Below are 44955 nucleotides of genomic sequence, written 5' to 3'. Positions count from 1 at the left end.
AGCGACAAGACAGACATTTGGTCCAAGCGCGACGCGATACAGGCGCTCGCCAACATCCGGGTGCTCCACATGCCTTCTGAGCTGGTGACACTTGGGCAACTGGCGCAAGCGGGGGTAGACGTTGGGCCGCCAACGGAATAATTTGCGCCCCGAACGACTTCTCCGCCGAGCCCCCAATAGCCTACTTAATTAGTCGGGTATTTCCTTTTTTGCACGGAATAAATGAAATGGCGAAATGCACGGGCGTGCTAAGTCGTTGATTTATATAGAGCAGCTTTCCGATTTTGCAGACGGAAATGCAAAAGCACGAAATAGGGTCATTTTTCGGCGCGTTTTGCGGGAGTGCGTTTCGAGGTCATTTCTCCCTTCAAAAGCACGCTGGCATACCGGGCAACACTGAAGCTCATGGTGCCCCGGAAGTTGATGTGCCCGAAGTGGACCGGCCCGATTCGGCGCAGGATGCTGTCGTCAATGCGTTGCCCGCTGGACTTCAGACGATCTACGGTTTCCTGCAGTTTCATCGTGTTCCAGCCGATCACGACGTTCGTCAAGAGCGCATGCGATCCCGAAATCGACTTGAGCTCGTCGCGGCGGCGGCCTCTTTCGGCGGTGATTCGACCGTAGTAGATGGCCCGCTGAAGGAGGTGCACCGACTCACCGCGGTTGAGCAAAGTGTGGATTTCCCGCCGGAAGACGTCGTTGGTGAAATAGTCGCACAGGAACACCGATCGCAGCAGGCGGCCGTACTGGTCCAGGCAGCGGCGAACGTCATCCCCGGCCGCTGCGCTCCCGTGGCGGGCCAGCGCCCAAGCGACGCTCACGCGGCCAGACTTGATCGAGGCAATAAGGCGCATGGTCTGGTCCCAGCCTTCCCGGATAGCTTTTTCGGTGATGGCTGGTATGGTGATTTGCTCGAGGGCCTCGGACACCTTGATCGAGCGGGGTGTCCAGATCTTGCGGTCTGGTAGGCCGGCCAACTGGGGGCACAAGTCGAACTTCAGCAGCTTGGCCACGCTCATGCCTGAGTAGGTATAGCCGTGGGTGTCCACCGCCAAAAGGTCGACTTTGATGCGGTCTTCGCTGTGCGAGTTGTAGGCTTCGATCCCATGCACTGCCGGCGCGTCCTGGCGCGTCAACAACACGATGGGTTGGTCAAAGATGACCGGGTAGCTGCCCAGGATATGGGTGTAGATGCCTGCCGCCGCGGTCTTGCGACGGGGATCGGTGCGGGCAATGGACAGGTGGCGAGTTGCGTCGAGCGCCATCATGTCCGAGGAGGCCTTCTTCCCATCGCTCCACAGCTTGACGATCGGAAACCGCTGCTGGAATGCCACCACGCTATCGTTGGCTGAGCGCAGCCGGCCAGGCGCCTCGAGCATGCGCATGGCGGCCGATACGCGGCTGACGGGCACGCCGGGAATCATGGCTGCTGCCGCCTTGGCGTCGATCTCTGTGCCGTGCGCGAGCAAGCCCGCATACAGTGCGATGAGTTCTTCGGCGTCTTCCGGCTGGCGGCCCAGCAGCATGGTGCTGATTTGGGTCCGACTGTCGATCTCCAAAATGACGTCCGGCAGCCGGGGTGCGCCAATCAAGTCGCTCAGGCGTTGATTCGTGTGTCGAAGTTCCGGGTCTTCCTCCGCGGCGCGAATCGCCGGTATACGCACGCAGCCGTCTTCATCGATCTCAAGCAGGCCTTTTTCGAGTCCGACCTCCACATCGGCAAGGCCGGCACGCAGCAACTCGTACTGGAGGTCAAGCGCTTTGCGCGGATCCAATTCCAGACCATAGGCTTCGCAGAGCGCGACTTTGTCGCGCTCCCACTCGTCCTGCGGAATCAGCAAACTCGCCTTGTTCTGGTAGGTAGCGCTGTGGTTCACATACAGGCTTCCTCCCCGCAGCCCCTTGCTGATGCGCATTAATGCGCAACCTTCAAAAGCCCTGAGTGCCGCCTGCCCCTAGCTCCTACCGCGATGCGACCGGCACCGAGCCTCAGGGAAAACGTGCTGATCCGCTAATAGTCGCACCAGCTCAGAACGACGACGCCCGCCGAAGCGTTTCCCGGGCGACCTCGTCCAGGATAAGTCCGCACAGGCCAGCGAGCGACTGATTGTGCGCGAAGGCCTGACTGTCCAGAAACGCGCGAGTTTGTGGTGCTACTGTCACGGGAAAGCGGCAAGCGTTCTGGTCCGCCACCGTCCCAGTCGATGCTGTTGCGGCCCCAGCGCTCGCCCTTGCCAAGATGTCGATCACGGATAGCGAGGTCGATGCGGCCGCGCTATCCGGTGCTGAAGCCGCTGGCGGTGGCGAGGTGGCGATGGCGGCCGTGGCAAGTCTGAACTGCCCTGCGTCGGAGAGCTCCACCAGGCCCTTGGTGCGGAGACGTAGCGCGTGAGCGCAGAGGCTCGCACGGACGGTGGTCCACCCGGGATTCTTTGCGAGGGCTGTCAGCAGCCCCAGCTCCAACGGAGACAAGACTTCCAGTTCGGGACCGCAATTCTTGACAGCGTCGAGTGCTTCCTGTTGACCATCGGCAAGAACGGCGTAGACCTTCCTTGGAGCGTATTCGAAGTCCACGGGGCTCGGTCCGCCCGACCATTCTCCAGTTTCCTTGTTTCGGGCGACGAACCAGATCGCCATGTGTTGCTCCTCTGCTTTAGCCCTTGATGATGCCTGTGCAGAGGATTTGATCCGATTTGTTCATCGCGCGGCCCGACCATTGATCCCGGTTGGGGCACTTTTGCGAGTGCTGCGGCAGCGCCCTGCACTTCGTGGGTGTCCAGTCATCACACGCCCAGCCAAACCATTTCATCGGAAGCCCTGTCGTAAAACGAGCCAGGCCATGTGCGTAAGCTCCCGGCAGAGTTCAAGCACGTTTTGAAGGAATGAACTGCCGGTTCTTGATCGGCCGTAGAGTCATGGACGATTAAAAAAATAGTTTCTTATGTTCTTGGAGTATTCAGTTTCCGCCTGTTGATATGCAACACCGTTCGGGCTTTGTATAATTTTCGTCTTGAACTCTTCGAACCATCTCAGTTGCCTTCGCTTGGTTACCTTAACGCTCTCAGGATCGGCATCGTAAATTTCCATGCGCCGGCGAGCAACAATTTCCCATCGGGTCAAATCTGAACTAGAGACATTTCGGCTGGCGTCCTTTCTCGACTCGCGTCTGAGAAGTAGATAGATTATTAATATGAGGATCGTGATCCACATCACAATCTGTAGCGGCAACGGAATACCACCCGTGCCCTCGGTTGAATTAGATGGGGAGGTGCCTTTGGATCTGACCAGCTCGTTTTTTGCTTTTTCAATAGCTGCCCGTTCCTCTTGGACCTTCTGTTCCAAGAGTAGTTCGGTCATAGCTTGAGCCTTGCGCTCATTCGACGTAGCTTGAGCGGCACTGTTTCCGACAAAGCCAGCGGCTGTGGCTGCTATCAATAAGGCACTCACCAAACTTCGCATAACAGCATCTCCCTAGGTAAATTTTTTCAACAACAACGGGTGTAGGCCATGCCTCTTCTCCAGCGATCATAGCCGAGGTCCCCTGATAGCCCCAGCATTGAATGAGTCCTAGGTATCGTTTTCCAATGCTCGCCAACAGTCAATGTAGCCAGCGAGCCCAAACTGCCACCGGTTTGCGCATGGTGGGTCATTTACGCGAACGGGTAGGAGTATATAATAGGGTATGAAAGAAAAAATGAAATATGCTCTAGGTCTTGCTGTGGCTGTCGCTCTCGCAGGTTGCAGTCAAAGCACAAGTGAAAATGCCGTGTCGAAAGACAGCGATATTCAAGCCGATCTCCGTAAGAAGTTGGTCAATCCGGAGTCCGCCAAATTTGGTGACTTAATCGAGTCAGCCGATGGTAAGTCGGCATGCTTGATGTTCGATTCGAAGGGTACGACCGGCCAATATATGGGGTGGGGGTCGGCCCTTCTTCACAAGCAGGGCGACAAGTGGGTAATAACTGCCGTCAATGGCAACCCAGCCGAGTGCCGCCTGAAGAAGTGAGCCACCTGTGGCTTGCGCTTGGCACCTCCAACTTTTACGCCGCCGGAGGCGTGTGCACGTGAAGGTGGGTGCTGGCCGCCAGTTACTTGGCTGCGGCCTTCTGAAGGCGAGCCAGCGCGCCAGCTGAAGGAGCTGTTGCGCCAGCCGCTGGCATAAACGTCACTGCACTCAACGGGTAGGGCATGTCGACGGTCGAGGGGAACGGCCAACCTGGCGGCGTGGCGCGCAGGCGCACCAGGGTGGGCTTGGTGGGGTGGGTAAGGAATGCCACAAACGAATAGGCCCAACCATCGAACTTGCCGCCATGGATAGTCCCGTACGCCGGCAGCGGGGCGTCCGTTGATGGTGTCTTGGACATCGTCGTAGCCTACCAGCCAGATGAGGCATGGCCTCGGCGCTGCGCGCGCCATTCCCATGGAGCCACTGGATTGGGGTCGGCCCACAGCCCTACCCTGCCCTGGCGCGCCTTGGCTTCAACATCCAGCAGTGATTGATCGGTGAGGTACTGGCGGTACACCCAGGCCATCCCCTGCGCCACCATGAGGCGGTTGATGTCCTGGCCATCGACCAGGACGGTTCCGATGGTGCGACCGTAACGGTCGGTGCCGCTGGTCTTCACGTGCACCACCTTCGCGAACACTGCCTTGGACAGGGCCTGCTTGGCGCGCGTGCCGAACTCAGCGCGGGACTCGGGGGCGTCGACCTGGCTCAGCCTCACGCGGACTGGCTTGTGGTCGACCAGCACGTCGATGGTGTCGCCATCAAGCACGCCAACGACCCGGCCGGTGATGTCAGCATAGGCGGTGCCCAGTACGGCCCATGCGGCGAGGACGACGAGGAAGCGGTGAAGTTTCATGAGTGTCTGAAGTGTGTGATGTGTGGCGGGGTTGTTGAAGATGAATTTGCCAGATTCGCCTCATCGGTCAAGCCCATTCGCGGACTGTGTCAGCTCTTTCCAAAGGCGCCCTATCCACCATGGGCAGCTTTGGAAAGCGCTGTGGGCCGCTGGCCCACAGTTCTCTCGCATGTTGGTCAGACGCGCACCGGCGCGCGACTAGACCTTGTTGGTTGGATGCGTGGGTCAGCTCGGCGCCCGAGCCCACCGGCCGCACCGGCGCGCGCCCTGGGCATCGTAGGCCGCGGTGAGCGCGTCACCATCGACGCCCCGGGTGAGCGCGACCTTTGTGTGAGCGTCGGGATACTCGTGGCCGCATTCAATCAGCGAGTTGAGGGCCTTGAGCGCCGCCTCGAGTTGTGCGGCCGAGGTACGCGGCTTGGCCGAGCACTTCCGGCCTGCCTTCGGCTGAGACAGTTGGTGTTTCATGTGAATTCCAATCGGTGGTGCCGTAGGAGCCCCCGCCGGGGAGTCCCCGGCAGGGTTTGAAGAATGTGGCAGCTCGATCAGGGCGTTGGCGGCGATCGCCCGGCCCAGGCGTCCGCCACTGCCTCTTCGCTCATCAGCGCCGGCACGAGTTTCGTGGTCACCTCGTGGCTCTCCACGGTCGCGGAGGTGCCCCCGGTAAGCATTCCGTCCCCGATGGCCTGTTCGCACAGTCTTGGGAGCAGCGCTGCCATGGTGGCAGCAGTCTCCCCATTGAGCGAGTAGGTCACGTCGACGGTCAATCGGATTTGCACTTCGGCTTGTTCTGCCTGCATATCGGCTCCAGAAATGTGGTCGGAGCCTCCCTATCGGGTAGAGCCCCGATCGGGTTGAAGATGTTGGTTCACCAAGGCGGCATGACCGGTGCTGGGCACGCAGGCATAGGCCGCTTGGCCAATCTGAGGTGCGTGCCGATGGACGGCAGCAGTTGGCGATGGTCAGAAGACCGGTGTTGGGCAGAGCAGTGTCAGCCCACGGGTGCAACCTGGTGCACCTGCCGAGGGTGTGATCCTCGAAGCATCGCGGCAGCATATTCGACCTGCTGGCAGGCAGCAAGCATCTGCGTCGCGAACGCGCCGGCTCAGACGTAGTGCCGGACCTTGCAGCTGTGGCCAGTGGTTGGCGACTTGCAGCGCCGGGCGGCCGCTGGGGCCATTCCTATTGATGGGCGGCAGGGTCAAGTGCCACTTGCGGCGTGGACGAAAGCCCGCAGCTTCTCGTAGTCGAACCGATGTTCGTCGAGCGATACTCCAGTGGCCACCAGCACGTCGCTGAGCAATCCGCTGTAGCTTGCGATGTTCTCTGGGCTCATGCCGCTTGCCACGGCGAGGCCCAGGGAGCTGGTACCGCGCATCAGCTGGATCTTTTCGACCGTTGGAGGCTGGCCGGTGGCCTTACCGCTTGTGGTGGGTGTGAAACCCAGCGCACGGGCGGCACGGGCTGACTTGGCAGGGGTGGGATCCTCGGCCTGGTACTTGAAGGCCACGCTCGCGAAGACCCGCGGCTTCGTGCTGCCCGGGAAGACATCGCGCGCCCGGGCCAGCTTGAGCGCGGGCGCCCTCGCCTCTCCTGCGACGATGCCAGGCTCATCGATCCACACTGCGTCCAGTGCATTGGCTGCTGCCAGCTCGAATGCTGCGGTGGGGTCCTTCTCGGTGAGCAGGTTGATCCCGACACACAGAGAGCGTCCATCGGCACTGCGCACGCTCTTGATGGCCGTGGCCAGTGACGGCAGCTCGTGGTCAGCGCCTTCGTGGCTGATGAGGAATACGCCGTACGCGCCCGCATCGAGGGCGAGGTGTGCTTGTTCGAGGGTAAGCGGTCCATTCAGGTGATGGATGACCGCCCAGACTTTGACTGTATTCATGGTGAGATTCTTCTTGATTGGTGGTCCAAGCGCAGCGACAACCGGACGCGCCGATGCTACTGCGGTCCGAGCGATTGTTGGAGCCCAGAGCCGGCCCAGCTACAGACATGGGACCAAATACCCCGGCGCCGCCGGCGCGCGCGGATTCAGTTCATGGCGGTGGCACGTTCCCCGCAGGCGGGAGGCGCTGGGGTGATGTGCATGCCGACGCATCAGTCGAGTGCGCGATCAGCTCCAGTTCCAGCGCGGTGCGCAGCCATGACCCCTTCAACGTAGCGGAAGTCCGCGGTCAGCTGAGACTTCAGTTGAGGACCCAGGAACCGCATCAGCGTCTCCACGTAGGCCTTGCGGTCTGCTGGCTGATAGATCGACATGGGGTCCACGCCGGTGTATTGCCGAGCCAGTGTCAGCATGTGCAGCTCGAGGACATATCGTTGATGATCGCTTTCTGTCTTCGGACAATTGCCCGGGATCCTGGTTGCCAGGCCTGCCGCAGCGGCTTGGGCCGCGCACTGTGTCTGGAAGGTCTTCGCGTCCTCTTCCTCGAGGAGGTAGCTGAGCTTCGGATCCAGGATGACGGGCCTTTCCTCGCCCGGATCCACGAAGGCCTGCGCCATCAACCACTGGCCCTTGGCGAGCAGCTGGCGCTGGTAGGCTTCGACGATCGGCGTCTTGACGGCCACATCTGCCATGCAGAAAGCCACGGCGTTGGCAGCCGCGATCATCTCTGGTGCGTCCGCCATGGCCTGCACCCTTTCGCGGGTGAGCTTGGTGTTGTCGGTGGACGCGCTGCTGCGCCCCCCTGTTGTGTTGGAGAGTTCCATGTGTTCTTTCTGAATAAGACATCGCCATGTGGTGGCGATGCATGCAGCCACGTGGTGGCTTGCGTTTGATGGAGCGCTACCGCGCTGAGCAGTCGCTGGGGCGCAGTCAGGCCAGGCGCCAGCCGGTACTGGTGGACACCAGACTGCCAGCCTTGGTGAGCGCCTTGAGGCTTTCGTTGACCGCAGCCCATGTCATGACGCGCAGGCTTTCGATGGCCATGAGCTGCGCGCGGCTGGCGTGGCCAGCGCGCACGGCAGCGAGGATCTGATCGTCGAGGGAGTTGGTCATTTCCGGTACACGTGAAAACGCCCACTCACTGGCAAGCAGTGAATGGGCGCAAGGAGTTGGCCCGGCTGGGGGCCAGCTGCCGCCTATTGCGCGAGCGCGCGTCGACCAGCGGCGGTTGGGCGGCCGGTCGAATCGACCAGGCCGTTGGCTTGAAAGAGCTGCTTGAGCCCTTCGTACTGTGTGTCAGGCGGGACCTGATGGCCGGACTTGATCGGGCCGGGAGTTGTCTTTGGGATTTTGGTGCTCCGTTTAGGCATGTGCGTTCTCCTGTGAGCTATTGGGGATAGCTTACCAAGATGCACGGGTTTTTCAAGGTCAGATGAGCTTGCAGTGGACTGCGGCTCGGTAGAGTTTGGGCATCTCGGTCGCCGGCAGGCGGCCCAAGACGTGCCTCTGGGTGGCAAACATCTGAGCCCTGATCGCGAGGTCGAAGCGTGTGGGCCGGTTCAGGCCGCAAGCGGCCAGTGAAACAGGATCAGACACAACGACTTCGTTTGCTGGAGGGCTGCTTTTGTCCACGCGCTGGGAGCTTCCATACGCGAGGACGTAGCGGCTCTCGCCAAGGACTTCGAGGACCAAGGCTGGGTGCAGTGAATCGGCCAATTTCTCGGCGAATGGAAACCGTACCATGACTATGTCGCCAGGGGTAGGCATTGCCGGCTCCTTTGGAATGGAGCCATCCCACTGGGGATGGCCCAGTGGGTGAATGCACGCGAGAACGGTGCGGTTGTTTGATGAGTGCGAACACTCTATTGCGCGCGAGGCGAAATCAGACTGGAGCCTACCTCAAGGCTTGCTCAAGCGCCAGTAGATGCGGTGTGGACCTATGCCCCGCGCTTGCCCTTGGCAGCGGCGGCCACCTCCTCCCGGAGGTCAGATGACGCTCGGGTCCAACTACCGTCGTTGGTGCCTGTCCAGATCTCGCCCGATTCCAAGTCCACGGCCATCCACTTCGTGGGGCACTTGGTGGTCAAAGTGAGGTTCACATTCGAGGCGAGCTCAGCGACCTGGCGACCTGACAGTAGCTTGCGAACTGAGCTCACTTTGACCCAGTGCAAGTGCCCGTGTCGCGTGACGGTGCCGGCCTTGGCGGCCTCATTGATCAGAAGGTCGGCGATGTCGTTCGCGCGATCCCTGCTACGGGGGTTTGTCATGGGGAAGATCAGGGCCATGAGGTCCGAGCGACGGAACGGCTCTTGACCCTGGCGATCAAGGAGGCTCTGCAGGGCTGCGCGGTGCCGCAGTGTCAATTCAATCTTCATGTTGGGTGATTCCAGTGGTGGAGTCGGTTAGTTGATGCAGGGTGCCACGCTGTAGCCGCCGATGTCAGCGAGCGCGAGGCGTTTTCGCTTCCAGCGGCGCTGCGTAGCGTCGAGCCAGGCTTCAAGCCTGTCCAGGACCTCGGCTTGCGAGCGCCGGCCGTACTCTCGTGAAATCCTGTCCGTGCACCAGCGGGCTTTCGCGGCGTCGGTCTTGCCAGGCACAAAGTACGAGTCGGCCATGTAATGCATCAGTTTGCCGGAGTAGGTAGTGAACTCTCTGTCCGACACCTTGATGCCAGCTGCGCGCATCAGGTGCAACTGGCAAGCGAAGGCCTCAAGCTCCCTCACGGTGGCACGGTTGGTTCGAGGCTCGTCGTATGGCACATCGTTGAACACCACTTTCCGCATTCTGAAGTGGTATCCCTCGTCTGTCGCTCGCGTGCGAAAGGACTCAGGCCCGAACTGGCTCGCATGGCCAAGTTCATGAAACAGGGTTGATACCGAAATGCTCGGGCCTGCCCTCGCGCCAAAGAGGTAGTTCCGATAGCCTTCAAGCCAGGGGTCGAATCGCAGAGCAGGATGGCCAGCGAACGGCAAGCGCGCGAGCCTGCCTCTGCATGCGGCCACGATGCGCCGATCTGTGGGGGTGCTCAGATCGCGCATAGGGGTGGTTTGCAGAAGCACAAGGTGCGCCGTGAGCCTGGAAGCAGGCTTGATGGCCAAGGGGAGCGGTTCGCTGGCATTGCTTGCAGAGTTGCTTTGATCAATTCAAGGTAGCACGGGAACGCGGTCACGCAAGGTTCTTTGACCTGCACTCAATCGGCGTTGTCGTCACTGCTGTCCAGGCCATGCGGCGAGGCGAGCCGCTAGTCTGGTGCACCGGGCCCCGGCGAGCCCCAGGGGCGTCACTCCCAGTTCCGCACATTGCTTGACCGCCGTGTCGCAGATCCCTCGCTGCCGCGCAAGGGCGGACTTTGGTGTCCGCACCGCACGCTCCAGCTGCTCAAGGGATTCAAGCTGCTGTTCGGTCAGCCAGGCCAGGACGGTGCCGAGTTGTACTGCCGCCGCTTCTGGGGTGCGGTCCCTGAAAAGTTGGCTCCCCTGGTCATGCAGGCCAGTATCTCGCGACGCCCGGAGTGTTGCTTGGTGGGCGGCTACCGCGAATTCTGATAGCTTCGCGTCGCCTTGGAAGTGGCCAATGCGAAGGCTCTTCCCTGTTGTGTCGTCGATGTGAATCTCACTGCCGCAGTTGCTCACCCACTCCACGTCGCGCACCTCGGGTGCGAGCGCCGAATGTGCCTGGATCACCTTACCCCAGATGCTCGTATTCATGCGCGGGTCCCCTACTCAGAAAGTGCACAAGATGCCGTCGCCAACGTCCATCCAATGGGTGGGCTGGTAGCCAAGTGCCTCGGCAGCACGGCGGGCGCCCACTGGGGTCGCTTCATTGTCTAGGCGCACGGTTTCAACGTGCCCTTGAGGCGTACCGATCCTGAGGTAGAAGCCCTTTGCTGGGTGACGCCGTGCGAAGGCGCGATCCATGATGACGACCTGGGCCGGGAAATCTGGCGGAGGCGTTCCGTCGAAGGTCTGGTTCGCGGCATTGGAAGTAGACAGCACGCATCGCCCGCTGAGATCCATGGATAGGTGTCCGGCCTTGAGGAGCGATTGAACCGTGTTCGGGAAGACGGTGCGCTCGCGCGCCTCTTCCTTTAGACGGTACAGACCGGACTCGCCCACGAAACGCAGCTGTGCGCCGCCAGTGACTTTGTCCAAGAGACTTTGCTGTGCCTCGCTCAGTTTGCGAATTCCCATCCGTGGCCTTTCCTCATTCTTCGATGCGCGCCAGTTAGGCACGCGGTTCAATGGCTACTGTACGGGAGCTCGCATCCGCGTCAATGGCCCCGAGTAGCTGCAGGTGACGCCGGTGGCCGTCGCCACAGGAATTTGGCGCTGATGTGGGGGGCTTTGATATGGGACCGCAGCGAGGATTAGAAGCGAGGCTCCCCTTCCCTGCCGGCCGCTGGTGTCGCACGGACATGTCCATCGATCAAGGCGCTTGCGCGAGCGGCCAGCACCAGGTGCAGCAACTCTGCGTCTTGTGCTGCATCAACTGCGTCCCGGTTGACTGCGGATGCCAAGGCGGACTTCAGCCAGTTAGATACATCAAAGGCCCCGAGCAGCTGGGCAATGGTTGGAAGCGCCTGTTCTCGCTTAAGGCTCTTGAGAGACTTGGCCGCCTCATTTTCCACGGCGAGAAGTTCAGCCCTGGCAGTGCTGCCCAGCCCGCCGCCTTCGATATGCGCCAGGCTGGATAGCGTGCTCAAGGATCTGAAGGCAGTGTGGGCGTCCTCGTGGTCCTCGGCCGTGGAGATCGGCGCGCGCAGGCGCTTCAATTCTCTGTGCGCGGCCGCGACGATCGTTCTTTCGAGTGTGTTCATGTAGGGCCCTTTGGGGTGGCGGAGACAGAGAGGAAAGGAGGCATCGCGCCGGCTGGTTCAGTGCGGCGTTGCCGATCTGCTCGGTGTGTGTCCGATGCCTTTGGTGTAGCCGCTCAGCAGCTGCACTGTACGTACTGCCCCCGTGACAAGCACCGGCTTTACGTCCCGTAGCGGGCGCATCGGGCCCTTGGTCATTGAGCTCGCTATGAAATCATCCAGACACCGCTTCCCGTAGGGGTGAAGAGGCACGCTCGACGCAATACAAGGAACACACGAAATGCTACGTAAGGTCTTGGCCCTATTCCGGCCGGAAGCTCAACACGGTCTGGTGATGGTGCTCGAAAAAGTAGGTGGAGGAGTGCACAAGCGAGTGGATGAGAACCGTGAACTGGTGGAGTTGCTGCATAAGAAGGCTCCTGCGCTGCTTCAGGAGTTTCCCTGGGCCGAAGACTGGCTGCGCAGCAACGACGAGGTTTTCACCGCGTTAGGACGCTTGGCCACGTCACTGGGTGCAAACAACCCGCAATTTGCTGCGGGCCCGGGATTTCCCCGCTCTTGGCCTGAAAGCTGCACTTCATCTGCGAAGGACAGTATGCCAATCGTGCCAGCTACGCCGAGCCAGCGATGGATCGACAACGCCTACCCACTTCAAAAGGTGACCGTGCACCTTCAAGGTACCAGGCACAGCAACCGTGAAGACATCATCAGCCAGCTTGAAGGGGTGCTGGAACGGCTGCGCGCCGGCGACCTGGTGGGCGAGGACCACGATGATGATTTCGGCTACCGTTTCACCGTTGAACCTGCAAGTGCCGGCCCATCGTTCTTCGATACGCCAGCAGGGTACGTCTGATGGATCGAAAAAGGGCCCCATGCGCTGGCATGGGGCCCTTCTTGATTGCTCGCCCCACAAGGGGTGGCGCAGATTCCTCCGGTGTGAACTAGTGCGCTTTCACTGGATAGCTCCTCCCGACGCCTGTTCGCTCTGCGCCGCGAGGACGTATTCAGCGCGGGCAGCTTCGAGCCGCGAGCCAAATGTGAAGTCACCCGGGGAGCCCAGGGACTCCCTTCGAGGATCGCAGACGATTCGCCATCTGCGGTCTTCATAGTTCCTGCTCACGCACCCGATCGCACCGCTGGCGTACTGCACGTTGTCGACGTACCACCCGCCATGTCGCCACGGGCTGAAGGACGGCGTCCAGTCCGGCGGCGGGCCAGCAGGTGGCAGGCTGGCGGCCGCCTGCAGGTCGACGAGCCCTGGGTGGTGGCGCCCAAAGTGCCGTGTGAGTCTGGTGACGAGTTCCACCTGGAAGGCGGCTGCGTCGGCGAGGTGGTTGCACCGGAGCCAGGCTCCCATTCCCTCGCTGATCTCGTATTCGAAGACTGTAGGGCCTTCGAGTCCAAGGCCTTGCGCCCGCGTCGCCGCAGTGCTGAGGTAGCGAGTGAACGTTGCCACCTCCGCCAATGCGCTCAGCTCGCCGCCGTAGTGCGCGAGCTCCTGATGGCTCAGTGGGCCCGTTTGCAAGAAGCCCTTGGTCAAGTAGGCGCCATGGACCAACTGGCCCAGCTTCTGTTGTTCGGAAAGTCCGTTATCCATTCTGTTCAGTCTCCAGTTTGAAGATGACAGGCACCGCCCCAGTGGGCATCTTGTGCCCATCTGGGGTTGTTTGTTGGACCAGGACGGCAAGTGCCGGACCTTCTTATGCGTTGGGCCTTACAGCTCCAGGGTCGCCTGCGCTCTGAGGCGTTTCAGCAGTTCGATCCGACTTCGCTCCTCGCGCTGGCGGAACAGGACTGATCTCGCTTCGTGGACTCCCGTGTGAAGGTCCACCACGTATCGCAGATAGGACGCAGTGGTGGGACCTCTCCATTCGGCCCAGGCCTTCCGGATGAGTTCCTTCTGTTCCTCGGTAGCCGCGAAGAAGTCGCGCCTGCAGTCCCTCCAGAGGCGCGCGAGGCGCGCGCGCTGATCAATTTCAGTCTTGCGACTGCGCTCGCGGCGCCGGGCGAGCTCACCTTCCTCGTCAAAGGAAGGCGGCGGTGGCAGCAAAGCGGCCAGAAGCGGGAACTGCTCCTCAACCTTCTTCTGCTGGCGCTGAGGCTTCGACCGCGCCATCGCAAGCTTGCGTGGTGTCCAGTCAAAGTCCTCGTAGCGTGCGTAGCGAGTGAATCTCATGGCGCCGTCAGCTCCGTCCACTCGATGGCGAGCTGGAGCGCCTGGTCGTTCGGCGGGTCAACGAGTTCACCGCTCGCGAGTTCGAACAGGGCATCGCCATCGCCATCGATGCTCGCAAGCGAGCCCTCGATGCCAAGGCCCATGCCGGCCAGCTCAGCCTCGATTTCTCGCAGGCGCTGGGTGTTCTGTGGATTCAATTGAGTCTCCCAGGTAATGGGTGGAACTCCCCGCCGGTGGGCAAGGAGCCCGACCGTGTGGTTGGATGCGCGCTGAAGCGCTTGAATTGACCAGTCTGGGTCCGCCGCAAGCGGGTGGTCCTTGTGACTGGCCTATGAGGTCGTCGCCGTAAAGGCGTTTGATGGGTGCCGGCAATCGCCGGGTTGGCAGCACTGAGGCCGAACCAGGCCATGCTAGCCGCGGGGATCTAGCCTGGCAAGCCGATGAAGTGTTGGGCTGCCTGTCGCCGGTCTGAGCCGTCCACCGAAGACGAAAACGCCCCGGCGATGGCCAGGGCGTTTCGGTTTCCTAAATGTTCAGGAGACGCAGCGTGCGCAGCGCCTCCCGGTCGCGTTCGGAGTCGGCGGAATCGATCCGCTGTTCCAGGTGGGCGATAGCGCCCGCGATGCTGCAGAAGTCGCTCTCGCTACCGTCGCCCTTTGCCTGGCTGATGGCTTGGGCGACGTCCAGGGTGGCGCCAGGTGGACACACGTTTGCGTGTCCGAACGTGTGCTTCAGGTCGAGGTCGACTAGACGTGCATCCTCAGGCATGCCGGGCGGCAGTGAGGGGAGGAAATGGTAGGTGCCCTCCTCTCCGAGCCACTCACGAACCGACTGGTTCCAGAAGCCGTCCTTGGATTCGGAGTGGATCAGCCTGCAAGCAAGTGCGCCGGTTGGCTGGAGCTGCTTGAGGGTACTGTCGAGGAGCGCGGCAACGCTATCGATAGCGTCGATGGGAATGTGCCCATCGGTACCGAATCCCAGGTTCGCGAGGCCCTGCAGTAGGTGCAACAGGGCATCTCTACGGGCTTGCTCCGCCTCGTACTCCGGGTCGGTAAACGACAGGGCGTATTCGGCATGCTGCTCATTGAACACCAGGCTGTAGGCGGCGTCCAGGACGGCCTCCTCAATCTCAGACTCGCTGGCGCCGATCGGCACCTGCGCGGTCACGTCCTTGTGGGCATAGGCTGTACGGCATACGGACAGGGTGACCGCGCAGGTCTTGGACGCTTCTTGTTGGGTGGGTGTCATGTGTGTCTTTCGATTGCCTTTCCAGTCCAAGCTGGGGTGCGGCGGTGTTGGTGGTTGCGGTCAGCAAACAGCCGGGTAGATCTGGCAGGCGTTGGCCCGTTCTTGGTCGTAGCGCAAGGCGTACGTGGAGTCGAGGTGGGCTGTCGTGAAGCAGAGATACCGCTGCACGAACCAGGTCTTGATCTCCGCCTCCTCCTGATCGGTCAGGTCGCACTTCCAGGGGTTCGCGGCGGTGAAGTCCGGATCCCGTCTTGACCAATGAACGGAGTCGATGCGGTGCCCGTCCAGGCAGATCTCCAAGTAGTGTTGTGTCGTGCTCATGGATTTCTCCCGGAGCGTGATCCGGTCCGCCATTGGGCGGTCGGATTGGGGAAGGATGATTCGAGTCATGGCTGCGAGCTTTGTCGCGTCAGGACAGACTTCCCGTGCTGGGACGTCGAGTCCCAGCGGGCTGGTGTTGGATGGGTAACAGGTTTGCCGCAAGGGCGTGGCCGATGGCCGACCTGCACTGCTGGTTCGGACAGATTGCCGATACCGCTGATTCCGTGGGAGGTGGTGCGGTTGCTGGCCATCCACGGAGGGGTTGCACCAAGAGGTGCACGAATCGCAGATGCGAACGTGGACGCATGGTAGCCGTCACCCTCGGGGCGGGCAAGCGCATGCGGTGTCGCCAAAAGAAAATCCCCGGGGCGCCGTCAGGCGCACCGGGGATGGTATGGGTTGGCCGAAAGAGCGGCCGCGGCGGCTAGGCTACCGCGGTTCGTGTGGCCATGGCGCGGATCTGCGCCTGGATCACCTCTACACCGGCAGTGCCGAGCACCGGATGGAGCTCAACTGCGCAAAGGGCCAGCGCGATCTCCAGTTCATCGTTCGCGGCTTCCTGCCCTGCTGGGGCCAGGTAGACGCGGCTGACGGACTCTGCATTGGACGGGCTGATGTCGTGGTCGACGATTTCGATCACGCCGCCGGCCTGGATGAGTGGGCGCAGGCCGTCGCAGAGGGCGTCGAACTTCTCGGGCTTGTCACCATGGCCGCCCCCTTCGCAGGAGACGTTGAAGATGATCTTGCCATCGGATTCCAGAGTGACGTGGGACTCGCCCATGTCTTCCGAGGCCTCGCCGGTGGCTTCACCAGGTGCAGCTTCCGCGAGCACCACACCGAATTCGATGAGGAACGGTGCGAAGGCGCAGAGGATCTGCTGCAGTGTCACGCCTTCCTTCACTTGAAGGTTGGTGTGGGTGCGAATGGACATGTCGTGACTGCTCATGTTTAGCTTTCTTGCTGCGTTCCGCCTTAGGGCAGGAACAGTGGATAGTGGTGCGAGGTCCCGAAGGGGACTCGCGCGGTGTTGGGTGGCTGTGGCCCTGTCCGTCTATGCGGTACAGAGGCTCAGATGGCCCAGCGGAAACAGTTCGTTCAGTGCGGCTAGGAATGCCAGGTCGGTCGTCTCCTTCGAGGCCCCGATAGGCGTTTCAAAATCAACTTGAAATCGCTGTCCGGCGATGACAATCCAGCCCGTGTGAATGCACTTGGTGTGTGCCTTATTTCACGGAAATGCAGCCTTCGCTGCGTTGTGGCCTTGCGGCCGATTTCTTGCGCTTGCAAGCTCGACCGAGTGGCGGCGGTGCCGTCAGCTCAGCTGCTGCTGGCGCTGGTACAAGACCGTGCATCGAGCGATGAGGTCCTGCAGGTTCTGATGGCCGTGGAGGCCGTGCTACTGGCGCAACTGGGTGCGGCGCAGGATTTCGTCGGTGGACCGGCTCAGGACCTTCGCGATGGTGATGACGCCCATGCGCAATCTAGTCCTATGGCCTTCGGTCCAGTCGCCATAGTCCATGTGGCAATGGCGCTCGATGTAGTCATCGGCCTGGCAGCCGAGGAAGTCCGAAGCGCCTTCGAGGTTGGCGTCGAATCGGTCGCCATTCTCGTAGTTCGCGACGAGAGCCCCTTTGTGAGGGCCCTTCAAAGTATGCGTGCATCAGGCTCATCGGCCATGAAGTTGAGCCCGCGATGTAGGGGGGACTATTCAGTCCCCTCGGCGGCGTATGCGAAGAGATCTAGAGTTTCCATTGGGGCTTCTGACGGAGCGCCACCACAAGGGCAGTGCCCGTGTGGGTGAATGGATTGAGGCCTGTTGCTCAGGCCGCTGGTATTGGGCTGCCCTTTGGGGGCAGATCGACGCCTAAGCGTACGTGGGCGGATTGTGGGCCCGTGCAGCACACGTTGCAAGCCTATGAGGTGTTGGCCTCCACGTTCTGACACTGGATGTCAGTTCCCGCACCCCAGCCGCGCAAGTTCACCGTTGCCGACTGTGGCCATTCGTAAGAAAATTGTATGGGCCATGCATTTAAACAGGTCTTTTCGGTGGACACCCCCACTACGCAGCCTCGCACGAAAGTACATCTCATGACGGAGTCTGAACAATACGATGCCCGGCTAAATAGGCTCGCAATGGAGCTGACGCCAGAGCAAATGCAGGCGCTAGAAGTAACGAATCCAGCCGTAGCCGGATTGGTAAAGCTGCGAAAGATGGAACTGGATGGAACTCCGCTCGAAGAGATTCGGGCCGAGATCAAATTACAGGCCTCTGCAAAGCAGCGCTCCACAGCAACAACCTTGTACTCTGATGAGAAGAAGAGTTCGCTGGCCAGTCGGATGGCGGCTAGGAGGTCTGATCTGTTAGCGGCGCAGCGCGTCCCCAGCCGAGACATAAAGATTCTCAGCAAGGATCCCGTGGACATGAGCAGCCCATTTTCACAGGAGCTAGATCCCTCGGTGGAGTGCCACTCGAAGTTGGACGGCGGCTCGCCGACCTGAGTCCAGCGCCCATGAGGCGGCTGCCCCTTGAACTCACAGACATTTATCGTGTAGCCGCAGGCTTGTGCGAGATTGATGGGCTGCTCACGGTGCTGTATCAAGGCAGCTGCCTTCGGCATTTGCCACGGCCGCGCGCGATGTGGCGATGACTTCCTCGACCCTGGCCCAGGTGCGCGCAAGATGTGCACGAGCGCGATCTTGCTCTTCAAGTAGGTTTTCGTAGCTCGCATTGGCCGGGTTCTCTGGGCCTCCACAGGAGGGCATGAAGGGGCTCTGATGGCTTTCAGTCTGTGAGCCCTCTCCTTCGCGCTGCGGTTGCGCGAGTAGCTCAAGCTGCAAGGCGACACCACCATGGTGGTCCAATGCCCAGAGCCAGGATCTGGCGGTCTCCTCGTGCCCGATAGCTCCCAGGGCTCCAAGGATTTGGAGGCTCATGCCCGGGGTCAGGCCCGCAATGTACTTTGCGCCTGCGATCGGCAGCCGGTGCGAGCCCGCCGCGGTGTCGATGGTGACGCACTGTGGTTGGGGGGCGTTGGTCATCGTTCGAACTGTCTTGCGAGAAACGATCCGCGCCGGCTTACGCGCGGCTTTGGCGGAACGCTACGCGGGGCGCATATCGACGATGTAGCTCCATAGCTTGACTGTGGGTCACACGAACGCAGATTGGATCGCAGGTCACATAGAGCCCGGCTTGGCGTAGGCGCTTGGCCACGCGGAAGGCAGCGGCGCGAGGCAATAGCCGCGCCTTGTGCCCGACCTGTCGCCCGCTAAGCAGGCCCCCATTTCCATGGTGGCGGACCTGGTAGAGCTTGCGCAGGGAGTCTGAGCCGCCCGGCTGAAGTTTGGGATGGCCCTCGGGCGGGCGACCATGCTGCGTGTGGAGGAACTGCGCTGATTTGGCCGAAAGGCCGTGCGCTGGGGATAGTGAGGGCATAAGGGCTTCCGTGGTGCGACGAGTCCAGTATTCGCCCAATGGCGGCCGCGTCAAGGCCCTGCATCTCCTTTGCGGCCGAGTGGAGTTTTGCCATGCTCCATTGGCGGTGTCAGCTGTGCCCTACGCTGCTATCCGGTGCTCGTAGTAAGGCCGTATCGCTTCCTTTGCGCGCAGGATGCGATAGCTCTCTGCCAGGTTGTTGCGGTCTGGCTGCAGCCAAGCGTCCAGATTGGAAGGATCGATGGGGATCACGCACCGATCGTGCCCCGCCTGGCTGACCTCCGGTGGCGGATCGTCGGTTACCAGCGCGACAGAGTAGAGGTCCTCTTTTCCAGGGGCCGTCCAGTGTGCCCACACGCAGGCCAGCAGCATGTTGTGTTCAGGCCTTGGTTTGAATTCCAGGATCACGTCCTCAACCTTCTCGCCTTCTGCGAGTGAGCGCTGCTCTGCGCGGTGCCTGTTGACGTGTTCGTAGAAGGCGCTGGCGAGAACGACTCCATGGGTGATGCCGAATACGCCGGACCAGTAGCCTTCCAGGGAGGTCATTCTTGCGTTGTACGTACCAGGAAAGCGGTGATCGTTCGCCTCGGGCTTACCCGGCGGCCGGCACAAGTACCGCATCGGCCTCAGCACACGGCGTCCGTCTTCCCAGATCATCACAGGGAGGTAGTAGCCGGGGTAGATCCGTGAGTCGCTATCGCGGGGCTGGGCCCGGTTCAAGTGCGCGAGCTTCTGCAGGGCTCCCTCGATCTTGTCCGTGGCGATGCGCCGCTCTTCGCTCCACTTCTTGGTGAGCTTCTGGACCAGCTGGCGATCGGCCTCGACAAGGCGCGCCTTTTGTTCAAAAACGAGTTGTTGCAGCCGCACGGCTTCTGCCTCACGGTGCTGACGGATTAGGGTGGCGATCTCCGCCATCTTGGAATCAGGGTCGTTGAGAAATGCGTCCTCGAGCGCTTTGGGCACTGGAAGTTTGGCACCCCCGTTCCTGCGGACGAACAGTCGGTAGAACTCACGGATATCGATGTCGGCGCCGTATGCTCTCGTGTAGCGCCTGTAGTCCGCCCAGGTTTGCGCGCTGTAACACATCGACCGAACTCCTATCGTTGATGGTGGTCTTCGGGAATTGATTTCCTATGGTATCGCGTTCGCTCCGCAAACCGCTTCGCCGGCAACCTCTGCATGTGAATGGCGTCTTCCTCTTCCCCCGCGGTGCTCTGACGAGCTTTCGTGGTCGGCGATAGAATGCGCGCAGCACGGCATTTTTGCTGAGCCGCTGGGCATCTCCCGGCCTTTCCACTGGCCTCCCGAGGCCAGACCATCGGGGCGCAACGGTTTCCGTCTGCTGACCTTGATTCCCAACATCCCCCACGGGCAAGCCATTGCCCATTGCGGCATGGAGCCTGTTCCAATCCCAAGGAAGAATTCCATGCACATTGCAACCAGGGCTGAGCCGCGCTCGCCTAGCGGTGCCCGGCGGTCCATCAGCGACGACGACCTGTGCTCCGAATGCTCAGCTTGCTCCTATCGCCCCGGCGAAACGAGCTCCTGTGCCAAGGGATGGCCCACGTCGCCATCACCTGACGGCTACATCACATCCTGCGCGTTCTACGCTTCGCAGGAACGCCGGTCCCAGTAGGGCCGGCACCATCAACCCGGTCGGGCAGCTCAGCCCGACTGGGGCAGCTGCTCGCCACACTTTGGAGACTTCCAGTATGGCTCAACAGCAGATGAGTTTTGAGATTGCGGTGGACGAACCACCACTCATGGCCGAAGGTGAAATTCGCAACGCCGGTGAATGGCAAGTGCGCAATTTCCGCGGCTTTCAGCAGGCCCGTGAAGGGCGTTCAGGTCGTTGGCGCTTCTATGTCTGCGGCTTCGTGCCGACGAGCTCCGGCGTCGCCGGCAGTTGCACTGTGCTCCGGGCCGACGGGACCAAGGAGTCTGTGAAGATCGACGCACGCGACCGGATACTGGTCGCTGGGCAGTGGTATGGCCGTGGGCATTGGAATCACTGAATGGTCACCACCACCATGACTCAGGACCCAGCCGGGTGCCCTGGACACAAGAGCCATGCGCTTGGTACAGCTGCCACTGAATACGTGATCGGCTATGCCTTTTCTACGAGCGAGGCAGCGGTGCTTCACGGCTATAGCGCAGCAGGGTGCTTTACCGTGTCTGTGGGCACGAATACTGCTGCCTTCGCTACGCCTGCAGCTGCCTTGCATGCTGCATCGCTGACTGGGCTCAAGCCCGGTCGGTGGTCGATAGACCACCCTGACAACCGGTCGTTGGCATGCGCCTCGGCCTTTTTACCGATGCCTTCTGCTTCGTCTCTGACGCCGCAGTAGGCCGTAAAGATCCGGTCGAATAGGCGACCTTCAAATGAGGCCCCGGGCGTGATCTATCGATCGTGTCCGGGGCTTTTTGCGTTTCGAGCGGCGGTTCTGCGCCGGTCGCTGATCAGCGAGAATCTGGCACTCGGGCAGCTTGAACGGAACAGATATGGACGCATCCCCCTCTTCCCCCCGCCTTCTGGCCATAGTGGCGGTGGAGCCGTCTCAGCGTGTGCAGTGTCAGCAACCAGCCTGCAATCACGGGGTCTATGCCGCCATCCACGTTGTCAGGGATGAGGGGCGCGTTCTGGTGTTGGGCTCCACGTGCTTTGAGAAGCGATACGGATCGTCCTCTGCCCTGGGCAGGCCAGCGTATGACAATGCCGGTGGATCAGGCCGTCGGCTCACGGCGGAGGAGCGGCGCCTGCTGGTGGAAAACACCGCAGCATTGATCGCCAGGTTTGAGGACGAGACTGAACGTGAAAGACAGGCCGCGCTTGAGCAGGAAAAGCTTCTCAGAGAAGCCGCTGCCGCGAGGCAGCCGCCTGCCCCGTCCCCTGCCCTTCGATTCTCCGATGACTTGGGCCCGCCAGGCCGGCGCTGGCCATGGCTGTGGCATTCGGGCAGCTCGGTCGGGTTGCTCACTTCACCCGTTGGTCAACAGTGGGTGCGGCAGGAGCACCGAGACAGGTACCAGACGTTGGCGCCCTGGCCAGCGTTCCGGGGTTGGCAGACAGAGTTGCCGACTTCTGTGGGCACTCCCGACGAAAACTTAGGCGCGCTTGTCGTGAGCGACATTGTTTCGGCGCTGAAGACACTCAAGGCGATGGGATACGCAGGACCGCTTGTGGGGTCGTGGCAGACAATCCAGCCAAGTCTCGATGGTTTTGCTCGCTCCAGGGGGCGCTGGTAAATGGCAACCGAGCTCTCAATTCACCTTGGTCGGGCTCGGGGCCCAACTGGCCTGCTAAGCGCTGCGCTGGCAACGTCAAGGCGCGGCCTGTGTTCTCCGCGCTGCCCATACCTCGCCCACCCCGTGCAATTCGCAGCGTGACCGTCAATCACCCTTAGAACAGTCGGCATCACCAACCGGGTCTGCTGCCTCGTTTTCGTAGGGCTGACCCTCTGCGGCCGCCAGTGCCAAAGTGCCAGCGTCGAGTGCCGCCGCCCAGCTGTCGAAATCGCATTCCGATGCCGAGTGGGGCTTGAAGACCAGCGCCTCGTTCGCTTTCTGCTCAAGGACGATCCAGCGAAACGCTTCGTCGCTATCAGGGTCAGGGATGATCTGCAGGCAATACGAAGGCATGCGTGTCTCCAATGATTGAATCCGAGTTTACGTTGTGCATGTGCGCACCATCATGGGTGAGCGTAGCACTGCGCTCAGGTAGGACGGGGCCGGATCCTCTGCCGCCGACGGTACACAACCTGCCAAGCTTGTCGAAGACGGATAGATGGCGCCCGATCCTCGACAACGAGCTGGGAGTGAGTCAGAGGTAGCAGTAGCAGCCGGTAAAGCCCGGCACGCCCGATCTCCGCAGCCAGGTGATGATTTTGTAACAGGCGTCGCATGATCTTTGGGGGCCGATTGGCTTCCAAGAGCCCGAGAAGTCTGGAAAGCTTGCTACAAACCTTGCTGTCCAAAGACCCTGCAGCCAGGTACACCCCTACATGGGAAAACGCGGCACGGCCATACACTGTAAATAACTACAGTATTTGCACCCGATGTCAGCCCTCCTTCATTCCTTCGACCCACACGCCTTGCCGCCAGGCGTGCGCGAAGCCGTTTGGCTCGGTGGGGAGATGGGCCGCCAGGAAGGTGAGACCGTGGCCACGGGGTTTTCGGAGCTGGACGCGGTGTTGCCTGGGAGTGGTTGGCCAACCAGAGCGCTCACCGAGGTGCTGTCCGCGCAGGCGCCGCTTTGCGAATGGCGCCTGCTGGGGGGCTCTTTGCCCTCGCTCGTGGCCGGTGGGGGCCAGATCCTGCTCGTCGCTCCGCCGCAGCCGCCGCATGCCGGCGGCCTGCAGCAGCTAGGGCTGCCACCAGAACGCCTCGTCTGGATCCAGGCGAAGACGCCTGCGGAGCGCTTGTGGGCCACAGAGCAGCTGATCAAGTCCAATCCCAAGGGGGCGGTGCTTGCCTGGTTGCCGCAGGCTCAGGCCGAGCAGATCCGTCGCCTGCAGGTGCACGCTCAGTCCTGCCAGTCCCCAGTCTTCCTGTTTCGGCCTTTGGCGGCTGAGCGGGAGGCTTCGCCCGCACCTCTGCGCATCAAGGCAGCATTGGGTACCGGATGGCACATCGATGTGACTGTGCTCAAACGGCGCGGCACCCCTTTCAGCGGGGTGTTGCGCCTGGTCGCAGTTCCCGACCGCCTTGATCGTGTGTTGCCCCCGCGCCTGCGCCGCATGGGCATTGAGGTTGTTGCTCCCCTGCGCAGCCAGGAGGCCTCCCATGATTGGAATCTGGGCCGCACTGAGTCCCTCCAAGAACCCCGACTCCTGCACGGCCATTGATCTTCAGGGGCTGGCTATCTGGGCGTTGCAGTTCACGCCTCGGGTGGCCATGGCCGAAGGAGAAGCCGTGTTGCTCGAGATCGGGGCCAGCGTGCGCCTGTTCGGCGGCCTGGAGAACCTGCGCCTGCGCATCGAGGGGGAGGCGACGGAGCTGGGGATAGATGCCATCTCGTGGGCCCCCACCGGCACCGCCGCCTTGGCGTTGCTGAGGTGCCGCGAAGGGGATGGGTTTGCCCGCCCTCTCCCTTCGATCCTTGACAAGTTGCCGCTGGAGACCATCACAGCCGTGGCGCGCCACCAGGGGACGCTCCACCGCCTGGGTTCGCGGACCCTTGGCGACGTGCGCAAGCTGCCGCGCGGCGGCTTGGGCCGGCGCTTTGACAAGCAGCTCCTGACAGCGCTGGACCAGGCATACGGCCTGCGCCCGGAGGTCTATGAGTGGGTACCCCTTCCTGAGACGTTCTCGGCCCGCCTGGAGTTTCAGTTCCGGGTGGAGCACGCCGCGGCGCTCATGTTCGGCGCGCGCCGGCTCCTGCTGCAGATGTCGGGCTGGCTGGCGGCTCGCCACATGGGCGTCACCGCCTTTACTCTCCGCTGGTGCCATGACGCCATGCGGGCGAAGACTGCAGGCACAGGTGGCGAGCTCACCGTGCGCACCGCTGAGGCCACGCAGTCAGTTGAGCACCTGGGCCGGCTGCTGACAGAGCATCTGGCCAAGGTCGAGCTGCTGGCGCCGGCGGGCGACATCGAACTGCTGGCCACCGAGACCATCCCGATTACGCAAGAGAGCAAGTCGCTGCTCCCGGACACCATCCGACAAGGTGAGGCTACCGCGCTGGTCCTAGAACGCATTCAGGCGCGCCTCGGGAAGGAGCGGGTAGTGCGCCCGCGACTTGTTGAGGACCACCGTCCTGAATGCATACAGCAATGGCTGCCAGCCGAGCAGCCACTACCGCGCGCCAGCGTGATCGACCACCATTTTCCGCTGCCAGGCTGGCTGTTGGCAGAGCCCCTGCGCCTGGCCGAAAGAGACAACCGTCCCATGTACCAGGGGCAGCTGCAGATACTGCTCGGCCCGGACCGCGTCGAGGGTGGCTGGTGGGATCGACAGGGCAAGGTGGAGGGGGCGGCGCCAGGAACCGTGCAGCGCGACTATTTCGTGGCCCTCAGCCACCATGCAGGCCTGCTTCTGGTTTTCCAGCGCCGCCTTGCCGGTGATGAGACGGGCTGGTTCCTCCACGGGCAATACGCCTGACGCGAACGTTTGCCATGTCCCTGCCCTCGTATTGCGAGTTGCGCGCGCGTTCCAACTACTCCTTCCTGACCGCTGCCAGCTGGCCGGAAGAGCTGGTGGAGCGCGCGCATGAACTTGGCTATAGCGCTATCGCGGTGACCGACGAGTGCACCCTCGCCGGCGTCGTGCGCGCGCACACGGCGGCGAAAGAAGCAGGGATGAAGCTGCTCATAGGATCGCAGTTCAATGTGCAAGCTGAACTTCCCTTCGTGATGGTGGTGCTGGCGCAGAACCTCAACGGATACGGAAACCTTTGCGAGTTCATCACGGTCCTGCGGCGCTCATCTGAAAAGGGGACCTACGAGCTGCGGCGCAACCTGATCGAGGGCGCTGCACTGGCAGACTGCCTGGTGATGGTCTCGCCGATGCGGGCTGCCACCGATGAGCAGCTGGAGGAGCTCGGCCGGTGGACGTTGAAGCACTTCACTGGCCGCGCCTGGCTAGGGCTAGACCTCAATCGGCGCATCGATGATGAGCTTTGGCTTCACCGCTTGCGGCAGCTGTCCGCTCTGACCGCCCTCCCTCTCGTGGCTCTGGGCGATGTGCACATGCACTTGCGCAGCAGGAAGCCACTGCAGGACGTGCTCACGGCCACGAGAGTGGGCAAGCCTTTGACCGAGTGCGGCTACGAGCTCGAGCGCAGCGCGGAGCGTCATCTCCGCAGCCGCCTCCGGCTGGGCCAGACCTATCCGGCGGATCTGCTCGCCGAAACGCTGCGCGTGGCAGAGCGATGCAATTTCTCGCTCGAAGAACTGCGCTACCAGTACCCCGAAGAAGTTGTTCCAGCCGGGCACACGCCGAGCAGCTTTCTGCGCCAGGCCACCTACGAAGGCGCCGGCCGGCGCTGGCCTCATGGAATCAGCGCGAAGAACCAGGCCCAAATTGAGCACGAACTGGAACTCATAACCGAGTTGGGCTACGACCATTATTTCCTCACGGTCTACGACATCGTTGCCTTTGCTCGGTCAAAGAACATCCTGTGCCAAGGTCGCGGTAGCGCCGCGAACAGTGTGGTGTGTTTTTGCTTGGGCATCACCGAAGTGGATCCCGACAGGATGGCGATGCTGTTCGAAAGGTTCATCTCGCGCGAAAGAGCTGAGCCACCTGACATTGACGTTGACTTCGAGCATGAGCGGCGCGAAGAGGTGATCCAGTACCTCTACCGGCGGTATGGCCGCGACCGTGCGGCCTTGACGGCGGTGGTCATCAGCTACCGACCTCGCTCGGCGATTCGAGACGTTGGCAAGGCATTGGGCTTTGACCAGGCCACACTTGATGGACTGACCTCAGGCCAGCAGTGGTGGGATGGATCTGAGGTCCGCACTGAGCGATTCCTGGAGCTGGGGTTGTCGCTGGATGATCTGGCAGTCCGGCAGCTCATTGAGATTGCGACCCAGCTGATGACCTTTCCACGTCATCTGTCTCAACACCCAGGCGGCTTCGTGCTCACGAAGGGGCTGCTCAGCCGCGTAGTGCCGGTGCAGAACGCGACCATGCAGGACCGCACGATTATCGAGTGGTCGAAGGATGATTTGGACCTGCTCGGCATCCTCAAAGTTGACGTGCTCGCCCTGGGAATGCTCACCGCTATCAACAAGGCCCTTGCACTAGTCAGCCAACGCAGGGGCTTTGATTTCTCGATGCAAGACATCCCAGCAGAAGACCGCGAGACATACCGGATGGTCTCGCGTGCGGATACGGTCGGCGTGTTCCAGATCGAGAGCCGCGCGCAGATGTCTATGCTGCCGCGACTACGGCCTGTTTGCTTTTTCGACCTTGTGATTGCCGTGTCCATCGTGCGGCCCGGACCAATACAAGGTGGCATGGTCCATCCATATTTGCGACGGCGCCAGGGACTTGAGCAAGTGACGTACCCGAGCCCCGAAATCGAGGAGGTTCTTGGCTCAACGTTGGGTGTTGCATTGTTCCAAGAACAGGCCTTGAAAATGGCCATCGTTGTTGCAGGCTTCACGCCCGGCGAGGCTGACGAAATGCGACGCGCAATGGCTGCGTGGAAGCGAAAAGGTGGGATTGAAAAATACCGAACGAGGGTCATCGATGGCATGCGGGCCCGTGGGTACGACGACACCTTTGCCGAATCCATTTTTCAACAGATGCTTGGGTTCAGCGGCTACGGTTTTCCGATGTCTCACGCGGCCTCGTTTGCCCTTCTAGTTTACGCCAGTTGCTGGCTCAAAAGACACGAGCCTGCAGCATTCCTTTGCGCCCTTTTAAATAGCCAGCCAATGGGCTTTTACACGCCCTCTCAACTCGTGCAGGATGCCCGTCGGCACCGTGTTCAGGTCCGCCCAATCGATGTCATGCACAGCCTGGTCGAATCTTCGCTAGAGGATCTTCCAGCGGTACCCGCGGTGCGTCTTGGGATGCATCTGGTGGAGGGGCTGCGTGCGAGCGCTGCGGATAGCATCGTGAGAGCCCGTGAGGTCGCACCATTCGACAGTGCGGATGACCTGGCTAGGAGAGCGCACCTGGAGCAGCACGAGATGAAGCTGCTCGCCGCTGCAGACGCGCTGGGCAGTCTCTCTGGCCATCGCCGCCAACAGGTCTGGGATGCAGCGGGGCTCCACGCTGTACCTGAGCTGCTGCATGACGCACCGATCGATGAGGACTATCTTGAGCTGCAGGCCGCACCCGAGGGTGAAGAGATCGTGTGGGACTACGCCTCGACGGGGCTCACCTTGCGCCGACATCCGCTTGCACTGCTGCGCCCGCGGATGGCCGCCAAGCGACTGCTTTCGTCACGAGATCTTCGGCATATCCCGGACGGGCGGGAGGTTCGCGTGGCCGGCATTGTCACGTTGCGTCAGCAGCCGTCTACAGCCAACGGCACTGTCTTCGTGAGCTTGGAAGATGAGTTCGGTGCGATCCAAGTGATCGTGTGGTCGGCCTTGCGCGATGAGCAACGCAGTGTGCTCTTGGAGTCCCGACTCTTGGCGGTGAAAGGGGTGTGGCAGAAGCGCGGTTCCGTGTGCAACCTGATCGCACATCGGCTGGTCGATCTGACGCCGTGGCTCGGACGGCTGGGAAAATTGGGAAGTCGCGACTTCAAGTAGTCCTCTCGCGACACACGTCCGCAGGTTTTGGACAGTAGCGGGCGCGCAGCCCATCAGGGATGTGGCAACTGCGGCCACGGCAAAGAATCTGAGAGCGCTCGCTGAAGCCGGCCGCCAAGAGGTATCGTGTGAGCCCTTGGGAGGAATCCGATGCAAATAATTCAAGACATTGCCGTTTGGCTGTCGGAGCAGCCGGCGTGGCTGAGCGACTGCGCTCGCAGACTGATCAATCAGGGCAATCTGACCGATGAAGACCGGGCCGACCTTGTCGCGCTAGTCAAGTCCCACCATGGTCTGACAGACCCTATGGGCCGACAGCCAGTCCCCATTGACCTCTCGGCAATTCCCGAGCACCCGCAACCAGGCGCAGACATTCGGTTGCGAGCGCTTCGCGAGCTACAGCACCTGAATGCCCTAGATTCCTCCCAGTGCCTCACATTCCAGCCCGAAGGGATCACTGTCGTTTACGGCTACAACGGCACCGGTAAGTCGGGGTACGCGCGCGCGCTTAAAAAAGCCTGCCGAGCTCGCAGTGTTGAGGCCGTGTACCCCAACGTCTACGCGTTTTCGGCGACAGTGGGCACGCCAAGCGCCACCATCGATTGGCTGCAAGCCGGTGAGCCGAAAACGGGGCAATGGATTGATGCCACCGAAGCTCCGTCAGCGTTGTCACAGATCTCTGTATTCGACTCAAACTGCGCAAGGGTCTTCCTCGACAGCCAGGCGCAGGTCCTATTTGTCCCTGGCGGTCTGGAAGTCATGCATGGGCTTGCAGCGGAGATGACAGAGATCCACGGGCGGCTCGTGGCTGAGATGCAGGGAGATAGTTTGGACCTCAGCCCGCTTTCCAACCTCGCTGGGCCGCATGTGGTGGGCCGGGAATACGAACGCCTGAGTTCTCGCAGTACGCCGCAAGAGTTCCAAGCACTGGCCAGTCTTTCGGAAGTTGAACGTCAGACCCAGACCGCCCTGCGAAAGCTCTTCAACCACCAGGATCCCGCCCGGCAGGCGGAAGGTATCAGGCGCCTGTTGCGGCGGATGTCCAGTGTCACGCAGGAACTTTTGGAGTGCTCCCAACAACTTCAAGACGTCGAGATACAGCAGCTACGCCAAGCGTTTGCCGCATTCGTTGCGGCTGAGGGCGCATCCAAGCTCATAACCGACAAGTTGCGTGCAGATGGCGCTCTAGTCGCAGGCACTGGATCGGAACCTTGGGAGGTGCTGCTTCGAAGCGCGATGACATTTGTGTCTACGCAGGCATACCCGGGCCACTTGTTTCCAGGTCCTGACCAGGGTGCCAATTGCGTTCTGTGCCAGCAGCCACTCACGGAAGAGGCGTCCACCCGACTGCGGTCCTTTGTGCAGTATCTGGAGAATGATGCCCAGCACCAGCTCGCGCAGCAGCGCGCAACCACCATCCGGATACTGCGCGCCATCATGGCCTTGAGCCCCGAGTCCCTTCCAACAGACACCGCACTGCTAGATGAGATCGAAGAAGATGAGCCAAAGCTGGCTGCGTCTATAGAGGCCTATGCAGTGGCGTTGGCGGCCCGGAAAGCTAAAGTGGTCCAGATGGCTAGCTCGAGGACGATTGGGACACTAGAGCCCCTCCCTGAGCCTCCATTTCAGGCAATCGAATCGTGGGTTGAGCAGAGGACTGCGGTGGCACTGGCGCTGGAACAGACGATGACTCAACAGGAGCGCGCGGAGAAGCTTCAACAGCTCGCAGATCTGGACTCTCGAGAGCGTCTTGGCCCGCTGCTTCCACTCGTTCTCCAGGCCATCGAACAGTACAAGCGCAATGGTGCATTGATGGGGGCAATTCGCAGCTGCAGCACCGCAGCTTTGACCCGTAAGACGACTGAATTGTTCGACGCTCATGTTACTGAGGGGCTGAGAACCGCGTTTACCAACGAACTCGGCGTGTTAGGCATCCCGAACCAGCAGATCCTGCTCGAGATGATTGGGCAGAAGGGCGGCCGTCTGCAGCAGTTGAAGCTGCAAACCACTCCGCCGTTCTCTAAGACCCGGCTATCGCACATTCTCAGCGAGGGAGAACAGCGCGTCGTCGCCTTGGCGATGTTTCTTGCCGAGATTGGTGTTGGGCCTGGCAACTCCGGCCTGATTTTCGATGATCCAGTGTCTTCACTTGACCACCGCCGTAGAGATCGAATCGCACGACGGCTGGTCGTAGAGGCGAAGAAGCGGCAGGTCATTGTCTTTACTCACGACTTGGCGTTTGCACTGGCACTGACTGACTACGCTGATGACCAGGGGGTGAGTTACGCACACCGTCACCTGTCAGCCAATATGAATCGCAAGGGCCTGGCCTCTGAAGACTTGCCATTCGAGGCCAAGAAGATAAAAGGCCGCATCGAGGACCTTCGCGCGCTTGCCGCTCGAGCCAAGACAGCCCTCGAGACCAGCGCTGATTTCGAAGGATACAACGACCTTGTACGCAACGGCTACCGGCGTATGCGTGACACTTGGGAGCAGCTCGTAGAGGACGTCTTATTGCAGAGCACAGTGCGGCGCTATCGAGTGTCGGTTGAGACCACCCGGCTGCGATCTGTTTCGGTAGAAGACGGCGACGCTAGCGCCGTGTACAACGGCATGACTCGATGCTCCATGTTCACACATGAAGGTGGAACCGAAGCCCCTCCGACACTACCTGAGCCTGCTGAGTTCGCTGCGGACGTTGAAGCCCTTGCAGCCTATGCGAAGCAGCTGGAGGAACGCGCCAAGGTCACCCAAGAGCGAAGGAAGCTGGCCGGCCTGGGAGCCTAGCGACAAGTTTCTTGGGCGTTCAGAGTTCTTCAACAGGTGGTCGCTTTGATCCCTAGCATGCCGTTGTCTTTATGTGCGGAGTCGTTCAGCTGGGGCGAAACACAGCTGAAGGCAAGCCAGAAAAAAAAAGGCCCGCGCGAGGCGGGCAACTTGCACTTGCAAGGGAGGGAGGCCGGTGAAAGCACCGGCGGGAGGATCGTACACGCACAGCGAGGGCCTCGGCAAGCTTCTGCGGTGTTCCCCAACGTGCGCTCAAACCATCGCAGAAAATCGCTTAGCAGCCTCAGCTGGGGCCGATGCGAAACACATCCACTCCCGAAGCGTCTCCAACTGGTTGCGGTAGTCCTGTCTAAAGAACTGGAACTGAGCCCAGGTCCAGTTTGGCGGAGCAAGCATCTCGTACTTCGATCGCTTTGCTCTGCTGACTGCCTCGCGAGACAACTCTGGTGTCATGTGGGCCTGCAGGTGGTGCCGCAATGCATCTCCTCCCTTGGCTTTGAATCCGGTCCCAGCCAGTGCGACGAGTTCCCTCAGCTTCGAGATAGCCATGCGTTCCAGCGCTTCTTGCGCCGAGGGAGGGGGACGCTCGCGCGCCAGCCCGAACTCGATCATCTGCTTTAGCTGAGCGGTGTTCACCCCTTCCAGATCATCGAAGAACTGATTCGACTTCCAAGACACGGAGAGGTACCGGTTGAACAGGGTCGCTGGGACACGGTCTGCGAGCTGAAACAGCGATTCGACGTCTCCTTCTTCGATCTCCAGCGACTCGAGGCTCGCGATATGGCTGTAGTTGGCGTAGGTGAGTCCGCCCCGGGCGTATAGCTCCTCTCGCGCTGACTGGACACTCCATTCTGGTTGTTCCGGCAGACATGGGGCACCAGCACGCAGGCCTTCAGCGACGGCCCGCGCATCCCTTCTAAGCGTCAACCAGGGAGGCCACAGAAAGCGCGCCTTCACGTAGACAGCGAAGACGTCCCAAATGCTGGTGTCAGCGTCCAAGAGGCGCATGCATCGCACGGCTTGTACTTCACTGACAGCGTGCACTATGACCAGTCGAGTGGAATCGCTGGTAGCTCGAAAAGCGTACAGCTCGCAGGGCTCTCCGTTGATGGTCCCAGGTACCCGGCCCACGGGTCTGTTTGGGACATGGGCTGTCCCAGGAACGAACGCCTCGTCGACCAGCGCGCGCTGCCCATCGACAACTCGCTGTTCCCGCTGGGCGAGGACCTCCGCATGCTTCGACAGCGCCTCTGCGTTTGGGGTCATCACTCCGTCTGGGCCTGTGATCCTGAACAAGTACCTGATCCAGTATTGGCGGGGCCCCGACTCCTCACTGCGCTGTACGACGCAGCTTCCGGCCGTTGCATCGACGCTCATCACCCGGCCCTCGAAGGTGTAGCTGCCGGAGCCCCCCGATAGCCGCTCAATCTGTACTGGGTTGCCATGCAGCGCTGCGCGTCTCAAGGCATTCAGGAACTCGTTCATGGCCCAGCCCGGCTCACACGCCATCCGTTGCTGCGGGCATGCCCTTGGCGAGGTTTTGCATCTCTGGGGGCGCGTCTGATGAGATCAGGCCCCCGGCGCGCAGCGCGAGGTGAATACGCTCCGCAGTCTTCTTGCCGACCCCGGGCGTCGAGCAGAGATCTGGAACGGACGCATTGAAGACGGCATGCGCGCTGCCGAACCTCGACACCAGGGCCTTTGCTCCCGTGGGCCCTATGCCTGGAAGCCCCTCTACGAGGAATTGTGTCAAATCTCCCAGATCTTTGGGCTTGTTGGCGCGCAGTGCGACCTCACAGCCCAGGCCTTCCTGCAGATGGCGCGCCAGGGTGACCAGAAGCAGTGCAGTTTCCGTGGCATTCGGGACGGTGACCACCGATACCCCCTCGATGGCCATCAAGTAGGACAGCGCCCCTCGGATCGCGTCGGGAGCGATCGCGGAGCGGGTCGCGTACGGGTTGCCTTCAATGATGAAACATTGGCGCTCATATTCGTCCTTCATCCGCCGCACTTGGGCGAACAGCCTGCGATCCATGATCGAGGCCACAAAGTCCGTAGCATCCTTGCGCTCAACGCCATAGTGCTCATGCGGTAGGTAGTCGGCACAAGGCAGCTCTTTCACCTCCACGGTGATCCCCTGCGTGCGGTGCAACTCGGCGAAAACCGGGGAGCGGCTCTCCCGGCTGTCGATGATGATGTGGGGCATAAGGTTTTCTCCTGGCCGGGCTGGCATTGTGCCAGCCGTGCTGCTCCGCCGGCATCTGCTTGCAACAGCCTGGTGTTGCACGCGCACCAGGTGACCTGGCCGGCCTGCTGAGCGTTGTTTGCCGGCGCTATGCTCACCGGTTGCGAGTTTCTGCGATAGACATGGATCGATTGATGGCACACCTACTTTTCAAATGGGCGCTCAGCGGCGAACGCTACGTCTTCACCGGGCAGGCCACTACCTCCCGAGGTCAGGTGCCCGAAGTTGATACTGAGCTGGTGGCAATCTGGTCCTGGCTGCAGAAGTGGAAAGTCCGCACGGGTGAATTCGACTGGACCGCAACCCGCAGGACCGTCACCTCAAAAGAGGAGGTCCTCGCGGTCGAGAAGGGGGCCCTGGTCGCCGACGGATCCACGGTGCTGCATCCGGTGGAGACGCGCCTGGTGCTATCCCTGCCGGAGAAGGTGGCGGTGCAGTTTCGATTCGAATTCAACGTGGTGGACGACAGGCGCTGACGTAGCACCGGCCTGCCCGAAAGGGTGGTCACAGAACACCTGGCGGCCGCGGAGCCGCCTGGCAGTCAGGGTGTGAGCAATGGCAATCGGTCGTGGGCAAACAGCACGCCTCGTAGTTCGTCGCGCTCGACAGGGCTGATCTGCCCCAGGTCGTACAGGCCGTACACGTAGTACAGGCCTTCATTGACCAACACCCCCCGCTCCACTTTGTCGGCGCTCGTGAATTTGCCCAGCAGCTCCAGCCAACGACTTCTGCAGCGGTCGTTGGGCATTACCTCAGACAGGGTCTCGGTGATCGCTGATGGCATGTGTGATCCTTCAATGTGGCGAGAATTTTCGCCCAGCTTCAGGTCGCGCACTTAGAAGATTCACCACCGAACATCAAGCGCTGTGCCCGGCCGGAAGCAGAAAAGCCCTGGCGTCTGGTGACGCCAGGGCTTGGTGCTGGTGTAGATCTGATGAAGCACCAGCTGCTCGCGGTGCTCCCTTCGATCTGGGCGGCCCCGATCAGAGCCGAAGGCCTGGTCGTGAACTGCGTCCAGGTGGGCCGTAGAGGGCGTGGAACTGGCTGTCGTAGGCAGCAAGCCGCCTTTCCTGCTGACCTGGTGTGCTGCGGCCAGCGCCGGCGGTGGCCAGGGAGTTCGCTGCGCGACCTGGCGAAGCCTGCGCTGAAGCTGGCGTGGGGGATGGCCGCGTGCCGGATGCACGTGCTTGGAAGCTCATGGTCTGGGTCCCTACTTTGCGAGGCGACCCAGTCCCTCGGAGCGGTGTCGCCCCTGGGGTGAAAGTGATTTCTTGAGGCCGCCCTGGACGGGCAGCGGGATGTGCACATGGATGCACGTTCAAAGCGCGAGGCCGTGAAACCGCTGCAGGCTAGCTGGAAACGTCCACCCTCGCAAGCAGGTGAGTGCCTGGGGCCTTGGGCCGCGCAGCGACGCAGACAGTTGCCAAGGCTGACGAGTTCGCTATGCTTTCCGTCTCCCAGGGCTTTCGGCCTTGACGGTGCGTTGTATAGCACCCCCGCCCCCGTTCACGGGGCGTCCGATTCGCATGCGCAAGGCGCAACTGAACTGATTGCGCGCAGACCGCCTGCTCAACCTCGCCCTTCGGCGAATCAATCCCCGATGGGCCTTGTTGCCCCCGGCGCCAGGTCCATCCCAATTCCGAAAGGATCGCACTTTGGAACAACCTGAGAGCCGAACAACCACCGCCGTCATTGCTGCGGCCGGCGAACTGCTGATTCGCGCAGCTGCTCGGCTGGGCAACTTGTCCGCTGCAGAGCAGGCACGACTGAACGTCGCATCAGAGGGCAAGCTGATCGATGGCCTCACCTGGGCAATTCAGGCTGCCGTCGAGGTCGCGCCCGAGCTCCGCTCGAGCCTGAAGCGCCATCCTCCGCAGGGCTTCATCGGCAAGTTCTAGCCGTCCCTTGCGCGCCTACGGGCGTCTTGGGCATAGGATATTCATCAACCCAGAGGGGCACTAGTGCCCGACGGGTGGCGGTGCCTCTCGTAGCCATTGAGAGACCAATGACATCCACTAATTCCGCAACTATCCGGCCTGCAGATACTGCAGACTTTCTGCGCATCCTGGCGAGCGCGACGGCTGTCTCCATCGACAACGGGGCGCAAACTTGTGCCTGGTCCGTGGCGCAGGCCTCGGGCGAATGCGACAACCAGGTTGTGCGCTTCACCTGGTCCAATTCCGAGCACACCTTCGAATGCATCCTGACCGAGGGCGGAATAGCCGCCGGCGGATTTGAAAGCGACGGCACCTTTGTGTGCGATGACCATGAAGGCAACCGTGCAGAAATCAGGATGCTGCTAGGTCATCGGAGCCCTCGGGGTCGGTCACCAGAAAACGTCGCAGTGCTGGACAAAGCGATCGAGGCGCTATCCCCTGGATCCGCGTCGCGCCCTGAAGCTCTGGCAGCGTTGACCGCTCTGCGAGATGACCTGCGAAAGCACGAGGAACAGATGGCTTCAAGGGAACGGTGCCCGACTGGAGCCGACTACAACTGGCTGGTCGACCGCATCGGCTTGGTCTGAGCACCTAACCGCCGCAGTCGCGACGGTACTTTCTTCAACCCCCACGGGCGCTGCCCGTGGGGCAGTGCCCATCTTCAGCCAACAGGATTCTGAAAATGGACATCATTGCCAACACAACCCCAAAGCCGCCTCCGATTTGCGCAGCCCAGAGCTCCGAGGGTCTGGCCTGTGCAAGGGCCGCAAAGTGCTACACCGTAGCAGTCACTGGTGGCGAAGGCCTACCCACAGCTCCTTTCATGGCTCGCTTTGAAGTGGACGAGCAGCTGGCGCGAGAGATTGTCAGGCTCGCAGCGGTGGTGGACGAGAATCACGTCTACAAGCTGGAGCGGCCAGACTATCGTGCCCAGTTCCTCCGCCACGATCCGGCGCCCTACCCGCGCAGCTCTGCGGATGGTGCTGATCTGATCCCACGGCGGACTGATCGCGACATGCTGGTGGTGACAGTCGACGAGTTCTACTTCAGCGCTTTCTGCAAGAACACTGACGTGGCAGTCGAGACCGAGGCCCAGCCCATCGCTGTGCTGGCGGATCACTTCGGCTTGGCCTACAGCTATTCACCCCTGTCCGGCGTTTCCATCGGGCAGGAGCCATCGACACAGCTGGAACGCGACATCGACCGCGCGCTGCTGCTGAGGGCTCAAGCCTTGGCCCTGCTGCAGGAAGCTCAAGCGATTGATCGCCTCAAGCCATTCACTGTGACCCACACCCATCGGGAGGGTGAGTCCACCTACGTGGTGTGGGCCCCCGCAGCGCTGACTCAGGGCCAAGCCGAGGCAGTGCTCGAATGCAATTTCGAGCCAGACCGCGACGAGACCCTGGTGATCGAGGGCCGCCATACGCTCGAGGAGCTTACTGGCGTGGCCATCGGCTCGCGTCTTCTCGACATAGTCGGCGCCGACGACCACTTGTCCTATGCCCCGGCATGACCTCGCGCGCCTGCTAGCCAGTGCGTCACGGACCCACTAGGGTCCAGGGGCATGCATCTCTACCGTGCAGGCCGCTTTCCATGCTGTCAGCACGGCGGGAGCATCGTGCGATGGTGCACAATCATGGAAGCGTCGCCCTCGGGCGACCGCTTTCCAAAAGGTCGACCGACTTGGGCCTTTTGGAAAGCGAGTTTCACGCGACCTGGCTTGCCTGGTCAACGAAGGTCCCAGCTGGGGACTGAAAACATCCAGCGCCAACAGCCTCTACGAGGCGATTCAATCCCTGATGGGCATTCGTGCCCACAGGGCCAGTGCCCGTCTTCAACCCCTTGGAGATAGGTTCATGAAATTCAACATGCCGTCCGGCAATGGCTCCGGCACTACCCCATCCCGCCCTGCCCTGGCGCTCTCGCCACTTGGCGACGAGATACAGCCCGCTGTGGTGCTGCTCACCCCGTCGGAAGTGGAGCTGCTTGCGGCCGCTGTGCAGTGCTATCGCGACCTGTTGGCTTCTCCGACTTCGGCCGATCGCGATGCCAATGGTGACGAGTGGGCAGATCGTGAAGTCCTTCAGTGCGACGCCCTGCTGGGGGACAAGCTGAAGGTGGTCTCCCAATGACGATGGGACTTTCACCCAACGCGGAGACGCCCATCCGGCAGCTGCGCTGCGAAAGCAGCTCATGCGCGATAGGCGGCCTGGCCCAACCCATCCCACTGCGTGTGCTGCAGGCCATCGGCCTTCACATGTGCCGGCTGAACGATATCGCTGCTGCCCTCTCAGGGGTGCGGCGCGCCCGCGGAGACGGGCACTTTCTGGCCGTTGAACTGGCGGATCGGGCTGGGCGCATCAGTGCTTCTCTCGATGCGCTTGGACAGGTCCATGACCTGGCGGAGGCCAACAATGTGCGGTTCGCCTTTCTCGCCGAGATAGCCGACCGCGGAGTTCCCGACTTCACACACTTCGGCTGGGCCACTGAGGCGCTGCCGGGCTGGTGGCGTGAGGCCCAACAGCTGGCCTCGCAGCCAACCTCTGGATAGCGTCGAACCGACGTCCTGGAATCTATTCACCCGGATGGGCACCAAGTGCCTTCCGGGCCGGGTGCTCGTCTCTTTCAAGTGAGAAAGCACTATGTCCAACGTCCCAATGGGGCAAATCAACGCACAGGTCAAAGACGGGCTTCTGGTGCGCGTCGGCATACCGCACAAGGGCGGTAAGCTGGCTTTTCATGCATTCAACGAAGGCTACTCGGCCATGGTGAGCGCGAACGCCTTCTGGAATCCGAAGAAGGGGGAATTCGCTGTGCCCGAGGCCTCGGACCTGTACGAGGTTCCGTTCGCACTCGACTCCGCGGGCTTCGTTGCGGTCTCGCTGTACCAGGCCAAGGGGCGGCAGCCCGGCATTGCCGGGGTGTTCCCTTGGACCTTCCATCAGTACATCGAGCTCGCCGGCCTTCTTCGACCTGAGTGGTTCAGCCAACCTGACCTTTGCGCGGAGCCGCAGCTCGCCGCGAGCCCGACGGAGGTCGACTATCGCGTTCGAGCAACAGCAACGCTGCTTGAAGGAACGCTGCGAATCATCTACGCCTGGCAGAACGAGCTGGCCAAGACCTGCTCCAACGACACCGTGGCGAGCATGCTGCCGCCGCCGGTGCCCATCCTTCAAGGGTGGTCCACAAGCGACTACCAGCGCAGCCTTGATCTTCTGTTGCAGGTCTGGCAACGCTGGGAGCCGTGGCTGGCACCGCCTCGCCTAATCGGGCTGGGTTCGGTATGCCGCCGCGATCTCCACCATCCAGAGCACGGTCTTTACGCCGTCCTGCGGTCGCTCGACGGGAAGTTGCCGGCGGCGTCCAAGGTTCACCTGTTCGGGGTGAAGGGAGCCGCGCTCCAGGAAGTGCAGAAGCTGGGCTGGGTAGGCTCGGTGGACTCAATGAGCTGGGACTTCGCAGCGCGCGTGAAGGCACGCAGCGCTGGTCACTCCAACACCTTCTCCCATCGGACGAAGGAGATGACCCGGTGGATGTCCGCTGCAGCCGCCCGGGTGATGCAAACAAAGGGCTCGCAGCTGCCTCTCAGGCTGTCTGCCTGAGTCCATTCTTCTGTGTCGGTCACCTCGTGGCCGGCGTTCAATCCCAGACGGGCAAATCCGGCCCGATTGGGCTTGTGCTCGTCTTCATTTCTCATGGAGATCGAAATGTACAAACTACCTGAAGGCAGGTCTTCTCTTCACGACCACTGGTCTGGTTGTGAGCGGCGTGGGTTCGTCCCCACCGCGAACCAGCAGCTGGTTATCGCCGAGGTGCAGTCTGCACTTGATGCCGGGCTGTACTACACCAGCGAAGTCCGGGAGCACTGCGCTCGCGCAATTGGCCTTTCCGAAGAGGCTGACCAGGCGAACTTTGAGAACTTTCGCGTAGAAGGCGGCGTCTTTGGCATGGACTGCTACTACGCGCGGAGGTACCTGGATGCTCGCAAGGTCCACGCTGCTGAAGACGATGCGCGCGCAAGACTGCGCCCGTTTGTTGGTCAGAGGCTGGGCACGATCGTGTTCAGCGACTACAAGCGCTGTACTGGCGCTTTCATCTCAAAAGTGGAGGCAGAGAAGCTTGAGCTGCAATGCAAGCGGGGCTCCCACCTCTTGACCTACGAGGTATCCGTTTTGAACGTGAAGCACGCGATCGACCGCGCCGCCGAGAAGAAGCTCCGCAAGGATGACTTCGACGGCTTCGCGCCGCCAGTGGACACCCCTGCCCTGCCTGCGGTGTCCGAGTGTGTTGGCCAGTCGGCCCTGTTCTGAAAGGAGGATGAGCATGGTGAATCCACACCTTGGCGCCGCTGCGCCCGTTGCTTGCTACGGAACGTGCGAGGCCCCGCTCACTCTCGAGCAGGGCCGCGCAAGGGTCCGCAAAGACTTCCTTTGCTTTGCCAGCCTGGTGATGAGCCAGGTCCAGCTGCCTGATGGCCACTCGTTCGCACAGGCAACATCCCGTGCACTGGATCAGCAGCTGAACTGGAATCTGGGTTGCGAGATCTTGTCCTCAGACGCAGGGCTCAGCGTATTCGGGCGCCGCGCTGTCTACGACAGCAGCGATGAGTCTCAGCTAAAGGTGGAGGTTCGCTACTTTCACCCGGAGCTGCATTACAGGCCCACGATGAGAAGCTCGCCGAGAGTCTCTCGCCAGTACAACGACGGCTTCGCCGTCCACCTCTGGGTGGACCAGGGGCGGCCGTTTTGGGGAATGCACAGATCCCTCATCGCAGGGAGCGAATTTTGCAGGAACCAGCCATCACCTGAGGCTTTGGCTGAAGAGGTTGTCATCCGGCTGCGTCTTGCGATCGAGCGCCGCACCACGCCGGCCTCCATTGCGGCGCTGGCCAGCTGATCCTCTGGATCAGCAATTACGGTGCACGCCACGGGCCTTCGGGCCTGTCGCGCGCGCCAATAAATGCACCCAGGACACATCGGTAGATGTGCCTGGGCTGCAGTTCATCCACTCGGACGGGCACCAGTTGCCCAACTGGGCCGGTACCGTCCTTTGCAGGGTTCAGGAAAATGGCACCTATGACTCCAATCATTTCGGATTTGGTGGCTCGACTTGGACAGCCGGGTCGAGAAAAAGGACCTGGCATATGGGTCTACACCACTGTGCAGGGAGCGGCCACTTTGAACAAAGGTGACGACCACCCTCTGAAGAAGATCGGGCAATTCGCCACAGACGATCTGGCTCGGAAGGCGTGCGAAGATCACTTCAAGAAGGCTATGCGCGCAATGCTGAACTTGGGCAAGAAGTTGCCTGATGTTCGGTATGCGTGACTGCAATTCAACCAAGAGCCCCGCGCTGATCGAAGGATCAGCCGCGGGGCTTTTTCCTTGCTGCACGGGCTCTAACGAGAGCTCCTTGCAGCATTGGCGATATTCAACCGCGGGATCTATGTGGGTCATCTCTCCGACTCCGCGTCGAGAGCGCATTTCTCTTTTCGCCTGGATAGGCCCCATTCAAAGGTTTGCGCACCGAGCTACTGGCGACACCGAAAAAATGGTCCTCGGCCCCGTGCAAAAGGGCTCTTGACATGGTGGACATGTACCCTAGTATCAGTGCAAGAATATTGCAGATAGGACGAGGATGTGGCCAAGAAAATTTGGAATTTGAATTACGTGGTGGGCAACCCTGCTATGTTCACGCGGGTAACCAAGTACGCAGGCAATCCAATGTCCCGCGCCGAGGCTTTGGCCAGCGCGGAAAAGATTGCTGCCAACGGGGGTGGCTGGCGCGTGTGGGTAGAGCGCACGGACACCGCCGAGCGCATTTTCGAGAGTGCCGCTGAGAAAGGCCATCGGGCCGAATTGGTGTCTAGCCAATGAGAGAAATGATGTCGCTACCAGATCGCCTCCTGTCAGGAACTGCTTGCCCGCGCACTATCTCCAGCCTATGGGAAGAGGGGCGTGTGGAGACGACCACCGCTGGGGAGCGCCAGTTGCTGTCGCTAGTACTGCCGCCCTGGCAACGCCCGTCGGTTTGGGATGTCGAACGCCAGCGGGCCTTCGTTGAGGGCATCCTTCTGGGATTCCCGCCTGGAGCCATCGTCACTGTCGCGCCGGACTGGTCTACTGGCTCTGACGGCAAGGTCCTCGTCAAACCTGGTTCGAACTGGCTCATCGATGGGCAGCAGCGCGTAACTGCGATTCAAGAGTTCATTGAAGGCCGTTTGCAGGTGTTTGAAGGCGTGCTTTATGCGGCCATCCCCAGGGCGGAGCAACTACGGCGGTTTGACAGGGTGGTCTTGACGCGCATCGAATTGCCCGCCACCACCGACGAAGCGACTCTTAAAGGCCTATACCGCCGCATGAATTACGGCGGTGTTACCCACACCCAGCACGACTTGGATCGGCTGGAAGCTGCGGCGGCTGCCGCTTGATAGGAAAGCATCATGACCGCAACTTGTGAGGGCACGGATGCGCCCTAATCACATCAGCATCGGAAGCCCATTTGCAACGATGGCGGGCATTGCATTGGATACACCGATTGGCGGTATGGCCGGGGTTTGCCGGGGTGGCCCCACCGCGTTCTTGCCGTCGCTTCGCCAACAATGATCGAGAGTTGTGAGGGCCGGGATGTGCCCCAAGTACATCAGCATCGGAAGCCCATGTGCAACGATGGAGGGCATTGCATTGGCTATACCGATTGGCGGGAGGGCCGGGGTTTGCCAGGGTGGCCCCACCGCGTTCTGTTCGTAGCGACGCAAACAATCTGAGCGGAAAGATGATCATGCAGATCAACAAGCCCAAAGGGCGCCTGGCCAAGAGAATGGCCTTTTACGCCCTCAATCGCCGCAAGGCGCAGGGTCGGTCTTTCCTCAGGCAGCTTCGCGCTGCCCTCCCCGCAAAAGCCGAGCACCAGCCCGTTGCCCCTCTCTCCACTGTGTACCAGGGTGAGTGGGAGGCTCCGACCTTCGAAGCCTTCCGTGCTGGCTCACGTATCTGCACGGAAAGCGACATGTCGATCTACGTCAGGAACGCAACCGGTGGTGGCTTGGAATTGGTTGCAGGCTACGTTCGTTTGAGGGCGATGCTGGACGTGCAGGGCAAGGCCTGGGTTCGCAACACATCGACCGACGAACAGCTTGAAGTGCATGAGGTGGGAGGCCAGCTGTTGGCACTGACGCCTGATGCAGTTGCTGCAGTGCAGTCTGTGGCCGCTACCTCTATCTGCCATGCCGCGAAACGCTGACAATGGAAAGAATGAGTTGATTACGAATGTGTAGTGATCCTGCAACCAGAACTGACAAGGGAAGGAGAGCAAGGCGTGCTTCGAAAAATTTGGGATCGCTATACGCTTACAGCAGCACAGTATTGTGCGAAGTATGGCCACGATGTACGTCACTGGCGACAAACAACCGGCCAGGGCAAGTTCGGTGATTGCGAACGCTGCGGCGCAAAAAACGTGCAAGAACCATATTCGAGTTGAAATCAAGGAAACCAATGAGCCACAGTGTCACGCTTTACTGCGAGGAGACCATGCAGATGGTCCACGTAGCGGAGCATTCATCGAGCTGGTTTCGAGGTGCGGACAGCGCTACTGTGGTGGGGGCCTTCTGCCTGGCTCACGCTGGCAAGGATTTGCGAGCAACGCTTCAGCAGCCAGGTGAGTTCCAGAACTGTATGGAATGGGTCGCATGGACGCCTGAGAACTGCAAGGATAGCTACTTCGCTGTAACTGGGCGTGACCTTGCAAAGCTAGAGCTGGAATAGTGAAGGAAAGCAGATCATGTAAAAGGCGACTGACTTTGAAATTCTTCGCGATGTGCAGGCAAGCGGCCTGCACAAGATCCCGCTGGCGAGGCAACCTGTTCGGGTTGCAACGCTGGTCAATGAGGCGGAGTTCATGCAGGACCAGCTATTGGTTCACCACAAGACGGTCTTCTTTGAAGATCGTCTTCATGACTGGGACTGGCGAGATGGGCAGTTTCGCTACTACACGCGCGACGCCGAGAGGGCTGATGTGCTTGTGGTCTATTCCTTGGAAGAAGTTCAGTCCAGCGCCAACTTTGACCCAATGACCGGCGCCGCGTTGGCACAGTGAGATAGGAAAAAAGACAATGGCAGAGCTTGATCGACTGGATGAAATTGCCCGGCAGGCATGGGATGGCAACTATGAGTGCGCAGGTGTGCTGTCTACGGGCGAGCTTCTGTACGTGGCGCTTGCGTCCGGCCGCATGCGGGAGTTAGCGCCTGGTGACTCCATTGCCTACGCGGTGGATCGAGTTGGGGCTGAGTGGATGGCGCACATGTTGAAGGTTTGGCGTGCGACGCCCCAGCCGCAAAGCTAAAAAGGATGATTCAATGGCAAAGTCCTGGGGAGTAGCGCAGTTCTACGGCATGGGATCAATGCAATACCTGCAGGAGTCCGGAGAGTGGCTGGCGGACCGCAATCTTTTCGATGGTGCCCCGATCGTGCTCTTCGAATCAATGGAGGAGGCGGACGCCCGTGCGGCTCAGTTGCCGCAGCATGGGCAACCTCACGGTGTGCAGTTCATGGTAGACAAACAGGGCAAGGTTCTAACTGCCCGCAGAAACAAGTAGGAAGACAGTACATGTTCCAGATTACCCTGACGCCCGGACTTCCCCCCCACTGACAGGCGCCTGCATCTTTCTACTGTGGGACGGCATGCTTTGCGAAGGCGAATTGATCAAAAAGGACGGCCGCAATGTGCTGGTCCACTACAACTTGGCAGCGCCTGGTGCTCCTGAGCGCATCGAGCATGCCGCAGATGGTGGGAAGGTGCTTGGGTACACGCCCATCGCAGACCGATCCCGAGTCACACCAAACTGATCGAGGAATGCACGTGAAAGACAAAGGCCTCATACCAGGGGTGAACATTAGCAAGCCCTTAATTAGAGAGCGCCCCATGAAGCAGTCACAACGGTCGCCCCAAGAGATTTTCAACCGCCTTGGGGACTTGCTCGCTGCTCGTGGTTATGAGAAGTCAAAGGCAAGAGGCAACTTTTACTGGCAATGGCAAATTTCCCCCGAGATGCCAATCTATGCTTGCGACGGAAAATTAGGACAGAACAAGCTTTTCATCGACGCATCGCTGACGGAACTCGCACAGACGTTAGGCTCTATCAAAGGTGTTGTCGCCTCGCGTAGCGGGGTCACAAAAAACCAGAAATTCGAAGCCTTTGTAGCCAAGAAAGTGAATCCACATACTCAACTTGTCGAGTATGAAGGATGGCGATTCCAATTCGTTGACGAGGTATCTGCCAATAAGTTCTTGGATGTGTGTGAGGATTACACGAAAAGCGGCCTCGATGCTGCCAAGTTGAAAGCACAGAGGTTTGAGCAGACCATTACGCGAGCGACGTCAAGGTCGAGCGTTGTGACCTCAAGGGTGGGGCAGGACATTTTTCGAAAGGACCTTCTTAGGCATTGGAAGTCCTGCGCAGTCACGGGGTGCAAAGTGACAGCAGCCTTGCGCGCATCCCACATCAAACCTTGGGCTGCCTGCGACTCAAAAGAGCGTCTTGACCCACTAAACGGCCTTTTGTTGGTGGCGAGTTTGGACGCTTTATTTGACGCAGGACTGATTTCCTTCGAAGACAGCGGGACGATCATCATTTCTCCGCGACTTCTGCAAGACGCTTGGCCAGCGCTCGGGGTTACCAGCACGATGCGCCTACGTAAGCCTAATTCAGCGCATGACCCGTACTTGGCATTCCATCGTGAACATGTCTACAAGAAGTAACTGCAACTAAAGGAAAGCAATATGCCTGAAAAATTAAAGAATCTCTCACTGGGGGCCGACGATATAGAAGCGTTGCTCCATATCCTGTGGCTGCGACTCGTGCATCTTTACTCTGAATATAAGGGGTCAAACAGTGACGATATCGAAATCAACAGGATTAAGAACATCGCTGAGCAGCTCGGTGAAACGTTTAAGATCGTCTTTGAAGAGGGGAAGTCGAAAGTTGCGCCCCGTCGTGGTTCGATGCCTACTTAGAAACCAAGGAAAGCTCCATGT

The 44955-nt window shown here is 60.8% G+C and carries 53 protein-coding genes; 25 read left to right on the top strand and 28 right to left on the bottom strand.

The features are described from left to right. Window positions 1–317: 317 nt before the first annotated feature. From ACSQ9E_RS33795 to ACSQ9E_RS33785, 3 genes are all read right to left on the bottom strand, one after another. The gene (locus ACSQ9E_RS33795) at window positions 318–1916 is read right to left on the bottom strand and encodes a Tn3 family transposase (RefSeq protein ID WP_436220488.1); all 1599 of its coding nucleotides are present in this window, start codon (window positions 1914–1916) and stop codon (window positions 318–320) included. 112 nt (window positions 1917–2028) lie between these two features. Beyond that, window positions 2029–2637: a hypothetical protein gene (locus ACSQ9E_RS33790; protein WP_436220487.1), complete on the bottom strand. Its 609-nt coding sequence runs from the start codon at window positions 2635–2637 to the stop codon at window positions 2029–2031. A gap of 276 nt (window positions 2638–2913) precedes the next feature. Beyond that, window positions 2914–3357, bottom strand: a complete 444-nt coding sequence (locus tag ACSQ9E_RS33785) for a hypothetical protein (protein WP_436220486.1) — start codon at window positions 3355–3357, stop codon at window positions 2914–2916. Window positions 3358–3682: 325 nt separating this feature from the next. On the opposite strand from ACSQ9E_RS33785, the gene ACSQ9E_RS33780 reads away from it, so the two are divergent. Then, complete coding sequence (locus ACSQ9E_RS33780) at window positions 3683–4006, top strand: hypothetical protein (RefSeq protein ID WP_436220485.1); 324 nt, start codon at window positions 3683–3685, stop codon at window positions 4004–4006. An 82-nt stretch (window positions 4007–4088) separates the two neighbouring features. Here ACSQ9E_RS33780 and ACSQ9E_RS33775 read toward each other — a convergent pair whose 3' ends face one another. The 12 genes from ACSQ9E_RS33775 to ACSQ9E_RS33720 form a co-directional block, all read right to left on the bottom strand. Continuing rightward, entirely contained in the window at window positions 4089–4364 is a 276-nt protein-coding gene (locus ACSQ9E_RS33775) for a hypothetical protein (protein ID WP_436220484.1), read from the bottom strand. A gap of 9 nt (window positions 4365–4373) precedes the next feature. Then, on the bottom strand, window positions 4374–4862 hold the full coding sequence (locus ACSQ9E_RS33770; RefSeq protein WP_436220483.1) for a thermonuclease family protein: 489 nt from the start codon (window positions 4860–4862) through the stop codon (window positions 4374–4376). Window positions 4863–5087: 225 nt separating this feature from the next. Next, complete coding sequence (locus ACSQ9E_RS33765) at window positions 5088–5330, bottom strand: hypothetical protein (protein WP_436220482.1); 243 nt, start codon at window positions 5328–5330, stop codon at window positions 5088–5090. A gap of 77 nt (window positions 5331–5407) precedes the next feature. Beyond that, entirely contained in the window at window positions 5408–5662 is a 255-nt protein-coding gene (locus ACSQ9E_RS33760; protein ID WP_436220481.1) for a hypothetical protein, read from the bottom strand. Window positions 5663–6063: 401 nt separating this feature from the next. Next, complete coding sequence (locus tag ACSQ9E_RS33755; RefSeq protein WP_436220480.1) at window positions 6064–6753, bottom strand: hypothetical protein; 690 nt, start codon at window positions 6751–6753, stop codon at window positions 6064–6066. A gap of 212 nt (window positions 6754–6965) precedes the next feature. Further along, window positions 6966–7577, bottom strand: a complete 612-nt coding sequence (locus ACSQ9E_RS33750; RefSeq protein ID WP_436220479.1) for a hypothetical protein — start codon at window positions 7575–7577, stop codon at window positions 6966–6968. A 106-nt stretch (window positions 7578–7683) separates the two neighbouring features. Further along, a complete protein-coding gene (locus ACSQ9E_RS33745) occupies window positions 7684–7866 on the bottom strand; it encodes a hypothetical protein (RefSeq protein WP_436220478.1) in 183 nt (60 codons plus the stop codon). 824 nt (window positions 7867–8690) lie between these two features. Then, entirely contained in the window at window positions 8691–9128 is a 438-nt protein-coding gene (locus ACSQ9E_RS33740; protein WP_436220477.1) for a hypothetical protein, read from the bottom strand. 27 nt (window positions 9129–9155) lie between these two features. Further along, on the bottom strand, window positions 9156–9791 hold the full coding sequence (locus tag ACSQ9E_RS33735; RefSeq protein ID WP_436220476.1) for a hypothetical protein: 636 nt from the start codon (window positions 9789–9791) through the stop codon (window positions 9156–9158). A 168-nt stretch (window positions 9792–9959) separates the two neighbouring features. After that, window positions 9960–10460, bottom strand: a complete 501-nt coding sequence (locus ACSQ9E_RS33730; protein WP_436220475.1) for a hypothetical protein — start codon at window positions 10458–10460, stop codon at window positions 9960–9962. A 15-nt stretch (window positions 10461–10475) separates the two neighbouring features. Next, entirely contained in the window at window positions 10476–10943 is a 468-nt protein-coding gene (locus tag ACSQ9E_RS33725) for a hypothetical protein (protein WP_436220474.1), read from the bottom strand. A gap of 176 nt (window positions 10944–11119) precedes the next feature. Continuing rightward, complete coding sequence (locus ACSQ9E_RS33720) at window positions 11120–11569, bottom strand: hypothetical protein (RefSeq protein ID WP_436220473.1); 450 nt, start codon at window positions 11567–11569, stop codon at window positions 11120–11122. Between the two features lie 277 nt (window positions 11570–11846). Here ACSQ9E_RS33720 and ACSQ9E_RS33715 point away from each other — a divergent pair, with 277 nt between their 5' ends. Further along, on the top strand, window positions 11847–12419 hold the full coding sequence (locus ACSQ9E_RS33715; RefSeq protein ID WP_436220472.1) for a hypothetical protein: 573 nt from the start codon (window positions 11847–11849) through the stop codon (window positions 12417–12419). Window positions 12420–12518: 99 nt separating this feature from the next. Here ACSQ9E_RS33715 and ACSQ9E_RS33710 read toward each other — a convergent pair whose 3' ends face one another. From ACSQ9E_RS33710 to ACSQ9E_RS33680, 7 genes are all read right to left on the bottom strand, one after another. Then, the gene (locus ACSQ9E_RS33710; RefSeq protein ID WP_436220471.1) at window positions 12519–13163 is read right to left on the bottom strand and encodes a hypothetical protein; all 645 of its coding nucleotides are present in this window, start codon (window positions 13161–13163) and stop codon (window positions 12519–12521) included. A gap of 117 nt (window positions 13164–13280) precedes the next feature. Beyond that, entirely contained in the window at window positions 13281–13742 is a 462-nt protein-coding gene (locus ACSQ9E_RS33705; RefSeq protein WP_436220470.1) for a hypothetical protein, read from the bottom strand. Further along, window positions 13739–13939, bottom strand: a complete 201-nt coding sequence (locus tag ACSQ9E_RS33700) for a hypothetical protein (protein ID WP_436220469.1) — start codon at window positions 13937–13939, stop codon at window positions 13739–13741. The genes ACSQ9E_RS33705 and ACSQ9E_RS33700 overlap by 4 nt, the downstream gene beginning before the upstream one ends. A gap of 328 nt (window positions 13940–14267) precedes the next feature. Then, on the bottom strand, window positions 14268–14990 hold the full coding sequence (locus tag ACSQ9E_RS33695) for a hypothetical protein (RefSeq protein ID WP_436220468.1): 723 nt from the start codon (window positions 14988–14990) through the stop codon (window positions 14268–14270). A gap of 60 nt (window positions 14991–15050) precedes the next feature. Next, window positions 15051–15311, bottom strand: a complete 261-nt coding sequence (locus ACSQ9E_RS33690; RefSeq protein ID WP_436220467.1) for a hypothetical protein — start codon at window positions 15309–15311, stop codon at window positions 15051–15053. A gap of 424 nt (window positions 15312–15735) precedes the next feature. Beyond that, window positions 15736–16257 carry a hypothetical protein gene (locus ACSQ9E_RS33685; protein WP_436220466.1) on the bottom strand — a complete coding sequence of 174 codons (522 nt, stop codon included), beginning with the start codon at window positions 16255–16257 and terminating at the stop codon, window positions 15736–15738. A 447-nt stretch (window positions 16258–16704) separates the two neighbouring features. Further along, complete coding sequence (locus ACSQ9E_RS33680; protein WP_436220465.1) at window positions 16705–16956, bottom strand: hypothetical protein; 252 nt, start codon at window positions 16954–16956, stop codon at window positions 16705–16707. A 440-nt stretch (window positions 16957–17396) separates the two neighbouring features. Between ACSQ9E_RS33680 and ACSQ9E_RS33675 the strand changes: the two genes are divergently transcribed. After that, window positions 17397–17807, top strand: a complete 411-nt coding sequence (locus ACSQ9E_RS33675) for a hypothetical protein (protein ID WP_436220464.1) — start codon at window positions 17397–17399, stop codon at window positions 17805–17807. Between the two features lie 84 nt (window positions 17808–17891). Here the strand turns inward: ACSQ9E_RS33675 and ACSQ9E_RS33670 are convergent, their stop codons facing one another. Continuing rightward, window positions 17892–18347 carry a hypothetical protein gene (locus ACSQ9E_RS33670; protein ID WP_436220463.1) on the bottom strand — a complete coding sequence of 152 codons (456 nt, stop codon included), beginning with the start codon at window positions 18345–18347 and terminating at the stop codon, window positions 17892–17894. 514 nt (window positions 18348–18861) lie between these two features. Then, complete coding sequence (locus ACSQ9E_RS33665; RefSeq protein WP_436220462.1) at window positions 18862–19827, bottom strand: SOS response-associated peptidase family protein; 966 nt, start codon at window positions 19825–19827, stop codon at window positions 18862–18864. A gap of 626 nt (window positions 19828–20453) precedes the next feature. Between ACSQ9E_RS33665 and ACSQ9E_RS33660 the strand changes: the two genes are divergently transcribed. Next, on the top strand, window positions 20454–20756 hold the full coding sequence (locus ACSQ9E_RS33660; RefSeq protein WP_436220461.1) for a hypothetical protein: 303 nt from the start codon (window positions 20454–20456) through the stop codon (window positions 20754–20756). A 1375-nt stretch (window positions 20757–22131) separates the two neighbouring features. On the opposite strand, the gene ACSQ9E_RS33655 is transcribed toward ACSQ9E_RS33660, so the two are convergent. Then, window positions 22132–22380 carry a hypothetical protein gene (locus ACSQ9E_RS33655; protein ID WP_436220460.1) on the bottom strand — a complete coding sequence of 83 codons (249 nt, stop codon included), beginning with the start codon at window positions 22378–22380 and terminating at the stop codon, window positions 22132–22134. A 416-nt stretch (window positions 22381–22796) separates the two neighbouring features. Here ACSQ9E_RS33655 and imuA point away from each other — a divergent pair, with 416 nt between their 5' ends. From imuA to ACSQ9E_RS33635, 4 genes are all read left to right on the top strand, one after another. Continuing rightward, on the top strand, window positions 22797–23585 hold the full coding sequence (gene imuA, locus ACSQ9E_RS33650; protein WP_436220459.1) for a translesion DNA synthesis-associated protein ImuA: 789 nt from the start codon (window positions 22797–22799) through the stop codon (window positions 23583–23585). Further along, window positions 23524–24840, top strand: coding sequence for a Y-family DNA polymerase (locus tag ACSQ9E_RS33645; protein WP_436220458.1), 1317 nt, complete (start codon window positions 23524–23526; stop codon window positions 24838–24840). Before imuA ends, ACSQ9E_RS33645 begins: the two co-directional genes overlap by 62 nt. Before the next feature lie 14 nt (window positions 24841–24854). Then, window positions 24855–27953, top strand: a complete 3099-nt coding sequence (locus ACSQ9E_RS33640; RefSeq protein WP_436220457.1) for an error-prone DNA polymerase — start codon at window positions 24855–24857, stop codon at window positions 27951–27953. Window positions 27954–28103: 150 nt separating this feature from the next. Next, entirely contained in the window at window positions 28104–30740 is a 2637-nt protein-coding gene (locus ACSQ9E_RS33635; protein WP_436220456.1) for an AAA family ATPase, read from the top strand. A gap of 252 nt (window positions 30741–30992) precedes the next feature. On the opposite strand, the gene ACSQ9E_RS33630 is transcribed toward ACSQ9E_RS33635, so the two are convergent. Next, entirely contained in the window at window positions 30993–32225 is a 1233-nt protein-coding gene (locus tag ACSQ9E_RS33630) for a hypothetical protein (RefSeq protein ID WP_436220455.1), read from the bottom strand. Window positions 32226–32238: 13 nt separating this feature from the next. After that, window positions 32239–32946: an ERCC4 domain-containing protein gene (locus tag ACSQ9E_RS33625; RefSeq protein ID WP_436220454.1), complete on the bottom strand. Its 708-nt coding sequence runs from the start codon at window positions 32944–32946 to the stop codon at window positions 32239–32241. A gap of 173 nt (window positions 32947–33119) precedes the next feature. On the opposite strand from ACSQ9E_RS33625, the gene ACSQ9E_RS33620 reads away from it, so the two are divergent. Further along, window positions 33120–33461, top strand: a complete 342-nt coding sequence (locus ACSQ9E_RS33620) for a hypothetical protein (protein ID WP_436220453.1) — start codon at window positions 33120–33122, stop codon at window positions 33459–33461. A gap of 65 nt (window positions 33462–33526) precedes the next feature. On the opposite strand, the gene ACSQ9E_RS33615 is transcribed toward ACSQ9E_RS33620, so the two are convergent. Further along, complete coding sequence (locus ACSQ9E_RS33615; RefSeq protein ID WP_436220452.1) at window positions 33527–33769, bottom strand: hypothetical protein; 243 nt, start codon at window positions 33767–33769, stop codon at window positions 33527–33529. A gap of 871 nt (window positions 33770–34640) precedes the next feature. Here ACSQ9E_RS33615 and ACSQ9E_RS33610 point away from each other — a divergent pair. The 16 genes from ACSQ9E_RS33610 (at window position 34641) to ACSQ9E_RS33535 (ending at window position 44934) form a co-directional block, all read left to right on the top strand. Then, window positions 34641–34883, top strand: coding sequence for a hypothetical protein (locus ACSQ9E_RS33610; RefSeq protein ID WP_436220451.1), 243 nt, complete (start codon window positions 34641–34643; stop codon window positions 34881–34883). A 107-nt stretch (window positions 34884–34990) separates the two neighbouring features. After that, entirely contained in the window at window positions 34991–35509 is a 519-nt protein-coding gene (locus ACSQ9E_RS33605) for a hypothetical protein (protein WP_436220450.1), read from the top strand. A gap of 236 nt (window positions 35510–35745) precedes the next feature. Continuing rightward, window positions 35746–36435, top strand: a complete 690-nt coding sequence (locus tag ACSQ9E_RS33600) for a hypothetical protein (RefSeq protein WP_436220449.1) — start codon at window positions 35746–35748, stop codon at window positions 36433–36435. A gap of 343 nt (window positions 36436–36778) precedes the next feature. After that, complete coding sequence (locus ACSQ9E_RS33595; protein ID WP_436220448.1) at window positions 36779–37054, top strand: hypothetical protein; 276 nt, start codon at window positions 36779–36781, stop codon at window positions 37052–37054. Then, window positions 37051–37473 carry a hypothetical protein gene (locus ACSQ9E_RS33590; protein WP_436220447.1) on the top strand — a complete coding sequence of 141 codons (423 nt, stop codon included), beginning with the start codon at window positions 37051–37053 and terminating at the stop codon, window positions 37471–37473. Before ACSQ9E_RS33595 ends, ACSQ9E_RS33590 begins: the two co-directional genes overlap by 4 nt. 91 nt (window positions 37474–37564) lie before the next feature. Continuing rightward, entirely contained in the window at window positions 37565–38524 is a 960-nt protein-coding gene (locus ACSQ9E_RS33585) for a DUF7221 family queuine tRNA-ribosyltransferase-like protein (RefSeq protein WP_436220446.1), read from the top strand. 105 nt (window positions 38525–38629) lie between these two features. Beyond that, complete coding sequence (locus ACSQ9E_RS33580; protein ID WP_436220445.1) at window positions 38630–39232, top strand: hypothetical protein; 603 nt, start codon at window positions 38630–38632, stop codon at window positions 39230–39232. Window positions 39233–39245: 13 nt separating this feature from the next. Continuing rightward, on the top strand, window positions 39246–39818 hold the full coding sequence (locus ACSQ9E_RS33575) for a hypothetical protein (protein WP_436220444.1): 573 nt from the start codon (window positions 39246–39248) through the stop codon (window positions 39816–39818). A 179-nt stretch (window positions 39819–39997) separates the two neighbouring features. Then, entirely contained in the window at window positions 39998–40249 is a 252-nt protein-coding gene (locus ACSQ9E_RS33570) for a hypothetical protein (RefSeq protein ID WP_436220443.1), read from the top strand. 312 nt (window positions 40250–40561) lie between these two features. Then, window positions 40562–40798, top strand: a complete 237-nt coding sequence (locus ACSQ9E_RS33565) for a hypothetical protein (RefSeq protein WP_436220442.1) — start codon at window positions 40562–40564, stop codon at window positions 40796–40798. Between the two features lie 83 nt (window positions 40799–40881). Further along, the gene (locus tag ACSQ9E_RS33560) at window positions 40882–41352 is read left to right on the top strand and encodes a DUF262 domain-containing protein (RefSeq protein ID WP_436220441.1); all 471 of its coding nucleotides are present in this window, start codon (window positions 40882–40884) and stop codon (window positions 41350–41352) included. A 350-nt stretch (window positions 41353–41702) separates the two neighbouring features. Continuing rightward, window positions 41703–42164: a hypothetical protein gene (locus tag ACSQ9E_RS33555; protein ID WP_436220440.1), complete on the top strand. Its 462-nt coding sequence runs from the start codon at window positions 41703–41705 to the stop codon at window positions 42162–42164. Between the two features lie 573 nt (window positions 42165–42737). Next, window positions 42738–43016: a hypothetical protein gene (locus ACSQ9E_RS33550; RefSeq protein ID WP_436220439.1), complete on the top strand. Its 279-nt coding sequence runs from the start codon at window positions 42738–42740 to the stop codon at window positions 43014–43016. Window positions 43017–43276: 260 nt separating this feature from the next. Next, window positions 43277–43516 (top strand): hypothetical protein, encoded by a 240-nt coding sequence (locus ACSQ9E_RS33545; RefSeq protein WP_436220438.1) that lies wholly within the window; start codon window positions 43277–43279, stop codon window positions 43514–43516. Window positions 43517–43842: 326 nt separating this feature from the next. After that, entirely contained in the window at window positions 43843–44679 is an 837-nt protein-coding gene (locus ACSQ9E_RS33540) for an HNH endonuclease (protein WP_436220437.1), read from the top strand. Window positions 44680–44700: 21 nt separating this feature from the next. Next, on the top strand, window positions 44701–44934 hold the full coding sequence (locus ACSQ9E_RS33535) for a hypothetical protein (protein WP_436220436.1): 234 nt from the start codon (window positions 44701–44703) through the stop codon (window positions 44932–44934). Window positions 44935–44955 lie beyond the last annotated feature (21 nt).

The organism is Acidovorax sp. LjRoot118 (genome assembly GCF_964253575.1).
GTDB lineage: Bacteria > Pseudomonadota > Gammaproteobacteria > Burkholderiales > Burkholderiaceae_C > Acidovorax.
Note: the sequence above shows the minus strand (reverse complement) of the source record. Positions and strands in the feature narration are given on the sequence as shown.

Coding starts and splice junctions, on each gene's coding strand:
- ACSQ9E_RS33795 (WP_436220488.1), bottom strand. CDS start 1,916: ATGCGCATCAGCAAGGGGCTGCGGGGAGGAAGCCTGTATGTGAACCAC.
- ACSQ9E_RS33790 (WP_436220487.1), bottom strand. CDS start 2,637: ATGGCGATCTGGTTCGTCGCCCGAAACAAGGAAACTGGAGAATGGTCG.
- ACSQ9E_RS33785 (WP_436220486.1), bottom strand. CDS start 3,357: ATGACCGAACTACTCTTGGAACAGAAGGTCCAAGAGGAACGGGCAGCT.
- ACSQ9E_RS33780 (WP_436220485.1), top strand. CDS start 3,683: ATGAAAGAAAAAATGAAATATGCTCTAGGTCTTGCTGTGGCTGTCGCT.
- ACSQ9E_RS33775 (WP_436220484.1), bottom strand. CDS start 4,364: ATGTCCAAGACACCATCAACGGACGCCCCGCTGCCGGCGTACGGGACT.
- ACSQ9E_RS33770 (WP_436220483.1), bottom strand. CDS start 4,862: ATGAAACTTCACCGCTTCCTCGTCGTCCTCGCCGCATGGGCCGTACTG.
- ACSQ9E_RS33765 (WP_436220482.1), bottom strand. CDS start 5,330: ATGAAACACCAACTGTCTCAGCCGAAGGCAGGCCGGAAGTGCTCGGCC.
- ACSQ9E_RS33760 (WP_436220481.1), bottom strand. CDS start 5,662: ATGCAGGCAGAACAAGCCGAAGTGCAAATCCGATTGACCGTCGACGTG.
- ACSQ9E_RS33755 (WP_436220480.1), bottom strand. CDS start 6,753: ATGAATACAGTCAAAGTCTGGGCGGTCATCCATCACCTGAATGGACCG.
- ACSQ9E_RS33750 (WP_436220479.1), bottom strand. CDS start 7,577: ATGGAACTCTCCAACACAACAGGGGGGCGCAGCAGCGCGTCCACCGAC.
- ACSQ9E_RS33745 (WP_436220478.1), bottom strand. CDS start 7,866: ATGACCAACTCCCTCGACGATCAGATCCTCGCTGCCGTGCGCGCTGGC.
- ACSQ9E_RS33740 (WP_436220477.1), bottom strand. CDS start 9,128: ATGAAGATTGAATTGACACTGCGGCACCGCGCAGCCCTGCAGAGCCTC.
- ACSQ9E_RS33735 (WP_436220476.1), bottom strand. CDS start 9,791: ATGCGCGATCTGAGCACCCCCACAGATCGGCGCATCGTGGCCGCATGC.
- ACSQ9E_RS33730 (WP_436220475.1), bottom strand. CDS start 10,460: ATGAATACGAGCATCTGGGGTAAGGTGATCCAGGCACATTCGGCGCTC.
- ACSQ9E_RS33725 (WP_436220474.1), bottom strand. CDS start 10,943: ATGGGAATTCGCAAACTGAGCGAGGCACAGCAAAGTCTCTTGGACAAA.
- ACSQ9E_RS33720 (WP_436220473.1), bottom strand. CDS start 11,569: ATGAACACACTCGAAAGAACGATCGTCGCGGCCGCGCACAGAGAATTG.
- ACSQ9E_RS33715 (WP_436220472.1), top strand. CDS start 11,847: ATGCTACGTAAGGTCTTGGCCCTATTCCGGCCGGAAGCTCAACACGGT.
- ACSQ9E_RS33710 (WP_436220471.1), bottom strand. CDS start 13,163: ATGGATAACGGACTTTCCGAACAACAGAAGCTGGGCCAGTTGGTCCAT.
- ACSQ9E_RS33705 (WP_436220470.1), bottom strand. CDS start 13,742: ATGAGATTCACTCGCTACGCACGCTACGAGGACTTTGACTGGACACCA.
- ACSQ9E_RS33695 (WP_436220468.1), bottom strand. CDS start 14,990: ATGACACCCACCCAACAAGAAGCGTCCAAGACCTGCGCGGTCACCCTG.
- ACSQ9E_RS33690 (WP_436220467.1), bottom strand. CDS start 15,311: ATGAGCACGACACAACACTACTTGGAGATCTGCCTGGACGGGCACCGC.
- ACSQ9E_RS33685 (WP_436220466.1), bottom strand. CDS start 16,257: ATGAGCAGTCACGACATGTCCATTCGCACCCACACCAACCTTCAAGTG.
- ACSQ9E_RS33675 (WP_436220464.1), top strand. CDS start 17,397: ATGACGGAGTCTGAACAATACGATGCCCGGCTAAATAGGCTCGCAATG.
- ACSQ9E_RS33670 (WP_436220463.1), bottom strand. CDS start 18,347: ATGACCAACGCCCCCCAACCACAGTGCGTCACCATCGACACCGCGGCG.
- ACSQ9E_RS33665 (WP_436220462.1), bottom strand. CDS start 19,827: ATGTGTTACAGCGCGCAAACCTGGGCGGACTACAGGCGCTACACGAGA.
- ACSQ9E_RS33660 (WP_436220461.1), top strand. CDS start 20,454: ATGGCTCAACAGCAGATGAGTTTTGAGATTGCGGTGGACGAACCACCA.
- ACSQ9E_RS33655 (WP_436220460.1), bottom strand. CDS start 22,380: ATGCCTTCGTATTGCCTGCAGATCATCCCTGACCCTGATAGCGACGAA.
- imuA (WP_436220459.1), top strand. CDS start 22,797: ATGTCAGCCCTCCTTCATTCCTTCGACCCACACGCCTTGCCGCCAGGC.
- ACSQ9E_RS33645 (WP_436220458.1), top strand. CDS start 23,524: ATGATTGGAATCTGGGCCGCACTGAGTCCCTCCAAGAACCCCGACTCC.
- ACSQ9E_RS33640 (WP_436220457.1), top strand. CDS start 24,855: ATGTCCCTGCCCTCGTATTGCGAGTTGCGCGCGCGTTCCAACTACTCC.
- ACSQ9E_RS33635 (WP_436220456.1), top strand. CDS start 28,104: ATGCAAATAATTCAAGACATTGCCGTTTGGCTGTCGGAGCAGCCGGCG.
- ACSQ9E_RS33630 (WP_436220455.1), bottom strand. CDS start 32,225: ATGAACGAGTTCCTGAATGCCTTGAGACGCGCAGCGCTGCATGGCAAC.
- ACSQ9E_RS33625 (WP_436220454.1), bottom strand. CDS start 32,946: ATGCCCCACATCATCATCGACAGCCGGGAGAGCCGCTCCCCGGTTTTC.
- ACSQ9E_RS33620 (WP_436220453.1), top strand. CDS start 33,120: ATGGCACACCTACTTTTCAAATGGGCGCTCAGCGGCGAACGCTACGTC.
- ACSQ9E_RS33615 (WP_436220452.1), bottom strand. CDS start 33,769: ATGCCATCAGCGATCACCGAGACCCTGTCTGAGGTAATGCCCAACGAC.
- ACSQ9E_RS33605 (WP_436220450.1), top strand. CDS start 34,991: ATGACATCCACTAATTCCGCAACTATCCGGCCTGCAGATACTGCAGAC.
- ACSQ9E_RS33600 (WP_436220449.1), top strand. CDS start 35,746: ATGGCTCGCTTTGAAGTGGACGAGCAGCTGGCGCGAGAGATTGTCAGG.
- ACSQ9E_RS33595 (WP_436220448.1), top strand. CDS start 36,779: ATGAAATTCAACATGCCGTCCGGCAATGGCTCCGGCACTACCCCATCC.
- ACSQ9E_RS33590 (WP_436220447.1), top strand. CDS start 37,051: ATGACGATGGGACTTTCACCCAACGCGGAGACGCCCATCCGGCAGCTG.
- ACSQ9E_RS33585 (WP_436220446.1), top strand. CDS start 37,565: ATGTCCAACGTCCCAATGGGGCAAATCAACGCACAGGTCAAAGACGGG.
- ACSQ9E_RS33580 (WP_436220445.1), top strand. CDS start 38,630: ATGTACAAACTACCTGAAGGCAGGTCTTCTCTTCACGACCACTGGTCT.
- ACSQ9E_RS33575 (WP_436220444.1), top strand. CDS start 39,246: ATGGTGAATCCACACCTTGGCGCCGCTGCGCCCGTTGCTTGCTACGGA.
- ACSQ9E_RS33570 (WP_436220443.1), top strand. CDS start 39,998: ATGACTCCAATCATTTCGGATTTGGTGGCTCGACTTGGACAGCCGGGT.
- ACSQ9E_RS33555 (WP_436220440.1), top strand. CDS start 41,703: ATGCAGATCAACAAGCCCAAAGGGCGCCTGGCCAAGAGAATGGCCTTT.
- ACSQ9E_RS33545 (WP_436220438.1), top strand. CDS start 43,277: ATGGCAAAGTCCTGGGGAGTAGCGCAGTTCTACGGCATGGGATCAATG.
- ACSQ9E_RS33540 (WP_436220437.1), top strand. CDS start 43,843: ATGAAGCAGTCACAACGGTCGCCCCAAGAGATTTTCAACCGCCTTGGG.
- ACSQ9E_RS33535 (WP_436220436.1), top strand. CDS start 44,701: ATGCCTGAAAAATTAAAGAATCTCTCACTGGGGGCCGACGATATAGAA.